Genomic DNA, 57,671 nt, shown 5'->3' on the forward strand with positions numbered 1-57,671 from the left:
TTCCCTACCTCCAGGTCACTCACCCGACTCACTCACTTCACGGGAGACTCCTACGTCGCCCACCGCTCCGCTCGCTCCGTCAGGCTCGTTCCCTACCTCCAGGTCACTCACCCGACTCACTCACTTCACGGGAGACTCCTACGTCGCCCACCGCTCCGCTCGCTCCGTCAGGCTCGTTCCCTATTTCCCTGCCGGGCTCACCAGCGTGCCGATCTTCTCACCGCGTACGGCCCGCAGGATGTTGCCCTCGCCCATGAGGTCGAAGACCACGATGGGCAGGCCGTTGTCCATGCAGAGGCTGATGGCGGTGGCGTCCATGACACCGAGACCGCGGGTCAGCACCTCACCATATTCGAGGTGGTCGAACCTGACGGCGTCGGGGTTCTTCCTGGGGTCGGCGTCGTAGACGCCGTCCACCTGGGTTCCCTTGAGCAGTGCCTGGGCGCCGACCTCAAGCGCGCGCTGGGCGGCGCAGGTGTCGGTCGAGAAGAACGGCGAGCCGAGCCCGGCCCCGAAGATCACCACGCGCCCCTTCTCCAGGTGGCGGATGGCGCGACGGGGCAGGAAGGGCTCGGCGACCTGCTGCATGGTGATCGCCGTCTGAACGCGGGTGTCGATGCCGCGCTTCTCCAGGAAGTCCTGGAGGGCCAGGCAGTTGATGACCGTGCCGAGCATGCCCATGTAGTCGGCCCTGGCCCGGTCCATGCCGCGCTCGGACATCGCCGCACCGCGGAACATGTTGCCGCCGCCGACCACGACCGAGACCTGGACGCCCTCGCGGACCGCCTCGGCGATCGAGTCGGCCAGCTGCCCGACGACGCGGGGGTCGATGCCCAGCGGCTCGCCCCCGGCGAACGCCTCACCGGAGAGCTTCAACATGACGCGTTTCCAGCGAAGCGGGCCCGCGTACGACGAAACCGCCGACGTAGCGGGGTCTGATTTCTCCTGCACGGCGGCGGCCTCCTCGTTGTTCTAACGCTCTGGTGAGAGAAGCTGGGTCAAGCCTAAGCCTGGCCCACCTTGTAGCGGACGAAGGCCTGGACCTGAACGCCGTTCTCGGTGGCGAACTTGCCGACGGACTTCTTGTTGTCCTTGACGAAAGCCTGCTCAAGCAGGGTGAAGTCCTTGTACCAGCCGTTGATGCGGCCGTCGACGATCTTGCCGATGGCGGCCTCGGGCTTGCCCTCCTCGCGGGTCATCTCCTCGAAGAGCGCGCGCTCCTTCTCGATGACGTCCGCGGGGACCGCGGCGGAGTCGAGGTACTTCGGAGCCATCGCGGCGGCGTGCTGCGCGATGTCCTTGGCGACCTCGGCGTTGGCCGTGTCGAGCTGGACCAGCACGCCGACCGCCGGGGGCAGCTGCGGATCGGTCTTGTGCATGTAGGCGCCGATGAAGCCGCCCTCAAGGACCGCGAACCTACGGATCTCGATCTTCTCGCCGAGCGCGGCGTTGGCCTCGTCCAGCTGCTCCTTGACGGACTTGCCACCGAGCTCGGAGTCGAGCAGGGCGGGCACGTCGGCCGGCTTGGTGGCCAGGATGTGCTCGACGACCTGGGCCGCGAGCTCCTGGAAGCGCTCGCCCTTGGCGACGAAGTCGGTCTCGCAGTTGAGCTCGAGCAGCGCGGCGGAGGAGTCGCCGTCCTGCTTGAGGGCGATCAGGCCGTTGGAGGCGGTGCGGGCCTCGCGCTTGCCGACGTCCTTGGCGCCCTTGAGACGCAGGAGCTCGACGGCGCGGTCGAAGTCGCCCTCGGACTCCTCAAGAGCCTTCTTGCAGTCCATCATGCCGGCGGCGGTCAGCTCACGAAGCCGCTTGACGTCGGCCATGTTCACGGAAGCCATTGTCTTCTTCCTCGTGGGAATCGTCGTGGATCGGGTGGGTGCCCCGCGCTGGCGCACCCACCCGTGAAAGAGCCTTGCGGGTCGTACGGCCGGGCCGTACGAGGTGGGCCTAGGCCTGCTTGTCGGCGTCCTCGGCGGCCGGGGCGGCGGCCTCGGCCTCAGCCTCGGTGGCCTCGGCGGTCTCGGTGACCTCAGCGGCCGGGGCGGCCTCGGTCGCGGCGGTGGCCTCGGCGCCCGCGAGCAGCTCCTGCTCCCACTCGGCCAGCGGCTCGGCGCCACCGGCGACGGCCGGCTTGTCGTCACCGCGGTTGGCGCCCGCGCGGGCCATGAGGCCGGCGGCGACGGCGTCGGCGACGACGCGGGTCAGCAGACCGACGGCGCGGATGGCGTCGTCGTTACCCGGGATCGGGTAGTCGACCTCGTCCGGGTCGCAGTTGGTGTCGAGGATCGCGACGACCGGGATGTTGAGCTTGCGGGCCTCGCTGATCCCGATGTGCTCCTTCTTGGTGTCCACGACCCACACCGCGCTGGGCACGCGGGACATGTCACGGATACCGCCGAGGGTGCGCTCCAGCTTCTCCTTCTCACGGCGGCGCATGAGGAGCTCCTTCTTGGTGAGCCCCGAGCCGGCGACGTTGTCGAAGTCGAGCTCCTCAAGCTCCTTCAGACGCTGGAGCCTCTTGTGCACGGTGGAGAAGTTGGTGAGCATGCCACCCAGCCAGCGCTGGTTGACGTACGGCATGCCGACGCGGGCGGCCTGCTCGGCGATGGCCTCCTGCGCCTGCTTCTTCGTGCCGATGAACATGATCGTGCCGCCGTGCGCGACGGTCTCCTTGACGAAGTCGTAGGCCCTGTCGATGTAGGACAGCGACTTCTGCAGGTCGATGATGTAGATGCCGTTGCGCTCGGTGAAGATGAAGCGCTTCATCTTCGGGTTCCAGCGACGGGTCTGGTGACCGAAGTGGACGCCGCTCTCAAGCAGCTGCCGCATGGTGACGACGGGGGTGGACATGTGATTGTCCTCCAGGTCGGAGCACCCATCTCTGGGCGCTGTTCTCGGTTGACGCGACGGTCCGCGACCGTCGCCCTGATGCTCCGAACCGCCTCCAGCCGGGTTCTCACCCGGACCGATGGATGTGGTTCCTGATGGGGCATGCGAAGTCGGCCCGTGAGACACAGGCCATCGAAAATTGTACCCTCAGCCGGGCATCCCGCTGACCTCGGCGCGTCGGCGGCCCCTCACGCGTCGCGGGGAAGGCCGTGCGGCCGCCGTACGGCCCTGGGGAAGAGGTTGACCTGTGCCTCGGCGACCCTGGCGTCCGCGGGGGCCTCGTCCCGGCTGCGCGCGGTGAGCCGGTAGGGGGCGAGCAGCTCGTCGATCCGCCGGTTGAGATCCCCCAGCTCCTCCGAGTCGACCAGCAGGATCGTGCGGGAGAACGCCGTCGCCTCAAGCCAGTGCCTGGGCTCCCGGTCCAGTGCCGCCAGCGCGCGGGCGGCCTCCTCGGCGGCCTGGTCGCGCATGACCTTGATCAGCAGGTCCTTGGCCGTTCGCACCTCGGGACCGTCCTCCGGCTTCCGGGTGACGGACATCCTCTTGGAGGAGCTGCGCCAGAGCCGTTCCCTGCCGTCGCCCCTGGGCGGCGCGTCCTCGGCGAAGCCGTACTTGGCGAGCATGCGCAGGTGGTAGCTGGCCGCGCTCGGGGTGATCCCGACGACCTCGGCGACCTCGGTCGCGGTGGCGGGCCCCTCGACCTGGAGCCGGTTCAGGATCGCCAGCCGCGCGGGGTGGGCGAGGGCGCGCATCGCCACGGGATCGGTGAGCGGCTCACGTTCCTGGGTCATGTGCAAACCGTACCCACCCTTCGATGTGAAGGATTGCCTTCACAATTATGAAGTACTACCTTCATAGTTGTGAAGCATTCCCTTCACACCTGCTCCCCGAAGGTGGTCCTCCGTGCTCCAGACCGTTCCGTTGCGCGCCCAACGCGACTACCGGTTGCTGCTGTCCTCCCGCGCCGTCTCCGAGATCGGCACCGAGATCTCCAAGCTGGCCGTGCCGCTGACCGCCGCCGCCCTGCTCGGCGCCTCCCCGATCCAGATGGGCCTGCTCACCGCCGCCTCCTCGCTGCCCTCCCTGATGTTCGGGCTGCAGGCGGGGGCCCTCGCCGACCGGCTCAGGAGGCACAGGCCGGTCATGGTCGCCTGCGAGGCGGCCTCCGCGATGGCCATGGCCACGATCCCTCTCGCCTGGTTCGCCGGGCTGCTGACGGTGCCGTGGCTGATCGCTGCGGCGTTCGTCGTCGGCACCGGCACCACGCTCTTCCGCGCGGCGAACTTCCCTCACCTGGCCGTGGTGGTCGACGAGAGGCAGCGGACCGAGGCGCTCGCGGGCCTGCACTCGGTCTTCTCCCTCGCCTCCGTCTGCGGCCCCGGCCTCGCCGGACTACTCGTCCAGTTGTTCACCGCGCCGTTCGCGATCGTCGCCGACGCGTTCTCCTTCCTGGCCTCGGCGTTCCTCGTCCGGTCGATCAGGACCCCCGAGGACCACACTCCGGCTCCCCCGCGCGGTCTGTGGGCCGAGATCAACGAGGGTCTGCGAACGGTCACCGGCAACCCCGTGCTCAGAACGCTCTGCGGCTGCGGGGTCGTCATCAACTTCTTCGGGGCCGCCTACACGGCGGTGTTCGTGATCTACGCGCTCGCCGAGCTTCACCTGCCCGCGGGGCTGATCGGCCTGCTCACCGCCAGCTTCGGTGTCGGCGGCCTGGCGGCCACGGCCCTCATCCCGCGCCTGACCGCGAAGTACGGCGAGCACCAGGTGATCGCGTGCGCCGTCATCGTCTTCCCGCTCGACTACGTGATCACGGCGACCGCCTCGGGGCCGACGTGGGCCGCCTTCCTGGCCCTGGCCGCCGGCGGGCTGGTCAGCGGCGCGGCCGTCATCGCCTTCTCCGTCTGCTTCGGCGCCGTGGTCCTGCGGGAGACCCCCGCCGGCCTGCGGGGCCGGGTCAACGCGACCAACACCTTCGCCGTCCAGGGCGTGCTGGCCCTCGGCGGCATCGCGGGCGGCCTGCTCGGTCAAGTGCTCGGGCTGCGCCCCGTCCTGTGGATCGGCGCGGCCGGGGTCGCGCTCACGATCCCGTGGATCTGGCTCTCCCCCCTCGGCCGTTCCTCCGCACCGCGAACACGATGACCCCGGTGACCAGCCAGACGAGCCCGGCGACCTTGGCGAGCGGAGCGGCCAGGATGATGATCCAGATCGCGACGAGGCCGCCCGCGACCGGCACGACCAGGTGCCGCCACAGGTCACGGCTCCCCCGGCGAACCCTGAAGTATCCGATCACCGAGCCGTGCAGCATCGTGAACGCCGCCAACGCCCCGATGTCCACGACCGAGACCAGCACGTCAAGACCGTCCGGCCTGCTCGCCGCCCAGACCGAGACGACCAGCGTCACCGCCCCCGCGCTGAGCAGCGCCGCCCGTGGCGTCCCGGAGCCCGCATCGACCGTCGAGAGCGCCCGGGGCAGGCCGCCGTCCCTGGCCATGCCGTACAGCAGCCGCCCGGCCGCGGCCACCGCGGTCATCGCGGCGAACGCGGGACCGACCGCCTTGGCCACCTTCATCAGGCCCGCCAGCCAGGGGGCGACCGACCGCTCGACCACGTCGTAGAAGGCCGTGCCCTGCGTGGCGGGGTCCGCGGCCAGCTCCGCCGGGCTCATCGGGGCCAGCAGGCCGGCCAGGAAGGTCTGCAGCACGAACAGCGCCCCCGCGACCCCCAGGCAGAGCAGTACCGCCCTGCCGACCTGGCGCGAGTCACCGGTCGTCTCCTCCGCGAACGAGGCGATGGCGTCGAACCCCAGGAAGGACAGCACCGCGACCGAGACGGCCCCGATCACCAGGGTGGTCGTGGTCCCGCCGACCCCGGTGAACGGCGACGCCCACGGCCTGACCGGTCCCTCGGCGACCAGCACGACCACGGCCATCACCACGAAGATCGCCAGCACCACGATCTCGGCCAGCAGCACGACCAGGCCGACCCGGGCGGCCAGCCGTACTCCCGAGACGTTGAGCGCGGTGGTCACGGCGAAGGCCAGCGCGGTGAAGGCCCAGGCGGGGACGGCGGGAAAGAGCGCGTGCAGCGCGATCCCGGAGAACAGGTAGGCCACGCTGGGGATGAGCAGGTAGTCGAGCATGATCAACCAGCCCGCGAGGAACCCGGCCGCCTGACCGAGGCCCGCCGAGGCGTAGGCGAACACCGATCCGGCCCGCGGCACGACCCGTGACATCTCGGCGTACGACAGAGCGGTGAAGGCCATGGCCACCGTGGCGATGACGTAGACGAGCCCGACCGCCCCCGCGCTCCTCGCGTCGAGCACCCCGAACACGCCGACCGGGGCCAGCGGCCCGATGAACAGCAGTCCGTAGACGATCAGGTCCCGGACCGAGAGCGTACGGCGCAGCCTCGCCCGTGTCTCCACGCCATCCCCTCCCCCGCGCAGGATGCACTCGTCCCTGGACCATCCCCTCATCCGGCGTTGTCATCCGGGGTCGCCGCCGGAGGTTCCGGATCGGGCCGCTCACCACCAGGCGGGCGGGTGCTCCCCCTGTCCCGGTGGCGGGCTCGTCCAGTACGGCCGGGCACCGCCGACGCTCCCCGGCGCCCTGACATAGGTGAGCCTCCCGAACGGGCTGTCCATCTCGCTCAGCAGGTCGGCGACCCGCGGCCCCTTCCCTGTGACGTTCTCCGCCTCGGCGCGGCCGAGCGAGTCGAGCCACAGCGCGGTCCTGGCCAGCGACACCTCGACCCGCCAGGAACCTCCCTCCCGCGAACGGCGCGTCAGGGCGGCCATCGCGCCGAAGGCCGCCAGATAGCCCGTGGCGTGGTCGAGAGCCTGGGCGGGAAGCGGGCGCGGCCCGGCCCCTCCGCCACCCTCGTGGGCGATGCCGCACACCATCTGGACCAGACTGTCGAAACCCCGCCTGCCCGCCCACGGGCCGTGCGCGCCGTAGGCGGAGAGATCGACGCACACGATGCCCGGCCTGATCCCGGCCAGTTCCTCCGGACCGAAGCCCAGCGCCTCCAGCGCGCCCGGCCGGTAGGACTGCACGAACACCTCCGCCCCGGCGACCAGGTCACGCAACGCCGCCGCCCCCCGCGCGGTCCTCAGGTCGAGGTGGCAGGAGCGCTTGCCGAAAGCGGTGCCGACCACCAGCCCCGGCACCTCCGGCAGGTGCCCGGCCCCCACCCTGAGCACCCGCGCCCCGTGGGCGGCGAGCGTGCGGGTGGCCACCGGCCCGGCGATCACCCGTGTCAGGTCCAGCACCCGCACCCCGTCCAGCGGCCTGTCCCTCCTCCCGCCCGGTGCCCGTACCGGCCCGTCGCCGATCCTGGTCAGGCCGACGAGCGGCGAGCGCGCGACCGCCGCCCTCTGCGGATGGGCCCGCCACCCGGCGCGGCTGCGCATCATGGCCGCGCATCCCCCCTCGGCCGTGACCACCTCCTCGACCTCGAAGGCGGTACGGCCCGCGCACGCCCTGGCGACGGCCTCACCGTCCGCGCCGGTGGGCAACCCGAGGGCGGCCAGGGCCGCGTCCCTGTGGTGGTCGAAGTTGCAGTGCAGCCGGACCCACCCGTCAACGGTCCGGTAGTCGCCGGAAAGCGCCGCCCACCCGGCGGGACGAACTCCGTCGATCATGAAGTGGCGCTCGTCCAGGAAGGCGACCGCCGCCTCGCGGACGTCCACCTCCGCCCCCACTCCTCCCCCGAGACCGGCCGCCGCGGCGGTCGCGGCCCCGACGGAGACCGCGGCCGCCGTGTCGACGTGGAAGACGGACGGCAGCACCGGCTCCGCGCCGGTGACCCGCAAAGGCGGCAGCTCGACCCCTACCTCGGCGCCCAGCCTTCGCACGAGGTCCTCGACGACCTCTTCTCTCTCCTCACACATGCGACGAAGCCTCGCACTTCACCTTTCCATCCGCGGGCCTTCGGCGGGTTCTGGCTCTGGACACCACCCGAGGTCGTCTCCCGTATGGGTTTTCCACAGGCCGGCCGGTCCGCGTGCCGTTTTCCACAGAACCGGATTCGGTCCCTCGCGGGCGGGGCGAGCTGCGCGAAGGTCTGGGACCGGAGGTGGTTTCCATGGCCGCGAAGGACGATCTCGGCAGGCACGGCGAGCAACTCGCCGTCGCCTACCTGCTGACCCGTGGCATGCGGGTTCTCGACCGCAACTGGCGATGTTCCGACGGAGAGATCGACGTGGTCGCCCGCGAGGACCACACGCTCGTCGCGGTCGAGGTGAAGACCCGTTCGGGGCGCACCCACGGCACGGCCTTCGAGGCGGTGACCGAGGAGAAGGTCGCCCGCCTGCGCAGGCTCATCGCCAAATGGCGGAACGAGCGGTGTGCCCCGTCCGAACGGTTCGACGCGATCCGTGTCGACGTCGTCGCCCTCGAACGGTTCGCCGGGGCCTTCACCATCCGTCACGAACGAGGGATGTGCTGAATGTCCCTCAGACCATCACAGGGAGTGTGAGAAGTGACCGTCGCGCGCACCCGGTGCGTCGCCCTGCTCGGAGTGACCGGTCATCCCGTCGACGTGGAGGCCGACGTGGGCAGCGGCGTCGCGGGCACGCATCTCATCGGCATGCTGGACACCGCGCTCAGCGAGGCCCGCGACCGGGTCCGCTCCGCCGTGGTCAACAGCCGCCACACCTGGCCGGACGCCCGCATCACCATCAGCCTGTTCCCCGCCAGTCTCCCCAAACGAGGCAGCATGTTCGACCTCGCCATCGCCGTCGCGTTGCTGGCCGCGGCCGGAGTCGTGCCCGTGGCGCGGGTCGCCGACCCGTTCTTCCTGGGTGAGCTCGGCCTGGACGGCTCGCTGAGACCCCTGCGAGGGGTGCTGCCCGCCGTGCTGGCCGCCGCCGCGGCCGGTGCCCGCACCGTCGTCGTCCCGTCCCGCAACGCCGCCGAGGCCGCGCTCGTGCCCGGCGTGACGGTGGTCCCCGTCTCCACCCTGAGCCGGCTGGTCGACTGGTTGCGCGACGACGACCAGACCACCGTGCCCGCGACCCCCGACCCCGCCCCGGACGAGACCGGCGAGTCCGTACGGCCGTGGGCCTCCTCCACCACCGAGCGAAGAGCGGGCACCCCCGACATGGGCGACGTGGCCGGTCAGCCCTTCGCCCGCCGCGCGCTTGAGGTCTGCGCCGCGGGTGGGCACAACCTCTGGATGCTGGGGCCGCCGGGCACCGGCAAGACGATGCTCGCCGAGCGCCTGCCCACCCTGCTTCCCCATCTGGAGCGCGAGCAGGCCCTGGAGGTGACCGCCATCCACTCCGTCGCCGGGGCGCTGCCCGAGGATCGCCCCCTGCTGGTCCGGCCGCCGTTCGTCGCGCCCCACCACACCGCGACCGTGGCGGCCGTCATCGGCGGAGGCAGCGGGGCGATCCGGCCGGGCGCGGTCTCCCTCGCCCACCGAGGGGTCCTCTTCCTCGACGAGGCCCCCGAATACCCGGCGACCGTTCTCGACTCCCTCAGGCAGCCGCTTGAATCCGGCACGGTGACGGTGTCCAGGGCGATGGGCTCGGTGACGTTTCCCGCGCGGTTCATCCTGATTCTCGCGGCCAACCAGTGTCCGTGCGCGCGTCCCTCGGGGCCCGCCGACCCGTGTCGCTGCACCCCGATGGCCCGCAGACGTTACCTTTCCAGGCTCTCCGGCCCGCTGCTCGACCGCGTCGACATCAAGATCACACTGCATCGTTCCAGCCGCCGTGAACTTCTCGCCGACCGCCGGTTCATCGAGCCGAGCCGGGTGGTGGCCGAGCGGGTCCTGGCCGCCCGCGAACGGGCCGCGAAACGGTTCGCGGGCACACCGTGGCGGTGCAACGCGGAGGTGTCGGCCCAGGCTCTGCACACCGGCTACCGTCCGGCTTCGAAGGCGATGGCCCCGCTGCTCCGCTGTCTCGACAGCGGAGAGCTGAGCGCCCGGGGGCTCGATCGAACGCTCAGAGTGGCCTGGACGCTCGCCGATCTCGCGGGAAAGAACGCGCCCGAGGTCACCGAGACCAACGCGGCGCTCGGCCTGTGGCTTGGGGAGGCACGATGAACGACCGTCTCGCACGGGTCACGCTGATGCGGGTGGCGGAGCCCGGCGACCCCGTGGTCGGCCGTCTCGTCGCCACCATCGGCGCCGAGGCCGCTGTCAGGCGGATCCGCCGTGGCCGTCCTGATCCGGAGCTCGTCCGCTGGTTCGCCGACGCCTGCCGTCCTGCCCCGCCGAGCACACGGCCTCCCCGCCCCGTCCGGCCGGTCTCCGGCGATCGGAACGATCACGCCGCCCACCCACCCGGCGCCGCCGGACACCTCGCCTGGAAGCCGCCGACGAACGAGACAGAGGATGACGATGCCACCTTTGGGGCCACCTTCGGGGCCGCCTTCGAGCCGGATGGCCACGGTGTCCGTCCTGGGGCGAGCGGCGTTCCTCGGCCACGCGCCACGGGGCCGGAGAGCCGGGCTGCTGGCGTTCCTCTCAGCCCGGAGAGCTCCCACGGGGTGTGCGCCACTCTGCCGGACGGCCATGACGGCCCTCCTGGGAGGCGAGCCGGTCAGGTGTCGCTGGACCGGGCGGGGGGTGATCGTGTCCGTCCGGGGCCGGATGATGTTCCTGGGATGGGCACGGGAGAACACGACCTCCGGAGCGTTTCCGGCGCGTGCGGCGCCCACGCCGGGGGCGACCATCCGGTTGTTCCGGGGGGCTCTCATGACGGCCGCTCCCCCGGTGGTCTCACCGCGTCCGGGGGTTCGCCGATCCGGCGTCACGGTTCCTCGTCCCGTGCGGGCGGCGAACGGGCCGTTGAACGGCTCGGCCGGATGTTCTCCTCATGGGCGGCCCGTCTCGAAGCAGCCGATCCCGCCCAGGACCTGGCCTCGGGAGAACGGCTCGGGGCCAGACTGGTGGTTCCGGGAGATCCCGAATGGCCGACCCAGCTGAACGACCTCCAGGAGCGCGCGCCGTACGGCCTGTGGCTCAACGGGGAGGCGGACCTCCGCTTCTCCTGCCTGCGTTCCGTCGCCGTCGTCGGCTCCAGGGCGGCCACGCCGTACGGCACGCACATGGCCGCGGAGTTCGGCGCCGGACTCGGCGAACGCGGCTGGAGCATCGTCTCCGGGGGCGCCTACGGCATAGACGGGGCGGCTCATCGCGGCGCTCTCGAAAGCGGGGCGCCGACCGTCGTGGTCCTGGCCTGCGGCACCGACGTCGCCTATCCCAGCGCGCACCACGACCTGTTCGCGGCCGTGCGGTCGCAGGGGCTCCTGGTGAGCGAGTGCCCGATGGGCGCCCGCCCCACCCGGCCACGCTTCCTGATCCGCAACCGTCTCATCGCGGCGCTGTCACGGGGAAGCCTGGTGATCGAGGCGGCCGTGCGCAGCGGGGCGCTGAACACCGCCGGACACGCGACCTCGCTGAACCGCGTCGTGGCCGCCGTCCCCGGGCCCGTGACGTCGGAGATGTCGGCCGGGTGTCATCGGCTGATCCGTCAGGGGGCCGCGGTCTGTGTCACCACCCCGGCGGAGATGATCGAGCTCGTCGGGGTGATGGGAGACGATCTCGCCCCCGAGGTCCGGGGGCCCGTGCTCCCCCGTGACCGGCTGGACCCGGAGACCCGTCAGGTCCTGGAGGTCATCCCCGCCCGTACGGGAGCCGGCCCGGCCGTGATAGCGACGGCCGCGGGCGTCGATCTGGAGACCGTGCTGTCCTGCCTGGGCGGCCTGGCCGCCGCCGGATACGTGGAACGTGTCGCGAAAGGCTGGCGGTTGCGCCCGAACAGATCACCGGGAGGCTGACTCCCTCTCGCCGCGACGAGGGGCTTTGGGGGATCGGCGCGAAACGCGTCACGAGGCCAAGGAGGCCCTACCGGGAACCCGGACGAAACCAGCGAAGGGCGAGCCATGGCTGTCGTATGCCAGCGTCGTATTCGCCCCCACCGGATCTCTCGACGCCGTCGCCCCCCGACCTCCATCGCCTCCCGTCACTTTCCGGACGTCCTGCCCCGGGAGGCCGCGCTCAGGGAATCGCGGCCACGGCGGTGATCTCCACGAGTTGGCCGGTGTATCCCAGGCACGAGACGCCCAGCAGGGTCGAGGTGTGCGGGCCCTCCGCGAGGCCGGACTCACGCACGACCTGCCACACCCGGCCGAGGGGTTCGGGGGTGTCCGCCACCACGTAAACGGTGCTGGACAGCACATGGCTCAGGTCGCTGCCCGCCGCCTGCAACGCGGTCCGCAGATTGGCCAGCACCTGCCGGGTCTGCGCGACCGGATCACCGGCCCCGACAAGGCCGCCGTCACCGTCCAGCGGGACGGCACCGGCCATGAAGGCCAGCCGCTGACCGGCCTCGACCACGACCGCGTGCGCGTAGTCCGGGGGCGGGAACAGCCCCGCGACGGTCATCCGATGGATCATCACACTCCTGACGCTTGGTTGCCCCACGTACCGGTCTCCCGGCACGTTGGCCTCCCGGCAGACGGGCTTCCCGACATACCGGTCTTCTGACGACGCCGTTCCAGAACGGAACCCCGGCCTCCTGAGGCGCCGGTTTCCCGCCATGCCGGTCTCCTGGCGCCCTGGCATGATGATCGCCGTCTCCGGCTCCGGTGTCATCCGGGTTTTCCCGCGCCGCACCCCCGTCACGCCCGGCGCCCCCGTCATCTCCGGCATCCCCGTCAAGCCCGGATGACCCCACCACACCCCGCTGACCGTCGAAGCCGAGACGACCCGTCGGCCTCGCCCCTTGCGGACATGGGCGGCCCGTTGTCTCCACGGCCGCCGGGCACGAGTGATCCGCCGGCCGACGGGGCACCGGATCACCGGGGTCCCACGGGCCAGACCGGGAGCAGCCTGACCCGTCCCTGCCCCAGCAGGAGGAGCGGGTCGAGGTAGGAGTGGTCCCGTAACAGGCCCCAGTGCAGGCAGGCCGTACGACAGTGGCCGGGAACGTCCTGGACGACGCCGATGACCTCGCCCCGGCTCACCCGCTGGCCACGCCGTACCGAGGGGCGGACGGGAAGGTAGGTCGTCCGCAGGCCGCCGGGGTGAAGAACCGTCACCACCGCCCGTCCGGCGAGCGGCCCCGCGTAACCGATCGTCCCCGCACCGGCCGCGTGCACCTCCGCACCGGGGGTCGTGGCGAGGTCGACCCCCCGATGGCCGGCCAGCCACGGCCGAGCCGGAGGGTCGAACCCCCTGAGCACGACGAGACGCCCCACGAGCGGCCGGCCCCACCGGGCGGAGACGGTGTCAGGGGACGCGCCGCGGGTGCCCCCGGCCGCCGGGAGGGCGAACAGCGGCACCACCAGCAGAATGACGAGGAAGGATCTCACGCATCGAGGATGCGCGTTCCCGCCCGGAGACGACGGACCGAACGGCGTTCTGTGGACAGCCGACGTCCCCCGGAGCGGAGGACGTCGGAGGAGATCCCGGCGAAAGACACCGGGAGGGCGCAAACGGGCTCAGTTCGAGAAGCCCTCCTTGGGCATCTCCAGGTCGGGCTTGGCGAGTTCCTCGACGTTGACGTCCTTGAAGGTGACCACGCGGACGTTCTTGACGAACCTCGCGGGCCGATACATGTCCCAGACCCAGGCGTCCTGCATCTTCACGTCGAAGAACACGTCACCGTTCTCGGCGGTACGGACGTCCAGATCGACCGAGTTCGTGAGGTAGAAGCGCCGCTCGGTCTCGACCACGTAGGTGAACAGACCGACGACGTCGCGGTACTCACGGTAAAGCTGCAGCTCCATCTCGGTCTCGTATTTTTCGAGATCCTCTGCGCTCATACCGGTCCTCCTGTCGCACGCCCTTCCCGGGCCGTCTGATCAGACGACACCGGCCCCCATTTCATTTTCACCCATCACCTCACCCGGCCTGGACCTCGCCACCGTCGCGAACGAGAAACGGTGGTCGGGGCACGGACCGTACATCTCCAGTGCTCTGCGATGATCCACGGTGCCATACCCCTTGTGCTCCGCGAAGCCGTACACGGGATGGCGTTCGTGGAGCGCGATCATCATTCTGTCTCGCGTCACCTTCGCCACGATCGACGCCGCCGCCACGCAGGCGGCGACCTGGTCCCCCTTCCAGACACCCAGCGAGGGAACCGGCAGGCCGGGGACGGGGAAGCCGTCGGTGAGCACGTAGCCGGGATGGAAGGAAAGCCGCGCGACGGCGCGGCGCATTCCCTCGATGTTCGACTTGTGCAGGCCGCGCCTGTCGATCTCCTTCGGAGAGATCGTCACCACGCTGAACGTCCTGGCCGTCATCATGATCCGGTCGTACAGCGCCTCCCGCCGGGAGGCCGTGAGCGTCTTGGAGTCGCCGAGCCCCTCGATCCTGCGCCCGAGGACGACCGCCGCGATCACCAGGGGTCCCGCGCAGGCTCCCCGGCCCGCCTCGTCGACCCCGGCCACCGGGCCCAGGCCACGGCGTGCCAGAGCCCGCTCATAGCCGTACAGGCCTGAGTCGCGCCGGACCACGCTGGGCGTGGGACGGAACGCAATCGTCATCGCACCACGGCAGACATAGCGACCATGAGCAGAGAGTACGCCCCATCCGGACCATTCGGTACCGCTATCTCAGCTTGGTGAAGGTCTCCGGCGTGGAGAGCAGTCCTACCCTGGAGAACGGCCAGTAGATCGCGAAGGCCCGGCCGATGACCGCCTTCTCCGAGATCGTGCCCTCTCCCTCCTGCTCCTCGTGCGTCCGGGAGTCGGCGGAGGCCGAACGGTGGTCTCCCATGACCCACAGCCGCCCCTTGGGCACGACCTTCTCGAATTTCTCACCCGAGGGGAAGTCGTCGGGGTGGAGGTAGGCCTTCTCGTCGAGCGGCACCCCGTTCACCGTGATCCGCCCCTGGGCGTCACAGCACTTCACCGTGTCGCCGCCGACCGCGATGACCCGTTTGATGGTGTCCTCACCGTCCCAGCCCTTGAAGACGACGACGTCGCCACGATCGGGCGTGCCGGACAGCTTGTTGACGAACACCCGGTCTCCGTTGATCAGGGTGTTCTCCATCGACTCCGACGGAATGGCGAAGGAGTCGAGGACGATCAGGCGCAGCAGCAGCGCCACGAGCACGCCGCCCAGCAGCAGGAGCGCCGACTCGATCAGGCTCTTCCTCTTCGAGCCCTTCTTCTCAGGCTGGGGGGAGGGCTCGTCCTCGGGGGTGACGGGCCTGTTCTCGGGTTCCACGGTCATGGGGTACGGCTACCGCCTCGAACGCCGGCGGCGCCGCCACAGCACCAGGGGCACGGCCCCCGCGAAACCGGCCACGAAGGGGACTGCCTCCCCCGCCGCTACGGCGGCCTTGAGGGCCGGCTGGTTGAAGGTGCTGGGGATGGGGATGATCTCGGCCCTTGAGAAGGGCCACACGATCACGAAGGCCCGGCCGATGACCTTGTCGATGGGGATGCTCCCGCCGCCGGGGTCACCCATGTGCAGGCGGGAGTCCAGGGAGACGGAGCGATGGTCGCCCATCACCCACAGGCGGCCCGGCGGGACCTTCGCGCTGAAGGTCCTGTCGGAGGGGACGTTGCCGGGATAGAGGTAGGCCTTCTCGTCGAGCGGCACCCCGTTCACCGTGACCCGTCCCTGGGCGTCACAGCACTTCACCGTGTCACCGGGCACCCCGATGACCCGCTTGATGTAGTCCTTCTCGCCCGGGACGACGCCGAAGGCGGAACCGGCCCACCTGAAGAAGGCGACCACGGGGTTGGCCGGCTCCTCGATGTTCACCTCGCTGTCCCAGGAGTCGACGCCGGAGAAGACCACCACGTCACCGCGTTCGATGTCGCGGACCCGGTAGACGAGCTTGTTCACCAGGACACGGTCGTTGACCAGGAGGGTGTTCTCCATGGACTCCGACGGGATGTAGAACGCCTGGACCACGAAGGTCTTGATGACGAGCGCGAGCACCAGCGCGACGACGATCAGGACGGGGAGTTCCTTCCAGAAGGCCCCCTTCTTCTTGCCCTCGCCATCGGCCCGCTCGTCCCGGCCGCCCTCGGCGTTCGTCTGGGTCTCTCCGGCGATCACGCCCACCTCGTCCTCGACAGGTCGACGCGAGGCTGCGCCGGACTCCCGGTCTTCGCTAGTCATCGGTGACGAGCCTAGATGATGGAAAGCGCCGGTCAGCCGCCCGCCGGGTTACCTGACAGCTATGGGTCCGCCATAGGAGGTCAAACCCTCCTGCATGCGAATGGCCCGCACCACCGACGGCGGAGCGGGCCAGAACGTTCGAATGCGGGCGCGTCAGCGAGCCTCGCGCTTCTCCTTGATGCGGGCGGCCTTGCCGCGCAGGTCGCGCATGTAGTAGAGCTTGGCGCGGCGGACGTCACCACGGGTCACCACGACGATCTTCTCGATGACCGGGCTGTTCACCGGGAAGGTGCGCTCGACGCCGACGCTGTAGCTGACCTTGCGCACGGTGAAGGTCTCACGGGAGCCACCGCCCTGGCGGCGCAGGACGAAGCCCTTGAACACCTGGATACGGGACCGGTTGCCCTCGATGACCCGTACGTGAACCTCAAGCGTGTCGCCGGGGCGGAAGGCCGGGATGTCGGAACGGAGCGAGGCCTTCTCGATCTCGCTGATCAGCGTGTGCATGACAGTGGTACCTCGTCTAGATGAGCACGTGGAGGTTCATCCGGCCGCGGCGGGCGGCATCGCGATGGACACACGTGCTGAATTGGATGTGTCTGGGAACCGGGCCGTCCGCCCGGTTGCGCGCGCCAACCCGTGGACAGCAAGCGGCAACGCTTCAGTTTGCCATATTTCTCCGACCGACCGGAAATCAGCACGTCAGACCGGGTGGTCGCCCTCCTGAGCGGGCTGTCCCAGCTCCGCCAGGAGCTTCAGGTCGTGCTTGTCCAGGCCCCGCGGGTCGAGCGCGGCCAGCAGCTCGGGCCGGTTTCTCGCGGTACGGCGCAGCGCCTCGTCCCGCCGCCACCTGGCGATCCGGCCGTGGTGCCCGGACAGCAGGATCTCGGGGACCTCGTGTCCCCGCCACTCAGGGGGCTTGGTGTAGACGGGCCCCTCAAGAAGGTTCTCCATCGCCCCCGGCGCGAACGAGTCGTCCACGGCGGAGCAGGCGTTGCCGAGCACCCCGGGCAGCAGCCGTCCCACGGCCTCGACCATCACCAGCACCGCGGCCTCACCACCGGCCAGCACGTAGTCGCCGACGCTGACCTCGTCGACCCGCGTCCGCGTGCCGTACTCGGCCATGACGCGGGAGTCGATGCCCTCGTAGCGGGCGGGGGTGAACAGCAGCCACGGCTCGGCGGCGTACTCCATCGCGAGCCGCTGGGTGAAGGGCACGCCGCTCGGGGTCGGCACGATGATCCGGGCGGGCGCGTCCTGGCCGGTCGAGAGGACGGCGTCGATGGCCTCGCCCCACGGGTCGGGCTTCATGACCATGCCGGGGCCGCCGCCGTAGGGGGTGTCGTCCACGGTGCGGTGGACGTCGTGGGCCCAGTCGCGCAGCTGGTGCAGGCGCACGTCCAGGATGCCGCGCTCACGCGCCTTGCCGATGAGGGAGACGCCGAGCGGCGCGAAGTACTCGGGGAAGATCGAGATGATGTCGACGCGCATGTCAGACGGCCTCGTCCGGGTCGAGCAGGCCTGCGGGCGCGTCCACGACGAGGTGCCCCTTCTCCAGGTCGACCACGGGCACCAGCGCCTTGACGAACGGCACGTAGACCTCCCTGCCCTGCCTGCGCACCACGAGCAGGTCCTGCCCGTGGTGGAGCACGTCGGACACCTCACCGGCGCGCTCCCCGTCGGGGGTGAGCACGGTCAGGCCGATGAGCTGGTGGTCGTGGAACTCGTCCGGGTCGTCGGAGGGCGGGATGTCCGCCGAGTCGATGACGAGCATGGTGCCCCTGAGCCCTTCGGCCCGGTCGCGGTCGTCGACGCCCTCGAACCTGACCAGCAGGACCCCGGCGTGGTTGCGGCTCGACCGGACGACGAGCGGGCCCGCGGCGGCGGGGTCGGTGGCGATGGCGGCCCCGGGAGCGAAGCGCCGCTCCGGGTCGTCGGTGCGCACCTCGACGGACACCTCGCCGCGAAGTCCGTGGGGACGGCCGATCCGGCCTACGACAAGCTGCACGCCCGCCTCCCGAGATAGTGGTGTGTGAGAAGACGAACGGGCCACCCACACTGGGTGGGTGACCCGTTCGCCGGTGGATCTCATGTGGGTGCCTGACCCCGTTCCCCGGACCGGAACGCCCGGGGAGAGGGACCTCTAACGGGCCTCGTTCAGGTCGAGCAGGTCGACCCGGATGTACTTGCCGTCGCCCAGGGCGTTCACCACGGTGCGGAGCGCCTTGGCCGTACGGCCGCCACGGCCGATGACCTTGCCGAGGTCCTCGGGGTGGACCCGGACCTCAAGCACACGACCGCTGCGGATGCGGCGCGCGTGAACCTGGACCTCGTCGGGATGTTCGACGATGCCCTTCACCAGGTGCTCGAGGGCCTCCTCAAGCACCTCAGGCCTCGCCTTCCGGCTTCTCCTCCGCGGCCGTTTCCTGGGCCTCGGCGGCAGGCTCGTCGGCCTTCGCCTTCTTGGCGGACTTCCTCGGCGTGGTGGCGTTGTCCAGGGACAGCGCCTCCTTGGCCGCGGCCTCGTAGAGGGCGTGGCGGTCGGCCTTGGGCTCGGCCACCTTGAGCGGAGCCGGAGCGGCCTCGCCCTTGAACTTCTGCCAGTCGCCGGTGAGCTTGAGGAGCTTCAGCACGGGCTCGGTCGGCTGCGCGCCGACACCCAGCCAGTAGGCCGCACGCTCAGCGTTGACCTCGATGCGCGAAGGGTTCTCCTTCGGGTGGTACAGACCGATCTCCTCGATCGCCCGGCCGTCACGCTTGGTGCGGCTGTCGGCGACGACGATGCGGTACTGCGGGTTGCGGATCATGCCGAGCCGCTTGAGCTTGATCTTGACTGCCACGGGTGTGGTCTCTCCTGCATTAGAGCGTGGGTGAGCGGCGTCTCATCGAGTGGGGTACGAGGAGAGGACCGTTCAGGGGACAGGCGCGGCACGCGGGGGTGAGAGGGCACCCACGTGACCACGATGTTCCAACATGTCATTCTGCCAGACGCACAGAGGTGCCCGACCAACGACGCCCCATCCCGCACGGCACGCGGACGGCAAATCTCGGTAATCCGCGTGTGCGCGGTGGGCGTGCGGCCCGCTTCGCGGCGCCGGGCGGCCACCACGAAGCCCCCGCCATGGGCGAGGCGGCCGTCCTCGGACCCGTTTCAGCCGGAAGAAGCGCCGTCCTCCCCCGCCCGAGGCCGGGAGAGGACGTTCACCGGGGGCGCACCCCCAGCAGTTCGAGGGCCGTCATGATGATGAATCCGACCATGATGGCCACCCAGATCCATCTGGCCCGCCGATGGAACCGGTCGTCTCCGGTCACTTCTGGCCGGGAAGCTTGAACTTCGAGGGGTCGAAGCCCGGCGGGAGCTCAAGGCCGGGAGGAAGCTGACCGGCTCCGAGCCTGCCGAGGGCGCCGCCCGCGCCGGGGGCGTCGGGGGCCGCGGCGGAGGCGTTCTTGCCGAGCGCGGCCTTGCGCGGGTCGCCGCTGACCCTGCGACCCTTGGCGGCCTTCTTCTGCGCGCCCTTGTTCTTGCGCCCGCCCGGCATGCCGGGGATGCCCAGGCCGCCCGCCATGCGCTTCATCATCTTCTGCGCGTCGAAGAACCGGACGACCAGGTTGTTGACCTCGGTCACGCTGACGCCGGAGCCCTTGGCGATGCGGGCGCGGCGGGAGCCGTCGATCATCTTGGGGTTCTGGCGCTCGCCCGGGGTCATCGAGCGGATGATGGCGGCGACGCGGTCCAGGTCACGGTCGTCGACCTGGTTGATCTGGTCACGCATCTGCCCCATGCCGGGCATCATGCCGAGCAGGTTCTTGATGGGGCCCATCTTGCGGACCATCATCATCTGCTCAAGGAAGTCTTCGAGCGTGAAGCCCTCGCCGGAGGTGAGCTTGCCCGCCATCTTGGCGGCTTCCTGCTCGTCGAAGGTCTTCTGCGCCTGCTCGATCAGGGTGAGGATGTCACCCATGTCGAGGATGCGGGAGGCCATCCGGTCCGGGTGGAAGGCGTCGAAGTCCTCAAGCTTCTCACCCGTCGAGGCGAACATGATCGGCTTGCCGGTGATGTGACGCACCGAGAGGGCGGCACCGCCCCGGGCGTCGCCGTCGAGCTTGGTGAGCACGACGCCGTCGAAGCCGACGCCCTCCATGAAGGCCTGGGCGGTGGAGACCGCGTCCTGACCGATCATGGCGTCGACGACGAACAGGACCTCGTCCGGGGAGACCGCGTCGCGGATGTCGGCGGCCTGCTTCATCAGCTCCTGGTCGATGCCCAGGCGGCCCGCGGTGTCGATGATGACGATGTCGTGCTGCTGGCGCCTGGCGTGCTCGACCGACTGGCGGGCCACGGCGATCGGGTCGCCGACGCCGTTGCCGGGCTCGGGGGCGTAGACCGCCACGCCCGCACGCTCGGCGACGACCGAGAGCTGCTGGACCGCGTTGGGGCGCTGCAGGTCGGCGGCGACCAGCAGCGGCGTGTGGTTCTGCTCACGCAGCCAGCGGGCGAGCTTGCCGGCCAGGGTGGTCTTACCGGCGCCCTGGAGACCCGCGAGCATGATGACGGTCGGCGGGTTCTTCGCGTAGCGAAGCCGCCGGGTCTCGCCACCCAGGATCTCGACCAGCTCGTCGTTGACGATCTTGACGACCTGCTGCGCCGGGTTCAGCGCCTGGGACACCTCGGCGCCCCTGGCCCGTTCCTTGACCTGGGCCACGAACGTCCTGACCACCGGCAGCGCGACGTCGGCCTCAAGCAGCGCGATGCGGATCTCGCGGCAGGTCGCGTCGATGTCGGCCTCGGACAGGCGCCCCTTGGAACGAAGGGAGGAGAAGACCGATGTCAGCCGGTCGGAAAGCGTCTCGAACACGTGATTGGCCAGCCTCTGCGCTCTCGGGTCTGCGACTCGACATCCCAGCCTATCCGCTGGAGAGGGCGGAACACGCCCTCGCGAGACGGTGGTATGCCCGCGACGTACCGGTCGCGCGGGCGGCGACGGTACGTCCGTGCCCCCTGCCCGGTCCCGCGGGAGACCGCGCCCGCTCTCGCGGAACCGGGCAGGGGGCACGGACGCCGGGACGTCCGGGGCCGTGACGGCCGTGGGCACACAGTGGGCACACAGTGGGCACACGATGGACACGCGGTGGGCGCGCGACAAGCACATGGTGGGCGCACGGTGGGCGCACAGTGACGCACAGTGGACATGACGAGACGCCGGGACCGCCGGTCGCGGTTCGGGTCCCGGGCGCCCCGGCCGGGCGGGACTGTCTCAGCGGCCCCAGCCGGGGACGGCCATCCGCATGGTGAGGGCGTGCTCGACCAGTGTGATGAGCGTGGCCTTCACCGCGTCCCTGGAGCGCGCGTCGGTGCGCGAGATCGGGATGTGCGGCGCCAGCGTGAGCGCCTCGCGCACCTCCTCCTCGCCGTGCAGGTAGGTCCCGTCCCAGCCGTTGACCGCGACGACGAAGGGGAGCTTGGCCTCCTCGAAGTAGTCGATCGCCGGGAAGCTGTCGGCCAGCCGCCGGGTGTCGACGAGCACGATTGCGCCGATGGCGCCGCGCACGAGGTCGTCCCACATGAACCAGAACCGGTGCTGGCCCGGCGTGCCGAACAGGTACAGGATCAGGTCCCGGTCCAGGGAGACGCGCCCGAAGTCCATCGCGACCGTGGTCGTCGTCTTGTTCGGGGTGAGGCCGAGGTCGTCGATGCCGGCGCTGGCGTCGGTCATCACCGCCTCCGTGGTCAGCGGCAGGATCTCGGAGACCGCTCCCACGAACGTGGTCTTGCCCACACCGAAGCCACCGGCGACGACGATCTTCGTCGATGTCAGGCCGCCGCCGCGGCTAGAGCCTGCGAAGTCCACTGAGCACCCTTTCCAGCAGGTTGAGATCCGGCTTGCCCGCGTCCAGTTGCGGCTGGTGCAGCTGGACCAGTCCCTCAGCCGCCATGTCCGCGACCAGGATCCGGGTGACGCCGAGCGGGATGCGGAGCATCGCGGAGATCTCGGCGACCGAGCGCACTTGCCGGCACAGGGCGCTGATGGCCTGGTACTCCGGCGTGCGGTTGGACAGATCGTGGTGCGCGGACGTCGCCGAGGAGACCAGGGCCTCCATGGCGAGCTGGGTCCGGGGGGCGGTTCGCCCTCCGGTGACGGCGTACGGCCTGACCAGGGAGCTCTGCTCCACGGGTGCCGGTTGCATGAGATGTGAAGGACCACCCTGTTGCCGGTGGGGGTCGTCCATGGACTGGTAGGGAGGCCCGCCTAGCGGGTCTCCCTCACCGGGCCAGCCGCGGCCTGCCACGGCATCCTCCTATGGTCGTCGCCATCACCGGGGGTGTGAGGCCTGGAGTTCGGCGCGGACCGCCGGTGTCAACACCTGGCCCGCTCGTTCGACAAGCAGGGTCATCTGGTAGGCCACGAGACCCATGTCGCAGTCGGCCGCGGCCAGTACGGCCAGGCAGGAGCCGTCGCTGATCGACATGATGAGCAGCAGTCCTCGCTGCATCTCGACCACGGTCTGGGTGACCGCTCCGCCCTCGAAGACCCTGGAGGCGCCTTGGGTCAGGCTGATCAGCCCGGCGGCGACCGCCGCGAGCTGGTCGGCCCTGTCCCTGGGGAATCCATCGGAATACGCCAACGGCAGGCCGTCGGCCGACACAACGACCGTGTGGGCAACGCCTGGGACGTTGTTCACGAAGTCGGTGATCAGCCAGTTGACCCCCCGGGCGGCCTGGCTCATTTCGCGCACGTGTCATCCTCCTTGGCGACCGGGGCGAGCTCGCTCACCGGTCTTCCTCGTTTCCTTCAACGTCACGGCTGAAGTCGGGATAGGGCTGTCCCTCACCGACTTCGCCCCTGGCGACCGCGCGGCCCTGCCGTACTCCTTGCTGGAAGCTCGCCAGGCGGTTGCGTACCGCTTCAGGGGAGACGGAAGGCCTGAACGCGGGGGTCTGGGGGGCCGCGGCCGAGCCGGGCGCGGCCGTACCGGGAACCAGGTTCGCCTTGGGCACCCGCTTGGGCAGCCCGGCTCCGGTCATCCCGCCGAGGGTCGGCTCACTGGCCGCCCGCGCCGCCTGCCAGCCCGCGTCGGCGGGCGAGGACCAGACGTCGGAGGGCGGGGCCACGGGGGGCGGGACGACGGCCCCGGGCTCCTCCACCTTCTCCGGCTTCTCGGGAGTGGGCTCGACCTTCTTGAACCAGTCGGACTCGACGGCGGCGAAGATCGGCAGGAACTCCTCCTTCGCCTCCTCCATGAGCGAGGGCTCGGGAACGACGGGCAGCGGGCCCGTGTTGTCCGAGGGCTCGAACACGCTGCTGTCGAAGAGACGTCCGTTCTGGCCGGGCGGGCCGGGCCAGGAGCCGTCGTTCTCCTTGGCGGGGGTGCTGCTCCAGATGCCCGAGTCGCCGCGCGCGGGCGCGTCCGGCCACACGCTCGTGTCCGGCTGGGAGGCGATCGGCCAGCCTCCTGGCCCGCCGGGCTCACCCGGGCGCGGGGAGCCGGACCAGCCGGTCGCGTCCGAGGAGAGGTTCGACCAGCTCGGGCCGCCTCCCTGCTGCGGCACCTGGCCGGACCACACGCTGTCGAAGGGCGACTGGCTGAAGTGGTCGATCCCGGCGGGGCTGTTCGGCGCCTCGAAGGAGGCGAGCTGCTGCCGTACGTCGAACTGGTCGAAGGGGCTCTGGGTGACGTCGAAGGAGGTGAAGGCCGACTGGGTGGGGTCGAGGGTCGGGCTGGCCAGCAGCGGCGGGCGGTCCATCACCGCCCGCTCCTGCGGGCCCATGGCCGCCGACCAGTCGCCGCCGCCGTTGGTGACCGGCGCCTGACGGGAGTCGGCGTCGGAGAGCAGGTTCTCCGGGATCAGCACCATGGCGGTCAGGCCACCGCTGTCCTGCTGCCTGAGCTGGACGCGGATGCCGTGGCGCAGGGCCAGGCGGCCGACCACGAACAGGCCCATTCTGCGGGAGACCGAGACGTCGACCACGGGCGGGTTGGCCAGACGCCAGTTCGCCTGGGTGAGCTCGTCGGCGGTCATGCCGATGCCGACGTCGGCGACCGAGACCATCACGCCACCGCCGTCGATCCGGTTGCTGGACACGACGACCTTCGTCTCCTTGGGAGAGAAGGAGATCGCGTTCTCCACCAGCTCGGCGATGAGGTGCACGACGTCGTTGACGGAGGTGCCGACGACGGAGACGCCCGCCGACAGGTGCAGGGCCACCCGCTCGTAGTTCTCGACCTCGGACAGCGAGGCGCGCACGACGTCGATGAGCGGGATCGGCTGGCTCCACCTGCGGGCGGGTTCCTGGCCCGCGAGGACCAGCAGGTTCTCGCTGTTGCGGCGCATGCGGGTGGCGAGGTGGTCGAGGCGGAACAGGTTGCCGAGACGGTGCTCGTCCTGTTCGCCCTGCTCCAGGCTCTCGATCAGGGACAGCTGGCGTTCGACCAGGGTCTGGCTGCGGCGGGAGAGGTTGACGAACATCGCGTTGACGTTGCTGCGCAGCGTGGCCTCCTGGCCCGCGAGCCGTACGGCCTCGCGGTGGACCTCGTCGAAGGCGCGCGCGACCTCACCTATCTCGTCGTCGGAGTTGACGCCGATGGGCTGGACCTTGACCGAGTCGGCGTCGCCGCTCTCGCGCAGCGACTGGACGGTCTCCGGCAGGCGCTGCTCGGCGACGGACAGGGCCTCGGTGCGGAGCCTGCGCAGCGGCCTGACCAGCGAGCGCGCCATGATCGTGGTGACGATGAGGACCAGCAGGAGCAGCAGGCCGCTGGCGCCTCCGGCGATCATCGCGCCCTGCTGCTCGGCCTCCTGGAGGGTGCGGCTCTGCGTGATGACCGAGTCGGCGACGGCCTTCTCGACCGTGCGCATCTTGTCGATGATGACGCTGGAGGCGTCGAACCACTGGGTCTGGTCGCCCGCGCCGGTGCCGGTCGCGCTGACGCCGACGAGGGGGGCGTTGGCGGTGGCCAGGACGAGGGACCTGAGGCGGATGAACTCGGCTCGGTCGACCTTCTGGCCGCTGACGGTGTCGTCGTAGAACTGGCGCTGGTCCAGCGAGGCCTCGCCCCTGAAGGCGGCCAGTTCGCTGTCGCGCTGGGCGCGGGCGACAATGAACTCGTCGAGGCCCTCGGTGCTGAACTGCCTGTTGGCGAGGGCGACGGCGAGTTCGGCCCGCTCTCTTGAGGCCTGTTCCTTGGCCCTGGCCAGGGCGGCGAAGGCCGCCGCGCTGCTGCTGAGGGACTGGTCGGCGTCGACCTGGACGATCTTCTCGTGGAGCGCGAGCAGGTCGCCGATCGTCTGGGAGTAGGTCTGGATGACGGGCTGGGCGGGCAGCGCGCTGCCGACGACGGTCTTGCGCACGTTGGCGAGCTCGTCGAGGCGGGTGCTCATCTGTGCGATGTCCTCCCGCTCCCGGGAGGCGAAGTCACCGGCCGCGGCGGTGCGCAGCCGTTCGCGCACGACCGTGACGATCTTGTCGACGACGCCGTACTGGTCGTCGAGTTTGGCGCGGGCGCCACGGAGACGGCCCTGGGCCACGTATCTCGCGGCCAGGTCGCGTTCGAGCTGCAGGCCGTGCACCAGGCCGCTCAGGTCGGCCGAGAGCTCCGCGACCACCCTGACCTGCTCGTACTCGGCCGCGTTGTTGACCGAGGCGACCACGCGCAGCCCGCCGAGGACGATCGCCGCGGTCGTGGGGATGACGATGAGTGCGATCAGTCGCGACCGCACGCGCCAGTTCCTGAACGCGAACCTGCTGCCGTTCTCACGGGTGCTGTCACGCCGCCCGCGTTTGGTGGCCTTCACCGCCTGGGCGCCGTCCTCCTGCGCCTCCGTCTCGCCGAAGACCTGGGCAGCAACCAGCCCGGATTCGCGTTCACTGGGGATTGCCGTCCTCACTGGCCTCCGCTACCTCTCCTCGTTTGTCTGATTGGAGGGGAATCCTGTCATGCATCTGATCTTCACGTGACGCGGATGCATCCTTGGGGCGAGGGTTATTGGAGCATAGCCCGAACAGTTCGGCCAATAGCCCATAAGTCGCAACTTATGGGCAATCGGGACTAGATGCTTGCAACCGGGCAACCCCCACCGGGCCTCCCGAGCAGATTTATACGGGGATATCCGCCCCGGCGCCCACTCTTTCACAACATGTCATCGTCCCTTCGGCCGGAGAGTTTGGAACGCTCCGATTCGCCACCGGCCCATCCGAAAACCCGACATCAAAAGTCCATATTTGTCCGATTTACCCCTATTAGCCAATACTTGCGATTAAGCACACCCCCTCCGCTACGCTGCTGCACGGCCGGGAGCCCCCTCATCCTGCGCTTTCTTGGACCATCTCCATCGCATGACGGCTTCCGGCGGATCAGGCCCGAACGGCCAACCGCCCCCTAAGGAGACCCCATGCGCCTCGGACCCATCAGCCGGACGTCTCACGCGGAGCAGGTCGGGTGAGCGGTCGGGCCCTGTTGCGCAACAGGGTGTTCTGCGGCGCGCTCGGGGTCACGGCGCTGCTGCTCCTGGCCGAGACCGCGGGCAGGGCGGGCCTGATCGACCCGGACGTCCTGCCGCTGACCTCGACGATCCTGACCAGGACCGCCGAACTCGCCGTCGACGGGGAGTTCCTGACCAACGTGGCGGCCACCATGCTCGCCTGGACCCTCGGCCTGCTCCTCACCGTCGCCGTCACGGTCCCGCTCGGGCTGCTGCTCGGCAGCCTGCCGAGGCTGGAGGCCACGGCCCGGCCGCTGATCGAGTTCCTCCGCCCGATCCCCTCCGTCGCCCTCATCCCGCTGGCGATCCTGCTCTTCCCCGACCGGCTCGACCTCAAGATCGCCGTGATCTTCTACGCCTCGTGCTGGCCGATCCTGATCAACACGATGTACGGCCTGCGGGACGTCGACCCGGTGGCCAAGGAGACCCTGCGCAGCTTCGGCTTCGGGCCGCTGGCCGTACTGTGGCGAGTCTCACTGCCGAGCACCGCGCCGTTCATCGCCACCGGCGTACGGCTCGCGGGCGGCATCGCGCTCATCCTGGCCGTCAGCGCCGAGTTGCTCGCCGGCGGCTCGGACGGCATCGGCGCCTACGTCCTCAAGGCGGGCAGCAGCCCCGACGGCCTTGAGCTCATCATCGCCGCGACCGTCTGGGCGGGAATCCTCGGTGTGGTGACGAACAGCCTGTTCATCGGGGCCGAGCGGAGACTGTTCCGCTGGCACACCGCACGGGCGGGGGTGGCCTCGTGAACGTACGACGCGCCCTGGTCCGCCTGTGGCCGGTTCCCGTCGCGCTGGTGCTGTGGGAGGTGGGCACCCGGGCCGCGGACAACCCCTTCTTCCCTCCGCCGACCACGATCGCGGTCAGGATGCGGGAGCTGTGGCTCACCGGTCCCCCCGGTCGCCTGTGGCTGAGCGACGCCGCCCTGGACAACTTCCCGCCCAGCCTGGCCAGGCTCTTCGCCGGCTGGATCCTCGCCGGGGTCGTCGGCGTCGTGTTCGGCGTGCTGCTGGGCCGCTCGGTCGTCCTGGCGCGTTTCGTCGATCCGCTCGTCCACTTCGGACGGGCGGTCCCGCCGCCGATGCTCCTGCCGCTGCTGATCCCGCTGATGAGCATCGGCACCCCGATGCAGCTGACCACGATCGTGTTCGGCGTCGTCTGGCCGGTGCTGCTCAACACCGTCGAGGGCGCCCGTTACGTGGACCGCCAGCACGTGGAGACCGCCAGGGTCTTCGGATTCTCTCGCCGGCAACGGCTCTGGCGGGTCATCCTGCCCTCCGCGACCCCGAAGATCTTCGCGGGCCTGCGGCTCAGCCTCTCCCTCGCCCTGATCCTCATGGTCGTCTCCGAACTGGTGGGCAGTACCAACGGGATCGGCTTCCAGCTCCGTGACGCGGAGCGCGCCTTCGACCCACCCGGCCTGTGGGGCTCCCTCGTGGTGCTCGGCCTGCTCGGTTACGTGCTGAACCTGGCGTTCTTCACCGCCGAGCGACGGGTCCTGTCCTGGCACCGCGCCGCCAAGCAGACAACCTGAGGAACCTCCGTGCTTGAGATCTCCAATCTGACCCACACCTACGGAAACGGCCCCTCCGCCCACAACGCGCTCGGCGGTGTCGACCTGCACGTCGCCGAGGGGGAGCTGGTGTGCATCGTCGGACCCTCCGGGTCCGGCAAGTCGACCCTGCTGCGCTCCATCGCCGGGCTGCTGCGCCCGACGGGCGGCCGGATCACGCTCAACGGCACCCCCGTCGCGCAGATCCCGGACGACCTGGCCGTGGTCTTCCAGGACTACAGCCGCTCGTTGTTCCCCTGGATGTCGGTCGCCGACAACGTCTCGCTGCCGCTGCGCCGTAAGGGCCAGGGCAGGAAACAGCGGGCGCTCTCGGCAGCCGAGGCACTCGAACAGGTGGGCCTGGCCTCGGCCGGGAGCAAGTATCCCTGGGAGTTGTCCGGCGGCATGCAGCAGCGCGTCTCCATCGCCCGCGCCCTGGCCTACCGGCCGAAACTGCTGCTGATGGACGAGCCCTTCGGGTCCGTCGACGCCCAGACCCGTGAGGACCTGGAGGACCTGACCCTGCTGGTCCGCGGTCTGCACAACATGACCATCCTGCTCATCACCCACGACATCGACGAGAGCGTCTACGTCGGCGACCGCGTCGTGGTGCTCTCCAAGGCCCCGGCCAGGGTGGTGGGCGACCTCCGGGTCGACCTGCCAGGCCCCCGTGACCAGATCGGCACCAGGGAGCACCCCGACTTCGTACGGCTGCGCGGCGAGGTCGGCCGTCTGGTGCGCGGTGTGCGTCCCGCGCAGACGTCGTCGCTGTGAGAGGCCTGTGAGAGACGCCGCGAGAGCTCTCCCGTGTCCCGGGGCGACCACCCGGGACGCGGGAGACGGGGCCGGTGTTGAAGGGTCCTTCAGAAGCGCCGGGCGGGGCGGCGACCGTCCGGCCCGCCTCTGACATGGGGGCACGCGAACGTCGCCGCGCCCCTTGACCACCCCGTTTGAAGATCGGTGTAAAAGGTTTTCGAGACTCCGGTAAATCCGGATCAGATGCCTAGAGCGTTCCATTTTATATCGTACGGATACGAAAGAAAATGCCATACCAGCGTCAAGCCCCACACATTCCGGTGGCCCGAAACGGTCGCGACGCCCGATCTGGCGGCGTCAACTCCCTACATACGGATGGCCGGAAACCGGCAACCCCCCGTAACAGGAGCCTCAATTCCGTCAAGTAGGCACTTCACTAAACCGGTAAATCACCCCTTACAGCAACAAAACATGCTATATAGGGACATAAATTATGGACTGTCGCTAAACCCGACGTTAAGGGTTGCTGCTGGATTTGAGAGCATCTACGATCGCTCCTTGATCTCTTCTCCCCGATTCCGGGACGTCCAACTCATGCCGCATTCCCTCACCTCTTCGAGGAGCCACATATGAGGTTCCGTCCACTAACACGAGCATGCCTGGTCATCGTCGCTCTTTCCGTTCTCGCCACCGCCTGCAGCAGCGGGAAAAGCGCAACGAGCGCGGCGAACGGCCTGGAGAAGACCGACATCACCATCGGTATGCTGCCGCTCCCCGAGGTGGCACCGGTTCAGATCGCCATCAGCCGGGGCTTCTTCAAGGAAGAGGGCCTCAACGTCAAGTTCTCCCTCATCGAGGGTGGCGCGGCCGCACTCCCCACGCTGCTCAGCGGTGGGTTCGACGTGCTGCACAGCAACTACGTCTCCGCCTTCACCGCCTCCGCGCAGAACGTCGCGGACCTGAAGGTGATCGCGGAGGCGACCGTCGCGACGCCCGGCTCCTTCGTCCTGTTGACCGCGCCCAACTCGAACGTCACCAAGGTCGAGGACCTCAAGGGCAAGAAGGTCGGCGTCAACACGAAGAAGAACATCGCCACGCTGGCGACCAGCGTGACTCTGAAGGTACACGGCCTGGACGTCGTCCGCGACAAGATTGACTTCATCGAGGTGCCCTTCCCCAACATGTGGCAGGCCCTCAAGAGTGGTCAGGTGGATGCGGCCTTCCTGCCCGAGCCGTTCGTGAGCGCGGCCGCCGCCGACGGCGGTGTGAAGCTCGCCGACACGATGGCCGGCCCCACGGACAGCTTCCCGATCGCGGGCTACTTCGTCACCTCGGAGTTCGCGGGCAAGAGCCCCAAGACCGTCGCCGCCTTCCAGCGCGCCCTGCTGAAGGCGCAGACGGTCGCGGCGAACGACCGCAAGGCCGTCGCCGAGGCGATCCCCCAGTACACCAAGATCAACGCTCAGACCGCGCAGATCATGCAGCTGCCCGGCTTCCCCGTCACGACCAACGCCGTACGGCTGCAGCGGGTCTCCGACCTGATGCTTGAGTACGGCTACCTGCCCAAGCCGTTCGACGTCAACTCTCTCCTGCTCGGAGGACAGAAATGATCGAGGCATACCAGGCGGTCGGCCTGGTTCCCACCATGCGCGGCGTCCGCAACCGGGACGAGATCCAGATCAACCTGGAGCACATCGAACACCTGGTCAAGGCCGCCTCCTGGCTGTCCAGCCTCGACCTGCCCGTCCGCCTGATCGCGATTCCCGAGGGCGCCCTGCAGGGGTTCAACGACGAGGTCCTCGACCTCGACCACGAGGACTTCGCCAGGGAGGTCGCGATCGAGGTGCCCGGTCCTGAGACCGACCGGCTCGGCGCGCTGGCCCGCCAGTGGAACACCTACATCGTCGCCCAGGCCAAGGCCCTGCACCCCGAGTTCCCCGGACGCTTCTTCAACGTCGGCCTGGTGATCGACCCCGAGGGCGCGATCGTCATGACGCACTACAAGACGGTCCCGCTGCTGCCCGTCGAACACTCGGTGACCCCGCACGACGTCTGGGACCGCTGGGTCGAGCTGTACGGCAAGACGCTCGACGCGTTCTACCCCGTCGCGGACACCGCGATCGGCAGGATCGGCGTGCTCATGGCCAACGAGGCCTCCTACCCGGAGAACGCCCGCGGGCTCGCCATGAACGGCGCGGAGATCATCTACCGCGGGCCGTACCCGCACCCGCACGTCGGCAACGGGCTCTACGCGATCCAGAACCAGGCCAGGGCGCTGGACAACAACTGCTACCTGATCGCCTGCAACGTCGGGACCTACTATCTGACCCCCGACTCCGACGTCCCGATCGACACCTTCGGCGGCCACTCGATGGTCGTGGACTACAAGGGGCAGATCGTCGGGCGTCACGACTACGGCGGCGCCTCCTCCTGGGTCTCGGGCACGATCGACATCGAGGCCCTGCGCAGGTTCCGCGCCAACGCGCAGTGGGACAACTGGATCAAGGACCTCAAGACCGAGCAGTACCAGCTCATCTACGAGAAGCCGATCTACCCGAAGAACCTCTACCTCGACCGCAAGCCGTACAACCACACGGAGTTCCGCACCGAGGTGATCGACAGGCAGATCGAGCTGATGCACGAGCGCGGAGTCTGGGTTCGCCCGGAGAAGTAGGAAGAGAAAGACCGGTGTGACCGGGCCGGCTCGCCGGTGAGGCCGGCCCGGTGTGGGATCCGCCGTCGTGGCGGGTCCCACACCGGGAGAGAAAGATCAGACGCGAAGCGTCAGAACGTGTTCGACCAGGGTGATCAGGGTCGACTTGACCGCGTCCCGCGAACGGGCGTCGGTCCGTACGACGGGGATGTGCGGAGAGATCGTCAGAGCCTCCCGCACCTCCTCCTCACCGTGTAAGTGCGTACCGCCGAAGCCGTTGAGGGCGACGACGAACGGCAGCCCCGCCTCCTCGAAGTAGTCGATCGCCGGGAAGCTGTCGGCCAGCCGCCGGGTGTCGACCAGCACGATCGCGCCGATGGCGCCCTTGACGAGGTCGTCCCACATGAACCAGAACCGGTGCTGACCCGGCGTACCGAACAGGTACAGGATCAGGTCCCGGTCCAGCGAAACCCGGCCGAAGTCCATGGCCACCGTGGTGGTCCGCTTGGTCGGGATGTGCGAGAGGTCGTCGACCTCCGCGCTGGCCTCCGTCATAACCGCTTCCGTGGTCAGCGGCATGATCTCGGAGACCGCTCCGACGAAGGTCGTCTTGCCGACACCGAATCCTCCGGCGACAACGATCTTCGTTGACGTCATTCCGGCGTCAGAGCCTGCGAAGCCCACTGAGCACCCTTTCAAGCAAGTTGAGATCCGGCTTTCCGGCATCCAGCGACGGCTGGTGGATCTGCACCAGGCCCTCGGTCGCCATGTCCGCGATCAGCACCCGGGTCACGCCCAGTGGCATGCGCAGCAGGGCGGACAACTCCGCCACCGAGCGCACCTGCTGGGACAACGAGATGATCGCCTGGTACTCCGTGGAGAGCGTGGCGGTGTCCACGCTCATGAAGGTCGCCGAGGAGACCAGGGCCTCCAGAGCGAGCTGCATGCGGGGCGCCGTCCTGCCTCCGGTCACAGCGTACGGACGAATCAGACGATTACGTCCGCTCTTGGCCTGAGGCGTGCTTGGGGGTTCCTCACCCGGGCGCCAACCTGGTGCGTCCATATCACCTCCCTATCGCTGAGCCGACTGCAACTCGGCCCGAAGAGCAGGTGTCAACGCCTGCCCCGCGCGCTCAGCCAGCATGGTCATCTGGTAGGCCACCAGGCCCATGTCACAGTCCGGCGAGGCCAGTACGGCCAGCGCGGAGCCGTCGCTGATCGACATCGTCAGCAGGAGACCCCGCTGCATCTCGATCACGGTCTGCGCGACGGGACCGCCCTCGAAGACCCGGGAGGCTCCCTGGGTCAGGCTGATCAGACCGGCCGTGATCGCGGCGAGCTGGTCGGCGCGGTCCTTCGGGAAGCCCTGCGAGTAGGCCAGCGGAAGACCGTCCGCGGAGACGATCACCGCGTGGGCCACACCGGGCATCTCCTTGACGAACTCGGTGATCAGCCAATTGAAGCCTCGGGCGGCCTGACTGAGTTGGTGGTTCACTGGTTCTCTCCCTCAGCGGCGTTCAACCGCTCGATCATCTCGGCGCGGCCCTGCCGTATGCCTTGCTGGAAACTGGACAGACGACTACGCACCCGCTCCGCCGATATCGGGGGCAGCGGGGCCACCGGAGTGCTCGGGGCCGGGGCGGCCGTTCCGGGCACGAGGTTGGCCTTCGGCACCCGCTTCGGCAGACCCGAACCGGTTACACCGCCCTCGACGGGCTTCTTCGCGACCTCGGCCGCGGCCCATCCCTGGTCGGACGGGGAACTCCACGGCTGCCTCTCCGGCTGCTCCTCCGAAGGAGGCGGTCCCTGGCGCCCCGGCCGCCTGATGGGCAGCACGGGCGACTCCTCCTGGAGCGACCGCTCCGGTGAGGGCGTCTCCTGCCTTTCCTCCTCCGCGGGCTCGGCTTCGGCCTCGGGGTCGGCCACGAGCTCGGCGGAGGTGTTGCGGAACCAGTCCGATCCTACCGCCGCGAAGATCGGCAGGAACTCCTCGGGCTCGGGCTCCGTCGGCGACACCTCGACCGCGGGCAGGGCCTGGGTGTGGTCCGGAACCTCGCGCCTGGGCGGCGTCCACGGGTCGACCGGCGGCATCTCCGGCCATGCGGGCGGCTGCCCGCCCCTCGGTGGTTCGCCTCCCGGGAACGGCGACTGCGTCGTGGAGAACGACGAGTCGGCGGGGAAGGAGGGGTGGGCGGCCGGGAACGAGGGCTCGGCCGGGAAGGACGGCGGCGCCGCGGGGAAGGACGGCTCGGCCAGGAAGGACGACTCCGACTGACGCGGCGGCTGCGCCGTGGGGAAGGACGGGTCCCCCGCCGGGAACGACGGATGCGCCGGCGGGAAGGACGGCGGGGACGGGGTGAGCGGCGAGGCCCACAGGTCCTCGACCGCCGCCGCGGAGACGACCGGCGCCGACCACAGGTCCGCGACCGAGGGGGCCGGGGTCTGCGGGATCGAGGGCTCCGGAGCGGGCGGGACCGGCAGGGACGGCTGGGCGGGCGGGGCCTGCCTGACGGCGCCCATCGAGGGAACGCTCCCGAACGGGTCGGAGCTGGGCGCCCCGCTGAACGGGTCGTTGCCGGACAGGGCCGAGGGGCCGTTCTGACCGGCCATGGCCAGCTGCGGCATGAGCGGCGACTGGGCGACGACCTGCGGGGGAAGCAGCACGACGGCGCTCAGGCCGCCGGTCTCGGGACGGCGCAGCTGGACCCGGATACCGTGACGCATGGCCAGCCGGCCGACCACGAACAGGCCCATTCTGCGGGAGACCGACAGGTCGACCGCGGGGGGCTCGGCCAGACGACGGTTGGCCTCGGCCAGCTCCTCGTCGCTCATGCCGATTCCCGAGTCGGTGACCGCCAGGATGATGGCCCCCGTCTCGTTGGCGTTGCCGCTCACCATGATCTTGGTGTCCTGCGGCGAGAAGAAGATGGCGTTCTCGACGAGCTCCGCGATCAGGTGGACGATGTCGTTGACGGCGGAGCCGACGATCATGGTACCCGCCTCGACCCGCAGGCCGACGCGTTCGTAGTTCTCGACCTCCGACAGGGAGGCTCGCACGACGTCGCTCAGCGGAACCGGCTCACTCCACCTGCGGCTCTGCTCCTGACCCGCGAGGACCAGGAGGTTCTCGGAGTTACGGCGCATGCGGGTGGCCAGGTGGTCCAGCTTGAAGAGGCTGGCCAGCTGGGCGTCGTCCTGCTCGCCCTGCTCCAGGTCGTCGATGAGGTCGATCTGCCGTTCCACGAGCGACTGGGTGCGCCGGGAGAGGTTGATGAACATCGCGTTGACGTTGTTACGCAGCCTGGCCTCGTCGCCCGCCAGGCGGATGGCCTCGCGGTGGATCTCGTCGAAGGCCCGGGCGACTTCCCCGATCTCGTCGCGGGAGTCCACGTCGATGGGGGAGACCTCCACGCTCGGATCGGCCTCACCGGTCTCCCGCAGCACGCGGACGGTCTCCGGCAGCCGGTTGCCGGCCACCTCCAGGGCCTCGCTGCGCAGCTGGCGCAGCGGCCTGACCAGCGTTCCCGCCACCCAGGCGGTGACGAGCAGGATCATGATCAGCAGGACCAGGATCGTCGCACCGGTGACGATGGCGTTCTGCTCCTCGGCGGCCTGCAGCTCCTGGCTTCGGGAGGTGACCGAGGCGGCCAGGCTTCGCTCGACGGCGTTCAGTCCGTCGACGAGGGCCGAGGAGGCCTCGTACCAGGCGTTCATGCCCATCTCCCTGGGCAGGCCCAGGTTCTCGCGCATCCGGGAGATGACCAGGGCGCGCATGGCGTCGGCCTTGGAGATCTTCGGGTCGGTGAGCACGTCGTTCAGACGCTTGATGTCCGTCGTCGACGCGGTGGACCGGAAGGTGGACATCGCGTTGAGCTGGCCCTTGTAGGCGCCCAGGAAGTCGGCGGGGTCGTCGAAGTCGAACCGGCCCTCGATGCGGGCGACGAGCAGAATGCCGCGCTGCCTCGCGACCTGCTCTCTTGCCTGGGTGAGGGCGCCGAGCGCGAGGACGTCACCGACCAGACGTTGGTCACGGGCGCTGCGGCCCAGATCGTCGTGTAGCGTCATGAAGTCGGCGATCATGCGCGTGTACATGCCGAGGGCGGCACGAGGAAGCACGTCGCCGCTGGTGAGAGCCTTTCTCAGGCTGAACAGGCCGTTGAGCCAGTTGCGGACCTGGGCGACCTCGGCGACGATGCGCGGCTCCTGGTCGTCGCCCAGGGCGTCGATCGCGGTGAGCACCTTCGTACGGGTCAGGTCGACCCGGCCCTGCATGTCCTTGACCCTGGCCAGGCGCGCCTGCCTGCGCCGGTCGGCGATGTACCAGGCGGTGAGGTCACGCTCGTCGGCCATCTCGTAGGACAGGTCGGTGAGCTGCTCGATGAGCGAGGCGACCTCGGCGTTCTTGCGGTATTCGGTGGCGCCGGTCAGCGAGTTGGTGAGCTGGAGTCCACTCAGCACCACCGCCGCGGCCGTGGGGAGCAGGATCAGCGCGACCAGACGGGGACGCACGCGCCAGTTCGAGGGCAGGAAGCGACTGCCCACCGCTGACTCACGGTGGTTGCGGCGGTCTTGTGTCATCACTGGCCTACGTAACCCCTCGCCGGTTTTGGATACGGCGGTAGCAATTTGAGCACATCCTTTATGTCACTTCGAATGGAGTATGTGCCGCTAAATCCCCACAAAAGGGATATTTGGCGACAAACCTCACGAGGGCCGGAAGGATTCTCTCGCCTCCGGAACCTGGTGCTTGATCATCAAATGGCGCGTAACCGAGTACGCCTGGACCGCCTCCTGACTCATGTCCTTGCCGAAGCCACTGCCCTTGACCCCGCCGTGCGGGGCCTCCGACGCGATGGGCAGATGGTCGTTCACCCAGGTCACACCCACGTCGAGTCGATGGGAGACGCGTAGTGCCCGCGCCACGTCCGTGGACCAGACCGAAGAGGCTAAACCGTACCTGGTGTCGTTGGCCAGCCGTACCGCCTCGTCCTCGTCGTCAAACGGTAGAGCCAGAAGGACCGGTCCGAAAAGCTCTTCTTGGGCGATCTCACTGTCCTGTGTCACTCCCGTGACCAGCGTGGGCGGGTAGTAGAAGCCCGGCCCCTCCTCCGGGACGCCGCCCAGCGCCACCGAGGCGCCCGCGGCGACCGCCCGCTCGACGAAGCCGTGCACGCGTTCGCGGTGCTCACCGGAGATCAGCGGGCCGATGTCGGTCGCCGGGTCCCACGGGTCTCCCGTCCTGATCCCCTCAAGCGTCGCGCGCAGCGCCTCGACGGCCTGGCCGTACACCTCGCGGGCGATGTAGACGCGGGTCGCGGCGGTGCAGTCCTGGCCGGTGTTGTAGGTCGCGCCCATCGCGACCCCCCTGGCCATGTCGGCCAGGTCGGCGTCACCGAAGACCAGCGCGGGCGCCTTGCCGCCGAGTTCCAGGTGGACCTGCTTGGGGAGGACCGCCGCACCGCGCATCACGGCGCGGCCCGTCTCGGTCGAGCCGGTGACGCTCACCAGGTCCACGCCGGGGTCGGCGACCAGCGCCTGGCCCACCTCCGCGCCACCGAGGACGACCTGGAGCAGCCCGTCGGGCGCTCCCGCCCCGGCGAACAGCTCGGCCAGCCGCAGCGTGGTGCCCGGCGTGCGCGGCGCGGGCTTGACGACCACCGCGTTGCCCGCGGCGAGCGCGGGGCCGAGCTTCCACACCGCCATCACCAGCGGGAAGTTCCACGGAGCGATCGCCCCGACGACGCCGACGGGACGGCGCACCAGCACCGAGGTGTAGCCGGGGCTGAGCACCCCGGCCCCGGTTCCCTCAAGCGAGCGCGCGGCCCCGGCGAAGAAGCGCAGGTTGTCCACGGCGAAGGGCAGTTCGCCCTCGCGGAAGACCGAGGCGGGCTTGCCCGTCTCGCCGACCTCAAGCCGGGTGAGTTCCTGGGCGTCGGCCTCGACCAGGTCGGCGAAACGCAGCAGCACCCTGGCCCGCTCGGCCGCGGTCGCCCCGCTCCACTCCTGGTAGGCCTCGCGGGCCCGCCGTACGGCCGCCGCGACCCCGGCCACCGGGGTGTCACGCGCCTCGGACAGGAACTCCCCGGTCGCCGGGTTGATCAACGTGCTCATGGAACTTCTCTCGTCATGTCATGGTGCCGGGGGCGTCAGGCTCCGGCCCGCTCGATCAGGTCGGCGGCCCGGCGCAGGCCGTCGCGGCGGCGGATCTCCTCACCCGCCGCGGCGAGCCGCTCACGCAGCGCGGTGTCACCGAGCAGCCTGTCCAGCGCGCCGGTCAGTTCCTCGTCGGTGAAGGCGTAGGGGGCCAGGCGCACGCCGTAGCCCAGTTCGTCGACGCGCTGGGCGTTGTCGTACTGGTCCCAGAACAGGGGAAGCACGATCATCGGCTTGCCGAAGTGCAGCGCCTCGGTCGTGGTGTTGTTGCCGCCGTGGGTGATGACCAGGTCGACCAGTGGGAGGATCCTGGTCTGCGGCAGGAACTCCGCGCCCCACATGTTCTCCGCGAGCTTGATCTCCTCGTGCAGCGGGCCCTTGGAGACGACGAAGCGGTGCGGCGTCGTGCCCAGCACGTCGATCACCCGCTGCATCAGCGCGACGTCCGCCGAGCCGAGCGAGCCGAGCGAGAAGTAGACGAGGGCGCCCTCCCCCGAGGCCAGCGGCTCGGGCAGCGCGAAGTCCTCGTCGGTCTCGCGCACCGAGGAGTCCAGCCGGTGCCAGGTGTCGCCGAGCGGCCTGTCGCCGGTGTAGTCGAGGACCTCGGGGAAGACGTAGAGGTTCAGGTCGCCCTCGTGGACGAAGTCCAGGTCGGGCAGCGGCGGCGCCCCCTGGGCGACGACCCACTCGTTGAAGGAGGTCCACACCTCACGGTGGGTCCTGTCGTACTCGGCGCGGAAGGCCTCCCACTCGGAGCGGTCGTCGGCGGGCAGCCCGGAGAAGACCGGCGCCACGCCCTCGCCGCGCACCTCAAGCGGGTTGCAGGAGACGATCCTGATGAACGGTTTGCCCGCGGTGAGCAGCGCGGGAAAAGTGATCACGTTGTCCTCTACGATCACGTCCGGCCTGACGCGCTCGATAATCTCCTTCAACCGCGGTTCGCAGTACTTCACACCGTCGATGAGCGCGTCCCAGATCGGCTTGGTCACCGTCTCAAGCTGCTCGGCGGTCGACTTGCGATATTCCGGCGCGGTGTCCCGGATGAAGTCCTTCCAGAACTGTCCCGGGTCCTGCTCCTCTTCGGCCGGGGGCGCCAGGTCTACCAGGTCCTCCTCGAATCCGAGGGCGGTCAATTTCCCTTTCCATGAAGCTTCAGCTGCGAAAACGACTCGGTGGCCGCGCTTGCGAAGAATGTCACCGATGCCGATGCAGTTGTTCGTGGGTCCGTAGGCGCTTTCCGGCATGAACAGGATCGTGAGTGACATCACGCCTCCAAGTGACTGGGAGTTATGCGGCTTGAAGAATGATTCAATACTTGCTCTAGCTAAAACGCTAGGAAACGGTCACTATGGACCCCGGTACTGAACCGGGTCCCGAACGAGTGGGGGAATATGACGCGCAAGAGACGGGCGGATCGGCGCCTCGATCTCATCGCCGCCGCACACCGGGCGATCATCCGGCACGGCACCGAGGGGGTGCACCTCAACCACGTCGCCGAGGAGGCCGGTCTGACCTCCGGCGCCGTGCTGTACCACTACCCCCAGCTCGGCGAACTGCTGGTCGACGCGCACCACGCCGGCATGGAGCGCTTCTACGAGCAGCGGATCAAGCGGATCAGCGGCATGCGCGACCCCGTCGAGAAGCTTGTCGTGACCATCCGCTCCGGCCTGCCACACGGTCCCGACGATCCGGAGGTCCGGCTGCTCAACGAGCTCGGCGGAGCCGCGCCCCGCAACAGGATGTACGCCCTGCTGCTCACCACGCTCTACGACCGCCAGGTCTCGATGTACCAGAGCATCCTGGAGACCGGAGCCGCGCTGGGGACCTTCACCCTGTCCGACGACTCCCTGGTCATCGCGCGCAACCTCGTCGCGCTCGAAGACGCGTACGGTTACCGCATAACGGCCCGCCACCCGGTGATCGGCCCGGATGAGGCGGCGGAGCTGATCCTCGCCTACGCCAGGACCGCCACGAACAACCCGCTCAAGACGTCTCATTGAGGGATCAGCACCCCGTCCTCCGCCGCCCAGGTGAGGGTCACCGAAGACCCCACCTGGACCCGCGTCGCCCCCTGCGTCGCCACAAGGACCACGCCGTCGCGACCGGGCACGAGAACCGAGACGTGTGACACGCCGCCGTAGAAGCTGACATCGGCCACCCTCCCCCGCAACGCTCCGGCAGCCTCAGTGGCCTCAGAAGGCGTATTGTCCACATCCGGGCCCTTGTCAGCGGATGCCGTCCCTTGGCCCTCAGTGACGACCTCAGCGTCCTGCAGGGCCTCCTGCGCCGCCTGCCCGGTGTCACCGGAGGCGTTCTCCCGCTCGGCGGTCCCGGAGGCGTCGTCACCGCCGTTCTCAGAGAGCCGCTCAGCGCCGTTTTCCGCGTCCTCGCCCACGCCGTCGCCGCTCACGGAGGCGCTCACGGAGGCGCTCTCGGCAGTGCTCTCGGCAGTGCTCTGGACGACGCTTTCGACGGTGCTCTCGACGGCGTCACCCGGATCCGGCGCCACGGGTTCCGCGACCTCCGTGAGCCTGATCCGCTCCGGCCGTACGGCCAGCAGCGCCGCCGCCCCCTCGGGCAGCCCGTCCGGCCCGGCCAGCACGCCGACTCCCTCGCAGGTCAGCCCGCCCGCGCAGGCCGTACCCGTGAAGAGGTTGTTGGCCCCGACGAACCCGGCGACGAACGGCGTCGCGGGCCGTTCGTACAGCGTGACCGGGGCGTCCACCTGCTCGACCCGGCCCGCGGACAGGACGGCGATGCGGTCGGCGAGCGACATCGCCTCCTCCTGGTCGTGGGTGACCACGACGAAGGTGATCCCGACCTCGTGCTGGAGCCGCTTGAGTTCGAGCTGCATCTCGGCGCGGACCTTCTTGTCCAGCGCGGAGAGCGGTTCGTCCAGCAGCAGCAGCCTGGGCCGTTTCACGATCGCCCTGGCCAGCGCGACCCGTTGCCGCTGGCCTCCGGAGAGCCTGTCCGGCCTGCGGCCCGCCGCCTCGGCCAGGCCGACCTTCTCCAGGACCTCGGCGACCCGCTCCCGGATCTCGGCCTTGGGCAGCCGCTCCCGCTCAAGGCCGTAGGCGACGTTCTTGGCCACGGTCATGTGCGGGAACAGCGCGTACGACTGGAACATGAGGTTGACCGGGCGGCGGTGCGCGGCCTGGGTGAGCAGGTCGGCGCCGTCGAGGGTGACGGTGCCCGCGTCCGGCGTCTCGAAGCCCGCCAGGATCCGCAGCAGGGTGGTCTTGCCACAGCCGCTCGGGCCGAGCAACGCGAAGAACTCACCCTGGCGGATCTCCAGGGAGACCCCCGACAGCGCCGTGACGTCGCCGAAACGGCGGCTGACATCTGTGATCTGCAGCATCAGGACAGTGACTCCGTCAGTCGGGTCATCCGCTGGGCCGCGATCACCACCGTGAAACTCACGGCCAGCAGCAGCGTCGCCAGCGCGTTGATCTCCGGGGTGACCCCGAAGCGGACCATTGAGTAGATGACGATGGGCAGGGTCGGCGTGGTCGGCGCCGCGGTGAAGAAGGCGATCACGAACTCGTCGACGGAGAGCGTGAACGCCAGCAGCGCGCCCGCCGCGATGCCCGGCATGAGCTGCGGCAGCGTGACTCGCACGAACGTGGTGAACGGCGAGGCGCCCAGGTCCCGCGAGGCCTCCTCAAGGGAGTCGTCCACGTGGGTGAGCCGGGTGCGCACGACCGCCGTCACGAACGCCATGCCGAAGACCGTGTGCGCGAGCAGCACCGAGTGCAGGCCGAGCGTCTTCCTGACCGCCGCGTAGAAGACCAGCAGCCCGATGGCCAGCACCAGGTCGGGCAGTACGGCCGGCAGCACGCTGAGCGTGTCGAGCACCCGTGACCTGGTGTGCCTGGCCAGGCCCACGGCGAGCAGGGTGCCGAGCACGGTCGCGAGCGCCGTCGATCCCGCGGCCACGATCAGCGTGTTGACCAGGCCCTCGCGTACCAGGGCGTTCCCGGCGAGCTTGCCGTACCACTTCAGGCTGAGGCCGGTGAAGGAGTAGGGCGACCTCCCCGCGTTGAACGACATGACGACGAACACGACGATCGGCGTGTAGAGGAACACATAGGTCGCCCAGAAGGGGACGTGGAGGAGACGCGGTCTACGCACGGCGGGCACTCCATGCCTGCAGGAGGAGCAGGACGACCAGCACCGCGAGCAGCGCCAGCGTGAGGGCGGACCCGAACGGCCAGTCCCGCGCGGTGAGGAACTGGTCCCTGATCAGGTTGCCGACCATGATCGAACGTCCGCCGCCGAGCAGTTCGGGGATGACGAAGTTCCCGAAGCTCGGGACGAACACGAACAGGCAGCCGGTCAGGACGCCGGGCAGCGTCAGCGGCAACGTCACCGAGAGGAACGTGCGGGCGGGCCTGGCCCCGAGGTTGGCCGAGGCCTCGGCCAGGCGGGGGTCGAGCCGCTCGATCGCCGCGTACAGCGGCAGCACCATCAGCGGCAGGTAGGAGTAGACCAGCCCGACGACGACGGTGCCCTGGTTGTACAGGAACTCGAAGGGGCCGAGACCGAGCCTGCCCAGGGCGGAGTTGACCAGCCCGGGGCCGCTCAGCAGCACGATCCAGGCGTAGACCCTGATCAGCAGGTTCGTCCAGAAGGGCAGCACGATCGCCACCAGCGCGACCGTCTTCCACTTCCTGGGAAGCCTGGCGATCAGGTACGCCGTCGGGTAGCCGAGCAGCAACGCGACCAGCGTGGCGATCAGGGCCGTCCGCAGCGAGCCGAGCAGGATGTCGAGGTAGATCGGATCGGCCAGGCGCACGAGGTTGTCCGCACTGGCCTCGTAGATGACCCCGCCGAAGCGCCCCCTGCGGAAAAGGGAGAAGCTCAGGACCGTCACCAGCGGGATCAGCAGCAGGACGATCAGGTAGGCCAGCCCAGGCCCGAGGAAGGCGAGCCGCTCCGCCAGACGTGACCGGCGCGACCGGGAGTTGACGGTCGCGCCGGAGACGGCGGGGGCTGTCACTGCGCTGCCTTGACCTCGGTGGCGAGTCGGGTGTACTTCGCGGAGTCATCGCCCAGGTCGACGATGGACTCGCCGGCGAGCAGCTGGGACGGGGTCATCTGCAGCGGCGCGTTCTTCTGCTTGAGCTCGGCGGGCAGCGCGTCCATGGCGGCCTTGTTCGGAACCTTGTAGAGGATGTTCCGCGCGGCCCAGCCGTGGATCTTCGGGTCCAGGATGAAGTTGATGAAGGCGTGCGCCGCCTCCTTGTTCTTGGAGCCGCGCAGCACGACCATGGTGTCGACCCACAGGTCGCTGCCCTCTCTGGGCACCACGAACTTGATGTTCTTCTCCGAGGTGGGGCACCAGCCGTCCCACGCCTCGACCATGACGGCCTCACCGCTCTTGAGGCGGTCGCCGAAGGTGACGTCGTCGTAGCCGAGCAGGTTCGGCTTGGCGGCGACCAGCTTCTCCTTGACCTTGGCCAGGTCCTGGTCGTTGCGGGTGTTGACGGACATCCCGAGCGCCTTGACGGCGGGCAGTGCCAGCCAGCGCTCGGTGGTCATCATGGTGACCTTCTTCCTGGCGTCCTCCGGCGGGCTGAGGATGTCGTTCCAGCTCGTCGGCGGCGTCTTCAGCAGGTCACTGCGGTAGCAGATGCCGGTCGTCCCCCAGGTGTAGGGGACGGAGAAGGCGTTGCCCGGGTCGAAGGCGAGCTCCTTGGCCTCGGGGTAGAGGTTGGCCAGGTTGGGGATGAGCTCGGGGTGGATCGGTTCGAGCAGGCCCGCAGCGTTGAGCGCCTGGGCGTACTGGCCGGAGACGAAGGCCACGTCGATACCGGTGTCGGCGCCCCCGGTCAGCTTGCCCATGATGATCTCGTTGGTGTCGTGCGTGGCCACCTTGAGCTTGAACCTGAGCTTCTCCTCGACCCGCGCGGCCAGGTCCTCGGGGGTATAACCCGGCCACACCGAGATGGTCACGCTCTGCTTGGACAGGTTCGCGTTGGGGTTGAGCTGCTCCGCCGACGCCGAGGGGGTCGCCTCGGGAAGGGCCGCCGTGGTTCCTCCGCCGCAGGCCGATACGGCTAATGCGAGACCGGCCACCAGGGTGACAGCCGGAAGACGACGGGGGTACCGGGCACGGGACACGGCCGCTACTCCTTCAGTTTTCGGGATAAGTGGTGGACACCGACCGTTACGGACACGGCAGACCAAACCAGGAGTGTTGCAGCCAACCATAACTTGGGCAAGACTTTGCGCGTCATCACCCCTGGAAAGTTTGGTCCGCCTGTTGCACTTCACTTCAATCTGGACTCGGCTGAACACCGTGCCACAGGCGGGAGACGGCCGCAGTCACGCGCTGGTCGAGGCCCTGAACAGCGAGATTCCCCCTCCCTTCACGGTCAGGAGATTCGGTCCTCTCCCCTTCACCCCGGTCTCCGACTTTTCAACAGGAGTTCAACTAACGGCCTCCCGTGTTATGGGTTCCGGCGCCGAGCGAGGGGTCGGCGTGGACCAGACCAACCACTCGGTGGTCGTCGGGGAGAGCGTGGTCGTCAAGTGGTTCACCCCGCCCGCCCCGCTCCCCCAGCCCGCCCCTGACCTGCTCGCCCATCTCGCGGAGACCGGTTTCACCGCGACCGCGACGCCGTACGCGGCGCTCTGCCGGGAGGGGAGGCTGCTCGCCCTGGTCACCGCCTACCTCCCCGGCGCGGTGGACGGCTGGCAGTGGTGCGTCGAGGAGGCCGCCGCGGGCCGTACGGCCTTCGCCGCCGACCTGGGCGCGCTGGCCGCCGACCTGCACGCGGCGCTCGCCACCCCCTCCGCGACCTTCCCCGACCCGGTACGGCGGGCGCACGACCTGGGGCGGGACCTGGCCGCCCGCGCCGAGAAGGCCCTGCGGGAGGCGCTCGCCCTGACCGGGGACACAGGGGACACAGCCGGGGACACGGACGAGGACACGGACGGGCGTTGGCTGCGCGAGCGCGCCGACGCGCTGCGCGCCGGGCTGGCGCCGCTGGCCTCGACCGGCCCGACGCCGCTCGTGCGCGTCCACGGCGACCTGCACGTGGGACAGATCCTGCGCTGGCGGGAGGGGTACGCGGTGATCGACTTCGACGGCAACCCCACCGTCACCGAGGCGGACCTCCACCAGCCCGTGGCCCGTGACCTGGCCCAGCTCACCACCAGCCTGGAGCACGCCGGGCAGGTCGCCGTCAGACGCCGCGGCGCCGACCCGTCGGCGACCGGCCGGTGGGCGGCCGAGGCCGTCGCCGTCCTCGGGGAGGCCTACCTGACCCGGCTGGCGGAGCACGGCCACGCCGGCCTGCTGGACCGTTCCCTGCTCCACCCGTTCGAGATCGAGCAGGAGTGCCGGGAGCTGATCTACGCCGCCCGGCACCTGCCCCGCTGGCGGTACGCCCCGATGGGCGTCCTGCGCTCCCGTTACCCGTGACAGCGCCCACCCGTGACAAACGCGTATGCGTCACCCGTGACGGCGCGCGAGCCGACGCCCTACGAGCCGACCAGGAGAGACCGTGAATCCCGAGCTGTACCTCGCCGACCTGGAGGCCAAGCCCGCCGCGCTGGCCGACCTCGCCGGGCTCCTCGCCGAGACCGACCCCTTCGCCGGGCTCCCCGGCCGGATCGGGCGGGTGCTCCTGCTGGGCATGGGCAGCTCACGGTACGCCGCGGGGGTCGCCGCGCTGCGGCTGCGGGCGGCGGGGGTCGAGGCGGTCGCCGAGTACGCCTCCGGTGACCTGCTGCCCCCGGCCCTCCCGGACACCCTGGTCGTCGCGATCTCCGCGACCGGCGGCAGCCGGGAGACCCTCGACGCGCTGGCCCGTTACCGGGGACGGTCCTTCGTGCTGGCGATGACCAACACCCCGGGCTCCCCGGTCACCGAGGGGGCCGACCTGGTGGTGCCGATGGCGGCGGGCGAGGAACGCGGTGGCGTCGCCTGCCGGACCTTCCAGCACACCCTGGCCCTGCTGCTGGCCCTGCGCGACCGTCTCACCGGCACCGGCACCGGTGTGCCCGCGCTGCTGCGCCGTACCGCCGAGGCCACCGGCGACCTGCTCGAACGCCGTGACCTGTGGCTTGAGACGGCGGCCGAGCTGCTCGACGGGCCGGACGGCGTCCACACGATCGCCCCCGTCGAGCGCCTGTCCTCGGCCGAGCAGTCGGCGCTGATGTTCCGGGAGGGACCGCGCCGGGCGGCCGACGCCTGCGAGAGCGGCGACTGGTCCCACGTGGACGTCTACCTCACCAAGACCCTCGACTACCGCGCGCTGCTGTTCCCCGGCTCGCGCTACGACGACCAGGCGATGGAGTGGATCGCCCGGCGCGGCTCGGCCGTCCTGGCGGTCGGCGGTGAGGTGCCCGGTGCCAGGGCGAGTGTGCGCTACCGGCACGACGACGACCGGGACGTCGCCCTGCTCACCGAGACCCTCGTTGCGGAGCTGGTCGCCGCGCGCTGGTGGCTCGCGGGAGCCCTCGCGGAAGCCTGAGCCGGGTCAGAGGCGGTGCAGCCCACTGAGGACCCGTTCGAGGGTGGCCAGGTCGGGACCGCCCGCCTCGCCCCTGGGACGGTGCACGCGCACCAGCCCCTCCGCCTCCATGTCGGAGATCAGGACCCGGGCCACGCCGAGGGGAACGCCCAGCAGGGCCGAGATCTCGGCGACCGAGCGGACCTGGTGGCACAGCTCGCTGATCGCGCGGTACTCCCGGACGTAGGACAGGCCGAGCCTGGCCGAGGTGGCCGAGGAGACCAGGGCCTCCATGGCGAGCCCGGCCGAGGGCGTCGTCCTTCCCCCGGTCACGGCGTACATCCTGACCAGGGAACTCTCCTCCTCGGCCGGTTCGGCGGGCCGTTCGCCGTACCAGGGGTCGTGTCCCGCCATGGCTCAGCTCTCCCGTTTCGGGAGTTCGTTGCGGGCCCTGCGCACCCCGTCCTGGAAGCTCGACATCCGGGTGCGCGCCAGGTCGGCCGACCTGGCGTGCCTGGCCGGGGGCGGGCCGCCCGGGGGGCCGGCGACGGAGCCCGGCACCAGGTTCGCCCGCGGGGTACGGCGCGGCAGGCCGGAGGAGGTCGTCCCCCCGAGGGCCGGGTCGCCTGCGACCTTGGCCGCCTGCCAGCCGTCGTCCCCCGGGGAGGACCACGATTCCGGCTCTCCCGCCGCGATCGGGACCTCTCCCGTCGATCCCGGACCTCCCGTCGAGGCCGAGCCGGAGAACGGGGGCGCGGCTCCGGCGCGGAACCAGCCCGACTCGACCGAGGCGAAGATCGGCAGGAACTCCTCCTCCTGCGCCGGGACCCCGGTGCCGGGCAGCGGCGCGACGGCCTCCTCGGACACGACCGCGGGCGCCGCGAGGACCGCCGCCCCGTTGTGCGTGGTGACCGAGGTCAGGAGTGTCTCGGGCAGCAGGACCATGGCGGTCAGGCCCATCGCCTCCTGCGGGCGGAGCTGGACGCGGATGCCGTGCTTGAACGCGAGACGGCCGACCACGAACAGGCCCATGCGGCGCGCGGTCGAGGCGTCGGCGCCCTGCGGGCCCGCCAGGCGCCGGTTCACCTCGGCGAGTTCCTCCAGCGTCATGCCGATGCCCTGGTCGGCCACCGAGATCATCACGCCCCCGCCGTCGATGACGCCGCTGGAGACCACGACCGGGTTCTCCTTCGGGGAGAAGGACAGCGCGTTCTCCAGCAGTTCGGCGAGCAGGTGGACCACGTCGCTGACCGCGGGGCCGATGACCGCGGCCTCCGCCTGGACGCGGATCGCCACCCGGTCGTAGTTCTCCACCTCCGACAGTGAGGCGCGGACCACGTCCATCAGCTCGACGGGGGTCCGCCAGCGCCGTGCGACCTCCTGACCGGCCAGGACGAGGAGGTTCTCGCTGTTGCGGCGCATCCGGGTCGCGAGGTGGTCGAGTTTGAACAGGTCGGCCAGGCGCCGGTCGTCGCGTTCGCCGCGTTCGAGCCGTTCGACCAGGGTGAGCTGGCGTTCGACCAGGGTCTGGCTGCGGCGGGAGAGGTTGACGAACATCGCGTTGACGGTGGTGCGCAGCCTGGCCTCCTCCCCCGCCAGCCGTACCGCCTCCCGGTGGACCTCGTCGAAGGCGCGGGCGACCTCGCCGATCTCGTCGCGGGACAGCACGCCGACCGGGACGACCTCGGCGGCGACCTCGCCGTCACGTGACTCGCGCACCTGCTGGACGTAGGCGGGCAGCCGGTCCTCGGCGATCCGCAGCGCCTCCCTCCGCAGCCGCCGCAGCGGCTTGACCAGCGAGCGCGCGACCCCGGTGGTGATCAGGAGCACGACCAGCAGCAGACCGGCGACGCCTGCGGCCGTCAGCAGGGCGCGGCTCTGCTCGGCGGCGCCGAGTTCCTGGCTGCGGGCGACGATGGCCTGGGTGTGCCGCCGTTCGATCTCGCGCATCCGGTCGATGGTGACGGTCGCCGCGTCGTACCACTCCTTGGCGTCGTCCTTCCTCGCCAGGTCGAGGCCTTTGAGGGAGGCGCCGGAGGAGGCGCGCAGCAGCACCAGTTCGCGGAGGAACTCGGCCCGGTCGGCGGTACGGCCGTCGGCGGTCTCGCCGAACAGGCGGCGTTCCTCGCTTCCGGCCTCGACGGCGAAGGCCCGGCGCGCGTTGCGTTCCTCGGAGAGCGCGCCGAGGAACCTCTCCATCTGGTCCTGTTCGAACCGGCCCGCGACCAGGACGACGGACAGCAGCGCCCGTTGCAGCGACAGGGCCTCCTTCGCCCTGGCCAGCGCCCCGAGGGTCAGCGCCTGGCCGAACAGCGCGTCGTCGTCGCTGCCCTTGCCGAGTTCGTCGTGGAGGGACAGCAGGTCGCCGATGACCAGGGTGTAGGCGTCCACGGCCGCGTCCGGCAGCAGCGAGGGGCCCATCGCCCGGTCCCGCAGCGGGCCGAGGTCGTCCAGCCGGGTGATCACGGTCTCGACCTCGTCCCTGGTCCGGCCGCCGACCGCGGTCCTGAGCAGGGCCGCGCCGTCCCGCACGCCCGTCGCCTCGGCGTCGACCGCCTCCATCTGCCGCCGTACGGCCTGCGTCTGACGCTGCGGACGGCCCTGGGCGACGTACCAGGAGGTCAGGTCCCGTTCCTGGGCCAGCGCGTGGGTGAGTGCCCCGATGTGGTCGGAGAGTCTGGCCAGGTCGTTGACCCGCTGGTAGTCGGTGGAGGCGCGCAGGGAGGCGGCGACCTGGATCCCGCCGAGCAGCACCGCCGCCGCCGTGGGAACCAGGATGAGCGCGACGAGCCTGGAGCGCACCCGCCAGTTCCGCAGGCGGAGGCCGCTGCCCGCCCCCTCGATCTTGTGTGTACTCACCGAACGCTGCCTCTCGGTGGACGAATACCGGCCGAATTTCCCACGGCCCCGGCAATTCGAGCACATCTCAACCTATTGGGCCAATCGAACACACCTTCATGAATGACTACTTATGGGACCACACCCCGGAAGTATCAATCCTCATTTCCAGACTGGAATCCTCGTTACGGACATCCTTATATATCCATTACGTTTTTATGCGTCACTTGACCGTTTACACCGTTCCAGTCAACAATTAAGGACAGCCGTTTAAACCACAAAACATCTCCAGAAGGCCACATCATTGTAATTGGCGATATTTCCCTCATATCTTGACTCACTACGTCCTTGGCCCACCGAATCCGGATGTCAGGTTGGAGGAGTCAGTGGTCCCGTCCGGCGGTGCCGCGATCGAGGTGCGCGGGCTGTGGAAGATCTTCGGCCCCGGCGCCGACCGCCTTCCCCGCGACCTCCTCACCCGCCTGTCCCCTACCGAGCTCAGGGAGCGCACCGGCTGCGTCGCCGCGGTCAGGGACGTCACCCTCTCGGTACGGCCCGGCGAGGCGTTCGTCGTGATGGGCCTGTCGGGCAGCGGGAAGTCCACCCTGATCCGGTGCCTGACCCGGCTGGTCGAGCCGAGCGCCGGAGAGATCACGATCGCCGGGCAGGATGTGCGCACCGCCTCCCCCACGCAGCTCAGGCAGCTGCGGCGGCACCGGGTGAGCATGGTCTTCCAGCACTTCGGCCTGCTGCCGCACCGGGGGGTCCTCGACAACATCGCCTACGGCCTGGAGATCCAGGGCGTCCCCAGGGCCAGGCGGCGGCGCAGAGCGGGGGAGCTGCTGTCCCTGGTCGGCCTCGACGGCTTCGCCGACGCCCGGCCCGACATGCTCTCCGGCGGCATGCGGCAGCGGGTCGGCCTGGCCAGGGCGCTGGCCTGCGAGCCCGAGGTGCTGTTGTTCGACGAGCCCTTCAGCGCGCTCGACCCGCTGATCCGCAGGGACATGCAGGCCGAGGTCACCCGCCTGCACCGCGAGGCCGGCACGACCATGGTGTTCGTCACCCACGACCTGTCCGAGGCGCTCAGGCTGGGCGAACGCATCGCGATCATGCGGGACGGCGGGATCGTCCAGCTCGGCACCCCCGAGGAACTGGTCGGCACCCCGGCCGACGGCCACGTGGCCGCCTTCGTCAGGGACGTGCCCAGGGGCGAGGTGCTCTCGCTGCGCTGGATCTGCCGCCGCCCGCGTGACGGCGAGCGCCTCGACGGCCCGCCCCTGCCCTCGGGGACCGTCATCCGCGACGCGGTGCCGACCGCGATGGGGACGGCGCTGCCGATCGTCGTCGTCGAGAACGGCCGGGCCGTCGGCGTCGTCGACCGGCTCGACCTGCTGTCCGCGATGAGCGGCCTGCCCGGCGCGGGAACGGCGACGGGAACGGGCCGCGTGTGACCTCCTCCCCTTTACGCTCCTCCTTGAGCTCCTCCGTGCGAGCCGCCCCGGCCCCACCCGCCGTACCGGCGCTCACCGCCACGGCCGCGGCCACAGTGGCTGCCGCAGTGCCGATCGCAGTGGCGTTCGCGGCGATCGTCGTGGCCTGCCACCTGCTCTTCGGGGGAAGCGCGACGCTGCCGCACGACGAGGACGCGGCGGCCTTCCGCCTCATCGGCGACCTGCGCGACTGGGTCGACGCCAACAGGAACGCCAGCCCGATCTTCCTGTTCCTGGTCAACTACGTGCGCCTGCTGGCCGGCGGCCTGAACGACGCCTTCGCCCTGCTCCTGCGGGAGCTCGGCTGGGCCGGGACCATGGGACTGGCGGGCGGGATCGGCTGGCTGGCCGGTGGGCCGAGGACCGCGGTGACCGTGCTGGCCGGGTTCTGCGCGTTCGGGGTGCTCGGTGTGTGGCCGGAGAGCGCCGAAACCCTCGCGCTCGTGCTCGCCTCGGTCCTGCTCTCCCTGCTGCTCGGCCTGCCGCTCGGCGTGTGGGCAGGCCGCTCGGTACGGCTGCGCCGCCTGCTCGACCCGGTCCTCGACGTGATGCAGATCATGCCGACCTTCGCCTACCTGGCGCCGATGGTGCTGTTCTTCCAGATAGGACCGGCCGCGGCCGTCGTCGCCACGACGGTCTACGCGATCCCCCCGGCGATCAGGATCACGGCGCTGGCCGTCGAGCGGGTCTCCCCCTCGGCGGTCGAGGCCTCGGCCTCGCTCGGCGCGACCCGCTGGCAGACGCTGCGCACGGTCCACCTGCCCCTGGCCCGCGCGACGATCGCGCTGGCCGTCGGCCAGACCGTCATGATGGCGCTGTCCATGGTGGTGATCGCCGCGCTGATCGCGGCCCCCGGCCTCGGCTCGGGCATCGTCACCGGCCTGTCCCGGGCCGATGTCGGCCTCATGCTCCCCTCCGGTCTGGCCGTCGTGGCGCTGGCCGTCGTCCTCGACCGGACGGTCGCCGCCTGCGCCGTACCGGGAGGACGGCCGCGCCGGGCCGTACTCGCCGCGGCGGTCCTGGCGCTCTGCGGCGCCGCCGCCTCCCTGCTGCTGGGCACCGGGTTCCCTCCCGGCTGGACGCTCCACCTGGCCGGACCGGTCAACGACGCCGTGACCTGGGCGAAGTTCTCCTGGTACGGCGTCACGGACGCGATCAGGAACCTCGTGACCGAGGCCCTGCTCAACCCGTTGCAGGAGGTGCTGACCTCCTCCCCCTGGTGGCTGGTCGCCGGGGTCGTGCTGGTGGTCGCCTGGCACCGGGCCGGTCCCCGCGACGCCGTCGTCGCCGTCTGCTGCCTGCTGGCCACGGCCCCGCTCGGGCTGTGGCGGCACACCATGGAGACGCTGACCACCGTGCTGACCGGGACGGCGCTGACCCTGGCCGCCGGGCTCGCGCTCGGCGTCGCCGCGGCCCGCTCCCCCCGCTTCTCCGCCGTGCTGCGCCCGCTGCTCGACGCCGCGCAGACCATGCCGTCGTTCGTCTACCTGCTGCCCGCGCTGGCCCTGTTCGGCGCGAGCAGGTTCACCGCGGTCCTGGCCTGCGTGGTCTACGCCCTGCCCCCGGTCGCGCGGCTGGTCCAGGACGGGATCGGCGCCGTCTCCCCGGCGGCCGTCGAGGCCGCCCGATCCTGTGGCTCGACCGAGTGGCAGGTGCTGTGGAAGGTCCGCCTGCCCCTGGCCCGCGGGGCGATCCTGCTGGCCGCCAACCAGGGCGTCGTCATGACACTCGCCATGGTCGTGGTCGGCGGGCTGGTCGGCGGGGGCGGGCTCGGCTACGACGTCGTCTCCGGCTTCGCCCGGCGTGCCGACTTCGGCATGGGGCTCGCCGCCGGAGTGGCGACGGTTCTGGTCGGGGTCACGCTCGACCGGATCACCAGGGGCGCCGCGGAGCGCCCCGCCAGGAAGGTCCCCCGATGGTCTCCCGGAAAGAAGAGGATCTCATGAGGATCGGACGCAGCATCCGTCTGCTCGCCGGCGCCCTCACCGTCGCGCTTGCCGCGGGATGCGCGGGCGCCAGGGTCGAGACGGGTCAGGCCGCGGCGCCGTCGCCGGCGGACTCCGTCGTGCGGATCGCCGTCAACCCGTGGGCCGGTTACGAGGCCAGTACGGCGGTGCTCTCCCACCTGCTGGAGAAGAAGCTCGGCTACACCGTCAAACGCGAGAACCTCGCCGAGCAGGTCTCCTGGGAGGGCTTCGAGAAGGGCGACGTCGACGTCATCGTGGAGAACTGGGGCCACGAGGACCTGAAGAAGACCTTCATCCAGGACAGGAAGGTCGCCGTCGAGGCCGGTTCGACCGGCAACAAGGGCGTCATCGGGTGGTACATCCCCGGCTGGATGGCCAAGGAGTATCCCGGCATCACCGACTACCGCAACCTCAACAGGTACGCGAACCTGTTCAGGACCTCCGAGTCCGCCGGGAAGGGCCAGCTGCTCTTCGGCGACCCGTCCTACGTCAGCAACGAGGACGCCCTGATCAAGAACCTCGGGCTGAACCTGAAGGTCGTCGTGGCGGGCAGCGAGGCGGCGCTGATCGAGTCCGCGACCCAGGCGCAGCGCCAGCGCAGGCCGCTGCTGTTCTACTTCTGGAAACCGCACTGGCTCTTCGACAGGATCGACCTGGTCAGGGTCACCCTGCCCCCGCACACCGAAGGCTGCGACGCCGACCCCAAGAAGGTCGCCTGCGACTACGCGGAGCTGGACCTCGACAAGGTCGTGAGCAGGAGGTTCGCCGAGACCGGCGGCCGGGCCTACCAGCTGGTCAGGAACTTCTCCTGGACGAACGAGGCGCAGAACGCCGTCGCGAACGACATCGTCAACAACGGCCTGAGCGCCGAGGCCGCCGCGGAGAAGTGGATCAAGGCCAACGAGTCCGTCTGGTCCTCCTGGATGCCCCAGTGAGGGCACTGTCGCATCCGCTGACCCGCCTCGTGGCGGCGGCCGTACTGCTGGTGTGGCTGCCCGGGTGCTCCGCCCCGCAGCAGAGGCGGCCGGTGACCGGCGGCCTCGTACGGATCGCCGTCAACCCGTGGGTCGGCTACGAGGCCAGCGCCGCCGTCCTCGGTGTGCTGCTGGAACGGGAGCTCGGTTACACGGTACGGAAGGTGCCGCTCAACGAGACCGAGTCATGGGAGGGAATGGAAAAGGGGACGGTCGACGTCATCGTCGAGAACTGGGGTCGTGAGGCGGAGAAGAAAACCTATATCGAGGACAGGAAAGTCGCGGTCTCCGCCGGGCGCAACGGCAACAGGGGTGTCATCGGGTGGTACGTGCCCCAGTGGATGGCCGAGCGATATCCCGGCATCACCGACTGGCGCAACCTCAACAAATACGCCGGGCTGTTCAGAACCAAGAAGTCCGGTGACGCCGGGCAGGTTCTCGACGGCGACCCCTCCTATGTCACCAATGACGAGGCGCTGGTGCGCAATCTCCGTCTCGACTACAAGGTGGTCTACGCGGGAAGCGAGAAGGCTCTGATCAACGCCGCGGAGGTCGCCACGGAACGGCGGACCCCGCTGCTGATGTACTTCTACGAGCCGCAGTGGCTGTTCACCCGGCTCAAGCTGGTCAAGGTCAACCTTCCCCCCTACGCGATCGGCTGCGACGCCGACCCCAAGAAGGTGGCCTGCGACTACCCGCCCTACCTGCTGGACAAGGTCGTGAGCAGGAGGTTCGCCGAGACCGGTGGCAGGGCCTACGAGCTGGTGCGCAACTTCACCTGGAGCAACGACGACCAGAACGCGGTGGCCGACGACATCGTCAACGCGAACATGACCCCGGAGAAGGCCGCGGAGAAGTGGGTCAGGGAGAACGCGATCGTCTGGAAGGACTGGATCCCCGCCTGACCGGCCGTACGGGAGAGAGCGGCGCGGGAGGGGGCCCTCCCGCGCGCGCCGTGCTCGGAGGTCTCAGACGGGCATGCCGTAGGCGGCGCGGACCCGCAGGACGTGCTCGACCAGCGTGATGAGCGTGCCCTTGACGGAGTCACGGGAGCGCGCGTCGGTGCGCACGATGGGGACGTGCGGGGCGAGCGCCAGGGCCTCGCGCACCTCCTCCTCCGTGTGGAGGAACCTGCCGTCCCAGCCGTTGATGCCGACCACGAAGGGGAGCTTGGCCTCCTCGAAGTAGTCGATCGCCGGGAAGCCGTCGGCCAGCCGCCGGGTGTCGACCAGGACCACCGCGCCGATGGCGCCCTTGACGAGGTCGTCCCACATGAACCAGAACCGGTGCTGGCCCGGCGTGCCGAACAGGTACAGGATCAGTTCCTGGTCCAGCGACAGCCTGCCGAAGTCCATGGCGACCGTGGTCGTCGCCTTGTTCGGGGTGAGGCCGAGGTCGTCGATGCCGGCGCTGGCGTCGGTCATCACCGCCTCCGTGGTCAGCGGCAGGATCTCGGAGACGGCACCCACGAACGTGGTCTTGCCGACGCCGAAGCCACCGGCGACGACGATCTTCGTCGACGTCAGGCCGCCACGGTTAGAGCCTGCGAAGTCCACTGAGAACCCTTTCGAGCATGTTGAGATCCGGTTGTCCCTTGTCGAGGCTCGGCTGGTGGAGGCGGACGAGTCCCTCGTCCGCCATGTCCGCCACCAGCACGCGGGCCACGCCAAGCGGGACCCTCAGCAGCGCCGAGATCTCGGCGACCGACCGGAACGCCCGGCACATCCTGATGATGGCCTCCTGCTCGGGGGTGAGCAGGGCCAGTTCCTCGTCCATGATGAACGAGGAGGAGACCAAGGTCTCGATCGCCATGTGGTAGCGCGGCTCGGCGCGACCGCCGGTGACCGTGTAGGGACGGAACAGGGGTTCCTCGTCCCCACTTCCATCACTCCCGAGCACGGCCCCCTCCAGTGAACCTCATCGTCATCTCCGGGATGCCTGTAGTTCGGCCCGCAGAGCGGGGGTGAGCACCTGACCCGCACGGTCGACCAGCAGGGTCATCTGGTAGGCGACCAGTCCCATGTCACACTCGGGGGAGGCGAGGACGGCGAGCACCGAACCGTCGCTGATCGCCATGACCAGCAGCAGCCCGCGCTCCATCTCGACCACCGTCTGGGTCACGGCCCCGCCCTCGAAGACGCGGGACGCCCCGACGGTGAGGCTGAGCAGGCCCGCCGCGACGGCGGAGAGCTGGTCGGCCCGGTCGTCGGGGAAACCCTCCGAACTGGCCAGCCGCAGCCCGTCCGCCGACACGCACACGGCGTGCGCCACCCCTGGAGTGCCCCGGACGAACTCGGTGATCAGCCAGTCGAACCTGCTTGCCTCGTGGCTCAGGGTCGTCACGAGCCCTCCTCCTTATCCGCCAGGGTCCTGGCGGAGTCCTCGTTGAGTTCGGCCCGTCCCCGCCGTACCCCCTGCTGGAAACTCGACAGGCGGCTGCGGACCCGCTCGGGCGAGAGGGGCGGCATCGGAGTCGACGGTACGGCCGCGGCCGTACCCGGGACCAGGTTGGCCTTCGGGGTGCGCTTGGGCAGGCCCGCGGCGGTGATCCCGCCGAGGGCCGGGTCGCTGGCCGCCTGGGCGGCCCGCCATCCGGCGTCGGCCGCTGCCTCCCAGTTCTCCGGCTCGCGGACGGGTGTCCGCGGCCTGAGCGGTCGCGCGACGGGCTCGGACGCCTGGCCGGGGTCGCCGGCCTCGGCCTCCTGTGAGTCGTCACGTGTCTCCGGGCCGGGAAGGGCCTGCCTGACGGCCTGTGACGTCTGGCCGGCCTCCTCCGGTTCCTCGGTCTCATGAGGTTCGTCGGCCGTCTCGCCGTGCCCGGCGGCCGCCTCGGTCCTGCGGAACCAGGCGGACTCGACGGAGGCGAAGATCGGCAGGAACTCCTCCTGCTCGGGTTCGAGCGGGGAGACCCGTACGGCGGGCATCGACGCGGTCGCCGGGTCGTCGTGGGCTTCGAGCGCGTCGTGGGAGCTGTGCCCCCAGGCGGAGAAGCCGCTCGACGGGGCGGGGGCGCCGGTCGCCGCGCCGCCGCCCGTCCCGGGGACCGGCCGCTTGGGCAGCGGGTAGGCCGTGCCGGACGGGGCGCCGAGCGAGCCCGAGGCGATGGGCTGGTCGGCGGGGATGGGGTGCTCGTCGGGGAAGGACACCGAGCTGAAGGGGTCCGCCTGCGGGAACGAGGGATGTCCCTGCCCGAGGGAGGTGTGCCCGAAGGAGGTCCGGCTGAGGGAGGTGCCCGCGAACGAGCTCTGCCCGAAGGAACTCTGCCCGAAGGAGCTCTGGCTCTGCGACTCCCCGCCCCACGACGGGGTCTGGCTCGGCTGGACCGTCTCGACGATGAGCGCGGCGGGGAACAGGACCATGGCGATGAGGCCACCCGACTCCTGCGGGCGCAGCTGGACCCGGACGCCGTGGCGCAGGGCCAGGCGGCCGACCACGAACAGGCCCATCCTCCGGGAAACCGAGACGTCGACCACGGGCGGGTCCGCCAGGCGCCGGTTGGTCTCGATCAGCTCCTCGTTGGTCATGCCGATGCCCGCGTCGCTGACCGCGAGCAGCGCGCCGCCGCCCTCGATCATGCTGCTGGAGACCACGACCTGGCTGGCCCGCGGGGAGAACTGGATGGCGTTCTCCACCAGCTCGGCGATCAGGTGGACGACGTCGTTGGCCGCGCTTCCCGAGACCGAGAGCGTGCGGTGCACCTTGACCTGGACCCGCTCGTAGTCCTCGACCTCCGACAGGGAGGCGCGCACGACGTCGACGAGCTTGGCCGGCTGGCTGCGCCTGCGGGAGGGCTCGTGGCCCGCCAGGACCAGGAGGTTCTCCGAGTTGCGGCGCATGCGGGTGGCCAGGTGGTCGAGCCGGAACAGGTCGGCGAGCCGCCCGCCGTCCTCCTCGCCCTTCTCCAGGCCGTCGATCAGTGAGATCTGCCGTTCGACCAGGGTCTGGGTGCGGCGGGAGAGGTTGACGAACATCGCGCTGATGTTGGAGCGGAGCTCGGACTCCTCGGCGGCCAGCCGTACGGCCTGCTGGTGGACCTCGTCGAAGGCCTTGGCGACCTCTCCGATCTCGTCCTTGGAGTCGACGGAGATCGGGGCGATGTCCGGCGCCCTGGTGTCTCCCGAGACCCGCAGGTTGCGCACGACCTCGGGAAGCTTGAAGCCCGCCACGTCCAGTGCCTCGGAGCGCAGACGGCGCAGCGGCAGGACCATCGAGCGGGCGATGAGGACGGTCAGTCCGAGGATCAGCATCAGCAGGAGCAGGATCAGCCCGGAGGCGATGATCGCGTTGCGCTGCTCGGTGTCCTCAAGCTCCCTGGCCCGGGTGATCACGGCCGTGGCGACCTGGGTCTCGACC

Annotated in this window: 55 protein-coding genes (1 of these 55 only partly in view); 17 read left to right on the forward strand and 38 right to left on the reverse strand. The window is 69.9% G+C overall.

Going from position 1 to position 57,671, the window contains the following annotated elements:
• Window positions 1-180: 180 nt before the first annotated feature.
• From pyrH to ABT340_RS05760, 4 genes are all read right to left on the reverse strand, one after another.
• Complete coding sequence (gene pyrH / locus ABT340_RS05745) at window positions 181-879, reverse strand: UMP kinase (RefSeq protein WP_386192836.1); 699 nt, start codon at window positions 877-879, stop codon at window positions 181-183.
• Between the two features lie 125 nt (window positions 880-1,004).
• Entirely contained in the window at window positions 1,005-1,838 is an 834-nt protein-coding gene (gene tsf / locus ABT340_RS05750) for a translation elongation factor Ts (RefSeq protein ID WP_352009515.1), read from the reverse strand.
• A 109-nt stretch (window positions 1,839-1,947) separates the two neighbouring features.
• Window positions 1,948-2,850, reverse strand: a complete 903-nt coding sequence (gene rpsB, locus ABT340_RS05755) for a 30S ribosomal protein S2 (RefSeq protein ID WP_352009516.1) — start codon at window positions 2,848-2,850, stop codon at window positions 1,948-1,950.
• Between the two features lie 227 nt (window positions 2,851-3,077).
• Complete coding sequence (locus tag ABT340_RS05760) at window positions 3,078-3,680, reverse strand: ArsR/SmtB family transcription factor (protein ID WP_352009517.1); 603 nt, start codon at window positions 3,678-3,680, stop codon at window positions 3,078-3,080.
• Window positions 3,681-3,792: 112 nt separating this feature from the next.
• Here ABT340_RS05760 and ABT340_RS05765 point away from each other — a divergent pair, with 112 nt between their 5' ends.
• Window positions 3,793-5,031, forward strand: coding sequence for an MFS transporter (locus ABT340_RS05765; RefSeq protein WP_352009518.1), 1,239 nt, complete (start codon window positions 3,793-3,795; stop codon window positions 5,029-5,031).
• Here the strand turns inward: ABT340_RS05765 and ABT340_RS05770 are convergent.
• Together ABT340_RS05770 and ABT340_RS05775 are read right to left on the reverse strand one after the other, a co-directional pair.
• Window positions 4,970-6,316 carry an APC family permease gene (locus tag ABT340_RS05770; RefSeq protein WP_352009519.1) on the reverse strand — a complete coding sequence of 449 codons (1,347 nt, stop codon included), beginning with the start codon at window positions 6,314-6,316 and terminating at the stop codon, window positions 4,970-4,972. The two genes, ABT340_RS05765 and ABT340_RS05770, sit on opposite strands and share 62 nt — an antisense overlap.
• A 99-nt stretch (window positions 6,317-6,415) precedes the next feature.
• The gene (locus ABT340_RS05775; protein ID WP_352009520.1) at window positions 6,416-7,783 is read right to left on the reverse strand and encodes a CoA transferase; all 1,368 of its coding nucleotides are present in this window, start codon (window positions 7,781-7,783) and stop codon (window positions 6,416-6,418) included.
• Between the two features lie 194 nt (window positions 7,784-7,977).
• Here ABT340_RS05775 and ABT340_RS05780 point away from each other — a divergent pair, with 194 nt between their 5' ends.
• The 3 genes from ABT340_RS05780 (at window position 7,978) to dprA (ending at window position 11,684) form a co-directional block, all read left to right on the forward strand.
• A complete protein-coding gene (locus tag ABT340_RS05780) occupies window positions 7,978-8,340 on the forward strand; it encodes a YraN family protein (RefSeq protein WP_352009521.1) in 363 nt (120 codons plus the stop codon).
• Between the two features lie 33 nt (window positions 8,341-8,373).
• Entirely contained in the window at window positions 8,374-9,945 is a 1,572-nt protein-coding gene (locus ABT340_RS05785; RefSeq protein WP_352009522.1) for a YifB family Mg chelatase-like AAA ATPase, read from the forward strand.
• Between the two features lie 764 nt (window positions 9,946-10,709).
• Window positions 10,710-11,684 (forward strand): DNA-processing protein DprA, encoded by a 975-nt coding sequence (gene dprA / locus ABT340_RS05790; protein ID WP_352009523.1) that lies wholly within the window; start codon window positions 10,710-10,712, stop codon window positions 11,682-11,684.
• A gap of 220 nt (window positions 11,685-11,904) precedes the next feature.
• Here dprA and ABT340_RS05795 read toward each other — a convergent pair whose 3' ends face one another.
• Window positions 11,905-12,303, reverse strand: coding sequence for a RidA family protein (locus ABT340_RS05795; RefSeq protein WP_352009524.1), 399 nt, complete (start codon window positions 12,301-12,303; stop codon window positions 11,905-11,907).
• Between the two features lie 142 nt (window positions 12,304-12,445).
• Between ABT340_RS05795 and ABT340_RS05800 the strand changes: the two genes are divergently transcribed.
• Window positions 12,446-12,577 (forward strand): hypothetical protein, encoded by a 132-nt coding sequence (locus ABT340_RS05800; protein ID WP_352009525.1) that lies wholly within the window; start codon window positions 12,446-12,448, stop codon window positions 12,575-12,577.
• A 127-nt stretch (window positions 12,578-12,704) separates the two neighbouring features.
• Here the strand turns inward: ABT340_RS05800 and ABT340_RS05805 are convergent, their stop codons facing one another.
• The 15 genes from ABT340_RS05805 to ABT340_RS05875 all read right to left on the reverse strand — a co-directional run bounded on the left by ABT340_RS05805 (window position 12,705) and on the right by ABT340_RS05875 (window position 25,876).
• Window positions 12,705-13,220, reverse strand: a complete 516-nt coding sequence (locus tag ABT340_RS05805) for a murein hydrolase activator EnvC family protein (protein WP_352009526.1) — start codon at window positions 13,218-13,220, stop codon at window positions 12,705-12,707.
• Between the two features lie 129 nt (window positions 13,221-13,349).
• Window positions 13,350-13,673 (reverse strand): DUF2469 domain-containing protein, encoded by a 324-nt coding sequence (locus ABT340_RS05810; protein WP_012888569.1) that lies wholly within the window; start codon window positions 13,671-13,673, stop codon window positions 13,350-13,352.
• A gap of 39 nt (window positions 13,674-13,712) precedes the next feature.
• Window positions 13,713-14,399: a ribonuclease HII gene (locus ABT340_RS05815; RefSeq protein WP_352009527.1), complete on the reverse strand. Its 687-nt coding sequence runs from the start codon at window positions 14,397-14,399 to the stop codon at window positions 13,713-13,715.
• A 64-nt stretch (window positions 14,400-14,463) separates the two neighbouring features.
• Entirely contained in the window at window positions 14,464-15,090 is a 627-nt protein-coding gene (lepB, locus tag ABT340_RS05820) for a signal peptidase I (RefSeq protein WP_352009528.1), read from the reverse strand.
• Window positions 15,091-15,099: 9 nt separating this feature from the next.
• Entirely contained in the window at window positions 15,100-15,990 is an 891-nt protein-coding gene (gene lepB, locus ABT340_RS05825) for a signal peptidase I (RefSeq protein ID WP_352009529.1), read from the reverse strand.
• Window positions 15,991-16,143: 153 nt separating this feature from the next.
• Window positions 16,144-16,497 (reverse strand): 50S ribosomal protein L19, encoded by a 354-nt coding sequence (gene rplS / locus ABT340_RS05830; protein WP_352009530.1) that lies wholly within the window; start codon window positions 16,495-16,497, stop codon window positions 16,144-16,146.
• Window positions 16,498-16,692: 195 nt separating this feature from the next.
• Window positions 16,693-17,481: a tRNA (guanosine(37)-N1)-methyltransferase TrmD gene (trmD, locus tag ABT340_RS05835; protein ID WP_352009531.1), complete on the reverse strand. Its 789-nt coding sequence runs from the start codon at window positions 17,479-17,481 to the stop codon at window positions 16,693-16,695.
• A 1-nt stretch (window position 17,482) separates the two neighbouring features.
• On the reverse strand, window positions 17,483-17,998 hold the full coding sequence (gene rimM, locus ABT340_RS05840) for a ribosome maturation factor RimM (RefSeq protein WP_352009532.1): 516 nt from the start codon (window positions 17,996-17,998) through the stop codon (window positions 17,483-17,485).
• 135 nt (window positions 17,999-18,133) lie between these two features.
• Entirely contained in the window at window positions 18,134-18,376 is a 243-nt protein-coding gene (locus ABT340_RS05845; RefSeq protein ID WP_184713302.1) for an RNA-binding protein, read from the reverse strand.
• Between the two features lies 1 nt (window position 18,377).
• Window positions 18,378-18,830, reverse strand: coding sequence for a 30S ribosomal protein S16 (rpsP, locus tag ABT340_RS05850; protein WP_352009533.1), 453 nt, complete (start codon window positions 18,828-18,830; stop codon window positions 18,378-18,380).
• A gap of 468 nt (window positions 18,831-19,298) precedes the next feature.
• Window positions 19,299-20,846: a signal recognition particle protein gene (gene ffh / locus ABT340_RS05855; RefSeq protein ID WP_352009534.1), complete on the reverse strand. Its 1,548-nt coding sequence runs from the start codon at window positions 20,844-20,846 to the stop codon at window positions 19,299-19,301.
• A 399-nt stretch (window positions 20,847-21,245) separates the two neighbouring features.
• Window positions 21,246-21,839 carry a GTP-binding protein gene (locus ABT340_RS05860; RefSeq protein WP_012888558.1) on the reverse strand — a complete coding sequence of 198 codons (594 nt, stop codon included), beginning with the start codon at window positions 21,837-21,839 and terminating at the stop codon, window positions 21,246-21,248.
• Window positions 21,820-22,278 (reverse strand): DUF742 domain-containing protein, encoded by a 459-nt coding sequence (locus ABT340_RS05865; RefSeq protein ID WP_449343625.1) that lies wholly within the window; start codon window positions 22,276-22,278, stop codon window positions 21,820-21,822. Before ABT340_RS05865 ends, ABT340_RS05860 begins: the two co-directional genes overlap by 20 nt.
• A gap of 24 nt (window positions 22,279-22,302) precedes the next feature.
• A complete protein-coding gene (locus tag ABT340_RS05870) occupies window positions 22,303-22,716 on the reverse strand; it encodes a roadblock/LC7 domain-containing protein (protein ID WP_197048434.1) in 414 nt (137 codons plus the stop codon).
• Between the two features lie 43 nt (window positions 22,717-22,759).
• Entirely contained in the window at window positions 22,760-25,876 is a 3,117-nt protein-coding gene (locus ABT340_RS05875) for a sensor histidine kinase (protein WP_352009536.1), read from the reverse strand.
• A gap of 551 nt (window positions 25,877-26,427) precedes the next feature.
• On the opposite strand from ABT340_RS05875, the gene ABT340_RS05880 reads away from it, so the two are divergent.
• From ABT340_RS05880 to ABT340_RS05900, 5 genes are all read left to right on the forward strand, one after another.
• On the forward strand, window positions 26,428-27,219 hold the full coding sequence (locus ABT340_RS05880; RefSeq protein WP_352009537.1) for an ABC transporter permease: 792 nt from the start codon (window positions 26,428-26,430) through the stop codon (window positions 27,217-27,219).
• The gene (locus tag ABT340_RS05885; protein WP_352009538.1) at window positions 27,216-28,004 is read left to right on the forward strand and encodes an ABC transporter permease; all 789 of its coding nucleotides are present in this window, start codon (window positions 27,216-27,218) and stop codon (window positions 28,002-28,004) included. The genes ABT340_RS05880 and ABT340_RS05885 overlap by 4 nt, the downstream gene beginning before the upstream one ends.
• A 9-nt stretch (window positions 28,005-28,013) precedes the next feature.
• Entirely contained in the window at window positions 28,014-28,796 is a 783-nt protein-coding gene (locus ABT340_RS05890; RefSeq protein ID WP_352009539.1) for an ABC transporter ATP-binding protein, read from the forward strand.
• 611 nt (window positions 28,797-29,407) lie between these two features.
• Window positions 29,408-30,388 (forward strand): ABC transporter substrate-binding protein, encoded by a 981-nt coding sequence (locus tag ABT340_RS05895; RefSeq protein ID WP_352009540.1) that lies wholly within the window; start codon window positions 29,408-29,410, stop codon window positions 30,386-30,388.
• Window positions 30,385-31,452 carry a nitrilase-related carbon-nitrogen hydrolase gene (locus tag ABT340_RS05900; protein ID WP_352009541.1) on the forward strand — a complete coding sequence of 356 codons (1,068 nt, stop codon included), beginning with the start codon at window positions 30,385-30,387 and terminating at the stop codon, window positions 31,450-31,452. Before ABT340_RS05895 ends, ABT340_RS05900 begins: the two co-directional genes overlap by 4 nt.
• Before the next feature lie 96 nt (window positions 31,453-31,548).
• On the opposite strand, the gene ABT340_RS05905 is transcribed toward ABT340_RS05900, so the two are convergent.
• From ABT340_RS05905 to ABT340_RS05930, 6 genes are all read right to left on the reverse strand, one after another.
• Entirely contained in the window at window positions 31,549-32,088 is a 540-nt protein-coding gene (locus ABT340_RS05905) for a GTP-binding protein (RefSeq protein ID WP_184713291.1), read from the reverse strand.
• 7 nt (window positions 32,089-32,095) lie between these two features.
• Window positions 32,096-32,494: a DUF742 domain-containing protein gene (locus ABT340_RS05910; protein ID WP_352009542.1), complete on the reverse strand. Its 399-nt coding sequence runs from the start codon at window positions 32,492-32,494 to the stop codon at window positions 32,096-32,098.
• A gap of 9 nt (window positions 32,495-32,503) precedes the next feature.
• The gene (locus tag ABT340_RS05915) at window positions 32,504-32,926 is read right to left on the reverse strand and encodes a roadblock/LC7 domain-containing protein (protein WP_184713289.1); all 423 of its coding nucleotides are present in this window, start codon (window positions 32,924-32,926) and stop codon (window positions 32,504-32,506) included.
• A complete protein-coding gene (locus ABT340_RS05920) occupies window positions 32,923-36,009 on the reverse strand; it encodes a sensor histidine kinase (RefSeq protein WP_352009543.1) in 3,087 nt (1,028 codons plus the stop codon). Before ABT340_RS05920 ends, ABT340_RS05915 begins: the two co-directional genes overlap by 4 nt.
• A gap of 126 nt (window positions 36,010-36,135) precedes the next feature.
• Window positions 36,136-37,542 carry an aldehyde dehydrogenase family protein gene (locus tag ABT340_RS05925; RefSeq protein ID WP_352009544.1) on the reverse strand — a complete coding sequence of 469 codons (1,407 nt, stop codon included), beginning with the start codon at window positions 37,540-37,542 and terminating at the stop codon, window positions 36,136-36,138.
• A gap of 35 nt (window positions 37,543-37,577) precedes the next feature.
• Window positions 37,578-38,717, reverse strand: a complete 1,140-nt coding sequence (locus tag ABT340_RS05930) for a glycosyltransferase (protein WP_352009545.1) — start codon at window positions 38,715-38,717, stop codon at window positions 37,578-37,580.
• A 258-nt stretch (window positions 38,718-38,975) separates the two neighbouring features.
• Between ABT340_RS05930 and ABT340_RS05935 the strand changes: the two genes are divergently transcribed.
• Window positions 38,976-39,584: a TetR/AcrR family transcriptional regulator gene (locus tag ABT340_RS05935; protein WP_352009546.1), complete on the forward strand. Its 609-nt coding sequence runs from the start codon at window positions 38,976-38,978 to the stop codon at window positions 39,582-39,584.
• Here the strand turns inward: ABT340_RS05935 and ABT340_RS05940 are convergent.
• Genes ABT340_RS05940 through ABT340_RS05955 form a run of 4 tightly spaced genes read right to left on the reverse strand, consistent with a single transcriptional unit; the run spans window position 39,578 to window position 43,710 of the window.
• The gene (locus ABT340_RS05940; RefSeq protein WP_352009547.1) at window positions 39,578-40,945 is read right to left on the reverse strand and encodes a polyamine ABC transporter ATP-binding protein; all 1,368 of its coding nucleotides are present in this window, start codon (window positions 40,943-40,945) and stop codon (window positions 39,578-39,580) included. The two genes, ABT340_RS05935 and ABT340_RS05940, sit on opposite strands and share 7 nt — an antisense overlap.
• Window positions 40,945-41,718 (reverse strand): ABC transporter permease, encoded by a 774-nt coding sequence (locus tag ABT340_RS05945; protein WP_352009548.1) that lies wholly within the window; start codon window positions 41,716-41,718, stop codon window positions 40,945-40,947. Before ABT340_RS05945 ends, ABT340_RS05940 begins: the two co-directional genes overlap by 1 nt.
• Entirely contained in the window at window positions 41,711-42,586 is an 876-nt protein-coding gene (locus ABT340_RS05950) for an ABC transporter permease (protein WP_352009549.1), read from the reverse strand. Before ABT340_RS05950 ends, ABT340_RS05945 begins: the two co-directional genes overlap by 8 nt.
• A complete protein-coding gene (locus tag ABT340_RS05955) occupies window positions 42,583-43,710 on the reverse strand; it encodes a polyamine ABC transporter substrate-binding protein (RefSeq protein WP_352009550.1) in 1,128 nt (375 codons plus the stop codon). The genes ABT340_RS05950 and ABT340_RS05955 overlap by 4 nt, the downstream gene beginning before the upstream one ends.
• Window positions 43,711-44,071: 361 nt before the next feature.
• Between ABT340_RS05955 and ABT340_RS05960 the strand changes: the two genes are divergently transcribed.
• Entirely contained in the window at window positions 44,072-45,016 is a 945-nt protein-coding gene (locus ABT340_RS05960) for a hypothetical protein (RefSeq protein WP_352009551.1), read from the forward strand.
• A gap of 82 nt (window positions 45,017-45,098) precedes the next feature.
• Entirely contained in the window at window positions 45,099-46,070 is a 972-nt protein-coding gene (locus ABT340_RS05965) for an SIS domain-containing protein (protein WP_352009552.1), read from the forward strand.
• Window positions 46,071-46,076: 6 nt separating this feature from the next.
• Here the strand turns inward: ABT340_RS05965 and ABT340_RS05970 are convergent, their stop codons facing one another.
• Entirely contained in the window at window positions 46,077-46,463 is a 387-nt protein-coding gene (locus tag ABT340_RS05970; RefSeq protein ID WP_352009553.1) for a DUF742 domain-containing protein, read from the reverse strand.
• Window positions 46,464-46,466: 3 nt separating this feature from the next.
• On the reverse strand, window positions 46,467-48,908 hold the full coding sequence (locus tag ABT340_RS05975) for a sensor histidine kinase (protein WP_352009554.1): 2,442 nt from the start codon (window positions 48,906-48,908) through the stop codon (window positions 46,467-46,469).
• Between the two features lie 353 nt (window positions 48,909-49,261).
• Between ABT340_RS05975 and ABT340_RS05980 the strand changes: the two genes are divergently transcribed.
• From ABT340_RS05980 to ABT340_RS05995, 4 genes are all read left to right on the forward strand, one after another.
• Window positions 49,262-50,338, forward strand: a complete 1,077-nt coding sequence (locus tag ABT340_RS05980) for a quaternary amine ABC transporter ATP-binding protein (protein WP_352009555.1) — start codon at window positions 49,262-49,264, stop codon at window positions 50,336-50,338.
• A gap of 107 nt (window positions 50,339-50,445) precedes the next feature.
• The gene (locus ABT340_RS05985) at window positions 50,446-52,323 is read left to right on the forward strand and encodes an ABC transporter permease (protein WP_352009556.1); all 1,878 of its coding nucleotides are present in this window, start codon (window positions 50,446-50,448) and stop codon (window positions 52,321-52,323) included.
• Window positions 52,320-53,279, forward strand: a complete 960-nt coding sequence (locus ABT340_RS05990) for an ABC transporter substrate-binding protein (RefSeq protein WP_352009557.1) — start codon at window positions 52,320-52,322, stop codon at window positions 53,277-53,279. Before ABT340_RS05985 ends, ABT340_RS05990 begins: the two co-directional genes overlap by 4 nt.
• Window positions 53,276-54,223 (forward strand): ABC transporter substrate-binding protein, encoded by a 948-nt coding sequence (locus tag ABT340_RS05995; protein ID WP_352009558.1) that lies wholly within the window; start codon window positions 53,276-53,278, stop codon window positions 54,221-54,223. Before ABT340_RS05990 ends, ABT340_RS05995 begins: the two co-directional genes overlap by 4 nt.
• A gap of 63 nt (window positions 54,224-54,286) precedes the next feature.
• On the opposite strand, the gene ABT340_RS06000 is transcribed toward ABT340_RS05995, so the two are convergent.
• The 4 genes in view from ABT340_RS06000 to ABT340_RS06015 are tightly spaced (at most 24 nt apart) and all read right to left on the reverse strand, a layout consistent with a single transcriptional unit that may run on beyond the window.
• The gene (locus ABT340_RS06000; RefSeq protein WP_352009559.1) at window positions 54,287-54,874 is read right to left on the reverse strand and encodes a GTP-binding protein; all 588 of its coding nucleotides are present in this window, start codon (window positions 54,872-54,874) and stop codon (window positions 54,287-54,289) included.
• A complete protein-coding gene (locus ABT340_RS06005) occupies window positions 54,855-55,217 on the reverse strand; it encodes a DUF742 domain-containing protein (RefSeq protein WP_352009560.1) in 363 nt (120 codons plus the stop codon). Before ABT340_RS06005 ends, ABT340_RS06000 begins: the two co-directional genes overlap by 20 nt.
• Window positions 55,218-55,241: 24 nt before the next feature.
• A complete protein-coding gene (locus ABT340_RS06010; RefSeq protein WP_352009561.1) occupies window positions 55,242-55,661 on the reverse strand; it encodes a roadblock/LC7 domain-containing protein in 420 nt (139 codons plus the stop codon).
• Window positions 55,658-57,671, reverse strand: partial view of a sensor histidine kinase gene (locus ABT340_RS06015; protein ID WP_352009562.1) — the 3' portion only. Its footprint extends 932 nt past the window's final position; 2,014 of the gene's 2,946 nt are visible here — the last part of the coding sequence; its start codon lies off the right edge, out of view; the stop codon is at window positions 55,658-55,660. The genes ABT340_RS06010 and ABT340_RS06015 overlap by 4 nt, the downstream gene beginning before the upstream one ends.

Source organism: Streptosporangium sp. NPDC000239, from assembly GCF_040300765.1.
Lineage (GTDB): Bacteria > Actinomycetota > Actinomycetes > Streptosporangiales > Streptosporangiaceae > Streptosporangium.

Bases quoted from the DNA above. Each gene is read 5' to 3' on its own strand.
- ABT340_RS05810 (WP_012888569.1), bottom strand. From the start codon at position 13,673: ATGAGCGCAGAGGATCTCGAAAAATACGAGACCGAGATGGAGCTGCAG.
- ABT340_RS05925 (WP_352009544.1), bottom strand. From the start codon at position 37,542: ATGAGCACGTTGATCAACCCGGCGACCGGGGAGTTCCTGTCCGAGGCG.
- ABT340_RS05940 (WP_352009547.1), bottom strand. From the start codon at position 40,945: ATGCTGCAGATCACAGATGTCAGCCGCCGTTTCGGCGACGTCACGGCG.
- ABT340_RS05870 (WP_197048434.1), bottom strand. From the start codon at position 22,716: ATGAGCCAGGCCGCCCGGGGGGTCAACTGGCTGATCACCGACTTCGTG.
- rplS (WP_352009530.1), bottom strand. From the start codon at position 16,497: ATGCACACGCTGATCAGCGAGATCGAGAAGGCCTCGCTCCGTTCCGAC.
- ABT340_RS05775 (WP_352009520.1), bottom strand. From the start codon at position 7,783: ATGTGTGAGGAGAGAGAAGAGGTCGTCGAGGACCTCGTGCGAAGGCTG.
- pyrH (WP_386192836.1), bottom strand. From the start codon at position 879: ATGTTGAAGCTCTCCGGTGAGGCGTTCGCCGGGGGCGAGCCGCTGGGC.
- ABT340_RS05920 (WP_352009543.1), bottom strand. From the start codon at position 36,009: ATGACACAAGACCGCCGCAACCACCGTGAGTCAGCGGTGGGCAGTCGC.
- ABT340_RS05780 (WP_352009521.1), top strand. From the start codon at position 7,978: ATGGCCGCGAAGGACGATCTCGGCAGGCACGGCGAGCAACTCGCCGTC.
- ABT340_RS05970 (WP_352009553.1), bottom strand. From the start codon at position 46,463: ATGGCGGGACACGACCCCTGGTACGGCGAACGGCCCGCCGAACCGGCC.
- ABT340_RS05900 (WP_352009541.1), top strand. From the start codon at position 30,385: ATGATCGAGGCATACCAGGCGGTCGGCCTGGTTCCCACCATGCGCGGC.
- ABT340_RS05990 (WP_352009557.1), top strand. From the start codon at position 52,320: ATGAGGATCGGACGCAGCATCCGTCTGCTCGCCGGCGCCCTCACCGTC.
- lepB (WP_352009529.1), bottom strand. From the start codon at position 15,990: ATGACTAGCGAAGACCGGGAGTCCGGCGCAGCCTCGCGTCGACCTGTC.
- ABT340_RS05760 (WP_352009517.1), bottom strand. From the start codon at position 3,680: ATGACCCAGGAACGTGAGCCGCTCACCGATCCCGTGGCGATGCGCGCC.
- trmD (WP_352009531.1), bottom strand. From the start codon at position 17,481: ATGCGCGTCGACATCATCTCGATCTTCCCCGAGTACTTCGCGCCGCTC.
- ABT340_RS05905 (WP_184713291.1), bottom strand. From the start codon at position 32,088: ATGACGTCAACGAAGATCGTTGTCGCCGGAGGATTCGGTGTCGGCAAG.
- ABT340_RS05910 (WP_352009542.1), bottom strand. From the start codon at position 32,494: ATGGACGCACCAGGTTGGCGCCCGGGTGAGGAACCCCCAAGCACGCCT.
- tsf (WP_352009515.1), bottom strand. From the start codon at position 1,838: ATGGCTTCCGTGAACATGGCCGACGTCAAGCGGCTTCGTGAGCTGACC.
- ABT340_RS05800 (WP_352009525.1), top strand. From the start codon at position 12,446: ATGCCGGTCTCCTGGCGCCCTGGCATGATGATCGCCGTCTCCGGCTCC.
- lepB (WP_352009528.1), bottom strand. From the start codon at position 15,090: ATGACCGTGGAACCCGAGAACAGGCCCGTCACCCCCGAGGACGAGCCC.
- ABT340_RS05815 (WP_352009527.1), bottom strand. From the start codon at position 14,399: ATGACGATTGCGTTCCGTCCCACGCCCAGCGTGGTCCGGCGCGACTCA.
- rpsB (WP_352009516.1), bottom strand. From the start codon at position 2,850: ATGTCCACCCCCGTCGTCACCATGCGGCAGCTGCTTGAGAGCGGCGTC.
- ABT340_RS05795 (WP_352009524.1), bottom strand. From the start codon at position 12,303: ATGATCCATCGGATGACCGTCGCGGGGCTGTTCCCGCCCCCGGACTAC.
- ABT340_RS05895 (WP_352009540.1), top strand. From the start codon at position 29,408: ATGAGGTTCCGTCCACTAACACGAGCATGCCTGGTCATCGTCGCTCTT.
- ABT340_RS05935 (WP_352009546.1), top strand. From the start codon at position 38,976: ATGACGCGCAAGAGACGGGCGGATCGGCGCCTCGATCTCATCGCCGCC.
- dprA (WP_352009523.1), top strand. From the start codon at position 10,710: ATGTTCTCCTCATGGGCGGCCCGTCTCGAAGCAGCCGATCCCGCCCAG.